The sequence below is a fragment of the Chloroflexus sp. genome (genome assembly GCF_034432675.1).
Lineage (GTDB): Bacteria > Chloroflexota > Chloroflexia > Chloroflexales > Chloroflexaceae > Chloroflexus.
Genome location: NZ_DAOUBI010000231.1, coordinates 1 through 42526 on the forward strand (window position 1 = coordinate 1; position 42526 = coordinate 42526).

Below are 42526 nucleotides of genomic sequence, written 5' to 3' on the forward strand. Positions count from 1 at the left end.
AGATACGAGTCAGCCGCAAGGCACTCGGGGCAGGAAGAGAAGAGTGCGCACGTGTGTGCACTTTCTTGATAGCAGCACTGTATGCAGCCTGATGAATTTCGTCGTCTCGGCTATCAGATTATCGATATGATTGCCGATTACCGTGCGACTATTGCTCAGCGCCCGGTCTGGTCACAGTTACGCCCCGGTGAGTTACGTAGTCGGCTTCCGGCCAATCCACCTGAACATCCCGAACCGGCCACAGATATTCTGGCCGATATTGAACGCCTGATTATCCCTGGCCTTTCCAACTGGCAACATCCACGATTCTTTGGCTATTTCCCGGCCAATGCCAGTCTGGCGTCATTGCTTGGCGATATGCTCAGCGGCGGTCTCGGTCAGTTAGGACTCAACTGGCAGGCTAGCCCGCCATTAACCGAACTGGAAGAGCTGACCACCGATTGGATGCGGCAGTTGCTCGGCTTAAGCGAGATGTGGCGCGGCGTTATTCAGGACACCGCCAGCACCAGTACGCTGGTCGCACTGCTCTGTGCCCGTGAGCGTGCGACCGACCACTGTCAGGTGCGTGGCGGGCTACAGGCGCTGCCGGCACCGCTGGTAGTGTATACCTCAACCCAAAGCCACAGCTCGGTCGAAAAGGCGGTGCTTCTGGCCGGTTTCGGGCGCGACAATCTTCGGCTAATTCCGGTTGACGATCAGTTTGCCATGCGCGTGGATGCCCTCGAAGCGGCCATCGCTGCTGACCGCGCCGCCGAACGGGTGCCATGTGCCGTTGTGGCCAGCATTGGCGCAACTGCGACAACCGCATGCGATCCGCTCGAACCGATTGGTGTTCTGTGTCAGCGCGAGGGTATCTGGTTGCACGTTGATGCCGCAATGGCCGGATCGGCGATGATCTTGCCCGAATGTCGGCAGCTCTGGCAGGGGGTCGAACAGGCCGATAGTCTGGTACTCAATCCGCACAAATGGCTGGGAGCGGCATTCGATTGTTCGCTGTACTATGTGCGCGACCCACAGCATCTGATCAGAGTTATGTCTACTAATCCCAGCTATCTGCAAACCAGTGCCGACGGTACGGTTACCAACTACCGTGATTGGGGAATTCCGCTCGGTCGGCGCTTCCGGGCGCTGAAACTCTACTTTCTCCTGCGCTGTGAAGGTGCCGAGGGCTTACGCGCTCGCCTGCGGCGCGATCTGGCTAACGCACGCTGGCTGGCTGCGCAAGTCGATGCAACACCACCCTGGCGACGCCTGGCACCGGTGCCGCTGCAAACGGTTTGTGTCCGCCACGAACCACCCGGACTGACGGGAGAGGCGCTCGATCAGCACACATTACGCTGGGTCGGTATGATTAACGCTAGCGGGGCAGCCTACCTCACGCCAGCAGTGCTCGATGGACGCTGGATGGTGCGGGTAAGTATCGGCGCCGAGCCAACTGAACACGCCGATGTTGTGGCCTTGTGGGAGCTGATGCAGGTCACGGCTACACGTGTTGCTGCGTAGCCGTTACAGCATAAGAGACGGTATCTCCAGGGGACAATGTGAGGTCAGGTCATCGACGTAGCACAGGCTGTGACCTGTGCTACGTCTGCCTGAGAGATGATTGACCCGCAATCCAGCCTCTGCCTATCAACCACCTAACGACCAACCCGATTCCGCCAGGTATCGAGATCGTATACGGCCAGGGCATTGATGAAGATTTGCACTGTCTTGTCATCGGCAGTCGTAACCGAGACAAAATAAGGGACGCCACCGGCAACCCAGGCCATTGTGATCAGCGAAGGATCGACCACAGCCACGCCTTGCACGCCGCGTAACAGGGTCTTCTTAATCCGGTCGCTCCCTTCAACTGGCTGATTCTGCTCCCACACTGCACGAGCCGGCGTGCCACCACCGATGATAATCGTCGCCGAGCCACCGTGCGGGCGGATTGCCACCAAAAACCCACGTTCATCGGCAAATGGTACCGGTTCGGGTAAGACATCATAATCATCGGCAAATGTCGGCGGTAATAGGTATTGCAACGCTACAGGTGCGTCAGGTGGGGCCAGTGCTGGCTCGGGAATGAAGGAGCGACCGGCACAACCGGTAAGAACGATCAATAAGATGAGGAGCGACATTATTCGGCGCATAGCAATCTTCCTGCTCCGGCTAACGCAAAAACATAAACTGTGGCAGGTTGGCTGCCACAGTTTATGATAGTGTACACCGGCACAAAAAACCTATCTATGCAGGGTAAAAATACGCAATTCTAACGTAACGTCTCTTGACCAATGCCCGGCGTGGATTACAGATGGATCGGCGCACCGTGCACCAGCGCATGGGCAGCCTCACCAATCGCCTCGTACAGCGTCGGGTGAGCATGGATCGTCTGCATCATGCTCTCACCGGTTGCTTCGTGGCTGAGGGCAATGCCACCTTCGGCGATCATTTCAGTGACCCGCGGGCCGATCATATGCACACCCAAAATCTCATCATACTGGGCATCGGCAACCAGCTTGATGAAACCAAACCGGGTCTGACCAAGCACCCGCGCTTTGCCGTTGGCCGAAAAGGGGAATTTGCCTACCTTCACCTGGTAGCCACGCTCGCGTGCCTTTGCCTCGGTCAAACCAACACTGGCAATTTCAGGGTTGCAGTAGGTACAGGCAACAATCTTTCCGTAGTCAATCGGCGTCACGTGATGACCGGCGATATGTTCAGCGGCCAGAATCCCCTCGGCGCTGGCCTTATGCGCCAGCCAGGGGGTATTGACGGTACAATCACCAATGGCGTAGACACCCTCGGCACTGGTTCGCAGGAAACCGTCGGTCTCGATGAAACCGCGATTGTTTACCTTAACGCCAGCCTCTTCCAGGCCGATATTCTCGGTGTTGGGAGCGATGCCAATCGAGACCAGCAACTTCTCGACGGCAATCTGCTGTGGCTTGCCAGAGCTATCAACCACGGTGACCACCACTTTCTCGCCGCCAACATCCACCCCTTCGACCTTTGCCCCGGCTAGCATCTTGATCCCTCGGCGCTGAAACGCCTTGGTCAACTCGGCACTGACCTCTTCGTCTTCATTCGGCACAATGCGGGGTAAGGCTTCAACAATCGTCACGTCGCTGCCGAACGAACGGAACATCGAGGCGAATTCAACCCCGATGGCTCCGGCACCAATAGCTAGCAGACTGGACGGTACCGTTTTCAAGTAAAGCATATCGGTCGAAGAGAGCACCCGCTCGCCATCGAAGGGAATACCGGGGAAGGGACGTGGCCGACCACCGGTAGCGACAATAATATGTTTGGCCGCCAGAACCCGCTCACCACCTTCGTTTAACTGCACATGCACCTGACCGCGGCCAAGTAGGCGGCCCCGTCCGGCCACTACCTCAATCTTATTTTTCTTCATCAAAAACGCCACGCCATCGGTGCTCTGCTTGACGACCGTATCTTTGTGCTTCATTGCCCCGGCCAGCTCAAAGGCGACGTTCTCGACGGTAATGCCAAAACGCTTCGCCTCCTTCACCTCTTCAAGTAGATCGGCGCTGTGCAAGAGTGCTTTGGTTGGGATACAGCCGATATTCAGACACACGCCACCCAGGGCATTCACCTCAACAATCGCTGTCTTCACACCCAGTTGGGCAGCACGGATGGCAGCAACGTACCCGCCCGGCCCTGAACCAAGTACCACGAGATCGTATACTTGCTCACTCACGGAACTATCCTTTCATCTCATCTGATCACGACAACGCAACACTCAGATGCCGTTACCAAAAGATACAACAGCATTGAAATGATAGGCAATCGCGCAGGTACTCTGTTGCTACCTGCGCGAGCAATCCTGCGTCTAATGTTGGGCAGCACCCACGTGCAGATGGGCATTGTAACTCGACCGCACCAGCGGCCCGCTTTCAACGTGCGTAAAACCACGGGCCAGCGCGTAGCTGCGAAACTCAGCAAACTCGGCGGGCGTGACATAGCGATGCACCGGCCAATAGCTCGCATCGGGTGCCAGATACTGACCAATCGTCAGCACATTCACATCAACACTGCGCAAACGATCAATCACCTCGTACACCTCTTCGTTGGTCTCACCGGCACCGACCATCATGCCACTCTTGGTAACCAGCTTGGGGCGAGCAGCCCGTGCTCTGGCCAGCAATTCAATACTCTGCTCGAATTTAGCGCGTGGTCGAAACCGCCGGAACAGGCGCGGTACCGTCTCGATATTGTGGTTCAGCACATCGGGTTCGGCGGCTAGCACCGTCGCCAGTGCATCCCAATTACCATCGAAGTCAGGGATGAGCACTTCTACCTTGCAATCAGGCACCTTCTGGCGAATAAGCTCGATAGTACGGGCAAAAATATGCGCACCACCGTCGGGCACATCATCACGGTTGACCGACGTGAGCACGGCAAACTTGAGTTTCAGGTGAGCAACCGACTCGGCAACCCGCTCCGGCTCGTTCTCGTCAATTGGCTTTGGTTTCCCTTTACCGATAGCGCAGTAGCGACAACCACGGGTACAAATATCACCGAGCAAGAGAAAGGTGGCGGTGCGATGGTTCCAGCACTCGCCGATATTTGGACAGCGGGCTTCTTCGCAGACCGTATGCAGATTCTTTTCGCGCATCAAGCGCAACACATCGTGATAGTTCACACCACCCGGTGCCCGCGCTTTCAGCCACTCTGGGCGACGTGGCCGAGTGGATGCATCCGATGCCGGTTGCGTGACACCTACCTCATTTAGCGGAATAAGTTCTGCCATTGGCGTTCTCGCCTTCCAGTGATCGCCGACCGGGTCGGACGATCAACGATAACGATTTCGATTGGCATACTTATTGTACCGCATATTATTAGAAAGTTAGCGACTGGTCTTTTTGTGGTATTTTTGGGCATACATACGCTGATCGGCCCGTTGCAGCAAATTTGTGCATTCATCCTCATCAGCCCAGGCGAAACCGTAGCTAACTTGAAAATGGCTTATTGCTTCCAGCAATGCTGCTTTCTGCTGTCTGGTCAACAGAACAACAAACTCATCCCCACCCAGCCGAAACGCTTCAAACGCCGCCTGCCGAAGCGCGTTGGCGAAACGCTGGAGCAACTGGTCGCCGGCCAGATGCCCCTGAGAATCATTTACCCTTTTCAGATTATCGAGATCGAGAAACGCTACACCCCAATCTGCAGGCAATCCCCCTTTTAACCGTCGCTCAAGTGCACGCTGATTCCCTAAACCGGTTAACCAATCATAACGAGCCTGACGATCAAGTTCTTCTCGATAGCCGGCAGCCTGGAGTGCAGCAAACAGATAATCGCAATAGAGAGCTGCCATCCGCAACTCATCCGGATCGTCAGTATTAGGCAATACCAGCCGAACATAAACCGGGTACGGCGGGCCAGAAAAGCTAATGCCATACCCTCCCGTTACCCGGCCACGAACTGGAAACTTCTGCTCAATCACTGTAGAGGAGGGATCGATGACCTCAAGATGGCCGCGCTCAAATATCCAGCTCACCCAACGGCGAGCATGCTCAAGAACTTCGGCAAAGCTGAGGTTTGTGTAGCCGGTCGCTGCTTCGTGTAAGAGGAGTAAACGAATCAGCAATGACTCAGTTCGTGTTATCATAGTGGGTCAACAGGGATTTCCAGCATATCTGTCCAATTGTTGATCAATGTAAAGACCCCCACCACGGCAACCGCTTCCTGTATCTCTACCTCACTCAACCCTACAGCCTGGAGTCCGGCCAAAAGCTGCGGATGCGGTGAAACCGCAGCGGACTGAGCGAACTGAAGGAGTGCCTGAACTTTACCCGGTAGAGTCGGTATAATAACTCCGCGACGTAACGCATCAAGAACTTTTGCTTCCAGCCCCTGCACCATGAGCGCGTGGAGATGAATTTCGGCGGCATATCGCGATCCACGTGCCTGTGAAATGATCACACCCATCATTTCTTTTACAGTACGCGGTAACACCCCTCGTAAAACCATGTGGCGAAACGCCTTCCAAAGAGCGATCTGGGTATCGGTACTTTTAGCGTATGCAAAGACGTTCGGCATAATTCCAAACCCAAGATCATGCGTAATTTCCTGCGTAATATCCTCCATCCGCTATGCCTCCAGATCATTTCAAGCAAACCAACAGTATGATGTCCGGTTAACAATGAAATATTTGTAGCGAAGTAGCTACAGTATTAGCATATATCGCTAGAGAAAATCTTTGTTATTATCGGATAACAAATATTTACCCAACAAAATATGATCTGAATAGGATTTGTTACCGTACCTTCAATCTAAAATGACAGAAAGAACGCGTGGCAATAACGGAGAAATTCAAACATGGAGCATGGTTTGCAAGTACTATACCACGTATAATAGAATGTCGCAAACCAAGTTACCACCTGATGTATCTGCCACCACCCGCTGTACGCTCGGTGCTTCTGGGATGCAACACCGCCCAAATACTTACATCACCAGCGCTTCAACCCGCGGTTCAAGAGCAAAGACGTCGCTTATCTGTGTGATCAGACGCTCGGCTACCTCAGCGAGTGACGGTGCCTGACCCAGTTCAAACGCTAGCGAGGTCACGCTGCGATCAGTGATACCACAGGGTACAATCAGGTCAAACCCGCTGAGATCGGGATCGACGTTGAGCGCCAGGCCATGGGTTGTCACCCCACTCGCGCTGAGCTTCACGCCAATGGCACAAATCTTCGCCGCACCGTTGCGCACCCAGACCCCGGTCAATCCGGCAACCCGCTCGCCAACCAGACCATAACCGGCTAACACGCGAATAACACTCTCTTCCAAACCGCGCACGTAGCGGCCCACATCGCTCCCATGCTGCGAGAGTTTGAAGATCGGATAGGCAACTAATTGACCCGGTGCATGATAGGTCACCTCGCCCCCCCGATCACTCTGCACCACGGCAACACCGCGTGCGGCCAGTTCGGCAGGTGACGCCAACACATGATCAGGTCGGGCCTTGTTCCCCAGCGTGATCGTCGGCGGGTGCTCCAACACGAGCAGTGTATCGCCAATCTGCCCACGCGACCGCTCGGTAGCTAGTTGACGCTGGATGTCCCAGGCGGCGGTGTAGGCTATTTGCCCCAGATAATGAACCGTCAACGTGCGCATGGTGAGCATCGTTCCTGCAATCCTCCGGGTGTTGCTAACGGCATCTTTTTCAGTATAACCGATCCCGTCGCCCTGCCGGGAAGATTGCCTGTGGGCACCAACTCTGAATTGTGGTAGGCTGAAAAGGGCACCGAATATAGCGAGGTGGATCGTGATGCGAGTTTTGTTGATCGTCCTGACCGGTTATCTTCTCTTGAGTGCATGCGGTGAAACGACGACCAGCGCTACCGTGCCATCACCTACGCCGGCAGCATCCATAACGCCGACAGCGGAGCAATTGTCAAGCCCCAGCCTCCAACCTTCGCCCACCCCATCGACAACCCCAACCCACGCCCCCACCGCCACGGCGACGTCATCAGCTACCCCAACCCTGCAACTCACTCCTGCTTCATCAATCACCCCAATCCCGCCACCAACCCTGCCACCGGTTGGCGACCGCACCCCGGTGCGCCTGGTCATTCCAGAGATTAGTCTCAACCGCGAGTTGATACCGGTCGGACTGGACGCCCAAAATATTCCCATTGTGCCTGACCACGATGTCGGCTGGTACATCTACAGCGCCAAACCGGGACAGGGCGAAAATATCGTCCTATGGGGTCATGTCTTACGCTTTCGCAAAGCCCCCCAGATTCCTGCCCCGTTTGCTAACATTGATCGGTTGCAGATCGGTAGCGAAATTCTGCTCTACAGCGCCGACGGCACCGCTTTTCGCTACGTTGTCGCTCGCAAAGAGCGGGTTACCCCCGATCAAGTGCAGTACATTCTGCCAACCGGCGACGAACGGCTCACCCTGGTCTCGTGTATTGGGGATCGGGTGATTGTTGATGGGAATGTGGAATTGACGCATCGCCTGATCACGATTGCAGTACCAGCGCCATAGCAAGGCCGTACCCACCCAACGCCAGTTGTTTGCGAGAGTGCTTATCGCGGAAGAGTCCTTACCACCGTGGTATACTATGCAACAGACCTCGCTGAATACAATACAAGGGTAGATCACGTGGCAACGATTGGTTTATCAGCAGCACTGGAACAGTTCCATCCCAATAAACTCCTCGAACATTGTCGGCTGGCCGAACAATACGGCTTTCGGGGTGTGATGGCTGCCGATCATTTTCAGCCATGGGTGCCGGCTCAGGGCCATAATGCGTTCGTGTATAGCTGGATGGGTGCCCTGGGAGTGGTGACGAATCATCGGTTTGGGCCAGGTGTTACCTGCCCCTCATTCCGTACTCATCCAGCGGTCATTGCCCAGGCCGCAGCGACACTCGGTGCAATGTTCCCCGGTCGCTTTTGGCTGGGGTTGGGTAGTGGTGAATTGCTGAACGAAAATGTGGTTGGCGGGGAATGGCCGGAACCGCTCGTGCGCTTCGAGATGCTTCAGGAAGCAACTGAGATTATTCAGAAGCTGCTCAGCGGCAAAGAGACCCGTTACCGGGGTCGTTATTTTCGGATGAACAAAGTCCGGCTCTGGACGCTGCCCGAAGAACCAGTACCGATCTACATTGCTGCTACCGGCCCGCAAACGCTGCGCTGGGCAGGGCGCACCTGTGACGGCCTGATCACGCCGGGGGCTGCCCCCGACAAACTGCGCCGCATCCTGGCCGATTTCGCCGCCGGTGCCCGCGAAGCCGGAAAAGATCCCGATCAGATGCCCAAGTTGTTGCAGTTGCACGTCTCGTGGGCGCCAACCGATGAAGAGGCGTTGCAGAATGCGCTTACTGAATGGCCAAACGGTGGCATGAACTTCCCCAAACAGGATATTCGCTCGCCGGAGGATTTTGCCGCGATGGCCAGGCTGGTACGCCCGGAAGATTTTCGTGGTCGGGTACTAATTTCATCCGATCTCGACCAGCATCGCGCTCACCTGCAACAGTTCATCAATCTCGGCTTCGACGAGATTTATGTGCATAACGTTGGTCGCAATCAAGCGGAATGGATTAAAGCCTACGGAGAAGCGGTTTTGCCCAAATTACGCCCATGTTCAACCGTATCCTGATCGCTAATCGCGGCGAGATTGCCGTGCGTATTATCCGCGCCTGTCGCGAACTGGGCATTAGCCCGGTGGTTGTCTACTCGGCTGCCGATGCCGGTGCGCTGCACGTGCGCATGGCCGATGCTGCCGCCCTAATCGGCCCACCCCCTGCCGCACAAAGCTATTTGCGTGCCGAGGCAATTGTTGAAGCAGCGCTTCAACTGGGTGCCCAGGCCATACACCCCGGCTACGGCTTTCTCAGCGAAAGTGTCAAACTGGCCGAACAGTGTGCAGCGGCTGGGATCACGTTTATCGGACCGCCACCATCTGCCATTGCCGCTATGGGTGGTAAAGCTGAAGCACGTGCGCTGGCTCAGGCTGCCGGTGTGCCGGTTGTGCCGGGGTATGATGGTGAGGATCAGAGTGATGAGCGACTACTGGCCGAGGCGCACCGTATCGGGCCACCACTGCTGATCAAGGCGAGTGCTGGTGGCGGCGGTAAAGGTATGCGTTCCGTTGGTGATCTGGCCGCAGTACCCGCCGCTATTGAAGGTGCTCGCCGTGAAGCCCGTGCCGCGTTTGGCGATGACCGGCTGATCATCGAGCGTCTCGTCCTCCGCCCCCGCCATGTTGAGATTCAGGTGCTGGCCGATCAGCACGGCAATGTAGTTCACCTCGGCGAGCGCGACTGTTCGATCCAGCGCCGCCACCAGAAGGTGGTCGAAGAGGCACCATCGCCGGCGCTGACCCCTGCTCTACGCAACACGATGGGCCAGGCTGCGGTGGCAGTCGCACGAGCGGCAGGGTATGTTAATGCCGGTACGGTTGAATTCATTCTTACCCCAGATGGTGAATTCTACTTTCTGGAGATGAACACTCGCTTGCAGGTTGAGCATCCGGTCACTGAACTGATTTGCGGTTATGACCTGGTGCACTTGCAGATCGCGATTGCCGCCGGTCAGCCTCTTCCGTTCCGACAAGAGGATGTCACGGTGCGCGGTCACGCAATTGAAGTGCGTCTCTACGCCGAAGACCCTCGCACCTATCTGCCGGCGGTTGGGAAGGTGGCGCTGTTTGTGCCGCCACAAGGGCCGGGCGTGCGTGTAGATGCCGGCCTGACCAGCGGCGATGAAGTGACCGTCCATTATGACCCGCTGTTGGCCAAGATTATTGTGGCCGGGGCTGATCGTCAGCAGGCGATTGCCCGGCTGCGCCGGGTGCTGCGCGAGATGGCGGTGCTGGGGCCAACGACCAATTTACCGCTCTTGCAGGCGATTGCCGGGCACCCGGCATTTGCCGCCGGTGCTACCCATACCGGCTTCCTGAGCGAACACGAAGGACTGGTACCGCCACCCGCATCACCACCGTGCGAAGTGCTGGTCGCTGCCGCCGTCCTGACAGTTACCGCCGAACCACCGGCTCGCAATCCGCTGACCAGGGTCTGGCGTCTGGGTGGCGACACCATTCCGCTCACCTTTAGCTCCCATGGCGATCACTGCCTGCGGGTAGCGCCGGCAACCGGCGGCTGGCATATCCATGGCGATGGCTGGAGTGTGCAGACAACACTGGTCTATCGTGGTGACCACGAACTGGCTCTGGACATTGATGGGCAACGCCAGCAGTTCTTCTTTGCGCAGGCCGATGACGGCTGGCTGATTGCATGGCGTGGTGAAGCGTACCATCTTACCCGCCCCGCTCCCTTGACCGCCGATAGCGTGACGCGCAGTGGTGATCAGAATGCGGCCAGCTTCACTGCGCCGATGCCCAGCACCATTGTGCGTATCCACGTTGCCGTCGGCGAGCAGGTACGCGAAGGGCAACCACTGCTGGTGTTGGAGGCGATGAAGATGGAGCACACAGTCGTCGCTCCGTATGCCGGCATTGTCCGTCGTCTACCCTACCAGGCCGGTACCAGCGTCGCGGCTGGTGCTCACCTCATTGACCTTGAACCAATATCATCGGTATCGGAATAGTTACTCTGATAGATAACAGGCAACGTATGGCATCGCAACAGGCTACTCAACCTGCCAAACCACCGGCAACTGCCAATCAGAAACCTCCGGCGAAACCAAAGCGTCGGATTGGTTGCACAGTATGGCTCTTCATGTTTGCAATACTGGCCTTAGGTCTCCTTGGCGTCGGACTTCTCCAGCCGGTTAAGCTGGCCATCGCCCAGGAATATATCGTCGGTTTCACACGCGGCGGCATTCGCGAGACGGTTGAAACGACGAGTGTCGATTCTTGTATTCGTATCGCCGGTTCCAATGAACTGGTATCAATCCCCCGCACGCGAAGGGTGACGACGTACAACAATGGAACTGTGTTGGAGATTACGTTCAGCGATCAACCATTACCGGCAGAGTGTAATTGACATATACCAACCACCTGCATCAACATCGACGAAACCAGCAGGATACTAGTAGAGGACAGCAGCCTATGCCGCTGCATATACGCTGTACACCTGAGCTAATCGCTATTCCGGCACTCAACCAGCCGCAAGTCGCGTATCTACACCTCACCATCGCGGCAGCCGGTACGACCGGTTTGCCGCTTCACATGACCATTGTTGCCGACGCCAGCCGCTCAATGCGCATCCCAATCCTTAATGAACAGCAGTTTCGCGACGTTGTGCGCGGCAGCGGTGCTCACGAAGTCTTAGTCGATGGGGTACCGGTCTGGCAGCTCAACAATCCGCTCTCATCCGAGCAGCGCAGCCGGTATCGAAGTCCTATCGACTATACCACCCACGCCTTACATAGCCTGATCGAGCGCCTTGATCACAACGACCGCCTGGGACTGATTGCCTGTGCCAGCGATGCAATTGTGCTTGCGTCTGGGATACCTGGGAGCCGACGGGCTGAACTGGTGGCGGCCATTGCCCGTCTGCCGGCGTTGCGCCTGGGTGAAACCACCAATCTCGCCCAAGGTCTGCAACTGGCGCTGGCGCAATTTGTCACTGCTGATGACACAACCGTGCGACGGATTGTCTTGATCACCGATGGTTTTACGACCGATCAGACGTTGTGTCTGACGCTGGCGCGAGAGGCGGCAGCCCGTGGGATCAGCCTGAGCACAATTGGCCTCGGTGGATCATTTGAAGAACATCTGCTCACCCAACTCGCCGATTTGAGCGGCGGACGGGCCAGTTTTGTGTATGACGCTGCCGAGATTCCGGCGATCATTGCTGCCGAACTTGAGAGTGCGCGTCAAACAACAGCGCAGGCGCTTACGCTGCAATGCAATCTGCCGCAAACTGTCAGTGTACGACGTATTACCCGCCTGACACCAACACTCACCGTCCTGAACCCGCTGAGCACGGAACATGGTCGGCGTCTGACCATTCACCTTGGTGATCTCCGTCACGGCGAAGAGGTGCGGCTTCTGGTTGAATTCCTGGTTGCACCCGGTGCAGCCGGTCAACAGCGCCGCCTGGCTCGCCTTCAGCTCAACAGCGGTCAGTCGCATATCACTCACGACGTAGTTGCTCATTATTCGCCGAATGCAATCAACCCACCACCAGAACTTCTGCCGATCATCAGTCGGGCCACCATCGCCACACTTCAGCAGCGGGCCGATCAGGCCCGGCAACAGGGCGATTATGCGACGGCTGTCCAAACTCTCCGGCAACTTGCCAATCGCCTCTACGATCTGGCCGAACCCGATCTGGCTGCGCTGGCGATGGCAGAAGCAACGACACTTGCCCACAATCATCAATCGAGTCCCTCGGCCAAAGAATTAACCTACGCCACCCGTCGGCTGGGAACACAACAAGGGTGGCGCAGTTGATCCCTTTGTGCCTGAGCAGGGTAGCCAGTATCCTCCCTATAAGAGGTTTTTAACGCTGGTGAGAGGTATAATAACAGTGGTATCCGCCGAATAACACAGGAGAACAACCGTGGCAAAACAGTGGAGTAGTCCACCCGCAATGCAGATTGATGTCAGTAAGACATATCGGGTCACAATGGAAACAACGCGCGGGACGATTGAACTTGATCTCTATCCGCAACATGCCCCTCTCACCGTCAACAACTTCGTCTTTCTGGTACGCGAAGGGTTCTACGATAGCCTGACTTTCCACCGTGTCATTAAAGATTTCGTGATACAGGGCGGTGACCCCACCGGTCGTGGAAGCGGTGGCCCAGGCTACCGGTTTCGTGATGAGGTAGTTGGCAACCCGCTCACTCATGAAGCCGGCGTGATTTCGATGGCAAATGCCGGCCCTAACACCAACGGCAGCCAGTTCTTCATTACCCACACGCCACAGCCACACTTGAACGGCCGTCATACCGTCTTTGGTCGAGTTGTCGCCGGTATGGATGTCGTTTACGCCATTAAACAAGGCGACAAAATGACAAGAGTGACGGTGCAGGAGCTGTAGGTAAAGCTAGTTTAAGCGTTAGGCAAAATTGCAGGAACCAGGATTGCAGGTTCTCACACCTCAATCACGTTAAACTGACTCTGAGCACAGGCATTCGTGGCGAACGTAGTAGGGGCGCACTGCCGTGCGCTCCCGCCCCTACTGGACGCAATAGGAACAATCGTGCCCGGCAAAGCATGGTTAGCCCCAATACACGCAACGAGATCACACGTTATCCCTGTTGCCATCAAACCCACCGCTACGACACGCCCGCCACGTGAGCCTGGTGGGTGCGGTAGCATGGCTGCCGCACTCCAAACGCTGCGTCACGGGCAACCTTCCAGGAAAGGTGTCCGCTCAGGCACAGCATGCTACTGCTCAGGCAATGAAAATGCCGGCTCAATTCATCCGCCCTCAGCTACGCTGCCAGGGTAATTGTCGGATCACGTAGCCTGAATTCTATGACGCCAGATTTGATATAAGGACACCCCCACACCACCGTTCAATTCCTGTAAGCCATTCTCATTGTTAACAACAAAGTCAGAATCAATCCCACTGCTTGAAATATCATCAAAACTGCTTACAATAGGAGATGGTATGGTCTACGGTGGTAAGGAGCGAGGATATGCGGTGGCCATGGCAACGTAAACCGACGGATTCGGTCGTCACGGAAAAAGCAACTGCGGGAAAACCAATCTCCTGGCGCAAGCGTCTGCCCTGGCCACTACTCGCATTGCTTATCGCAGGTGTTGTCATTGTCCTGTTCCTCATCTCGCGACCTGCTGACCCGCGCTTTGTGATCGTAGTAACGCCATTCGCCGATCAGGACGGACGTACCGGCCAGCAAATCGCCAACGCGCTGGCACGTCAATTACGCAATCAAGGTGCCAACCTTGTTCACGTCGTTTTGAGCGAAACAAAGCCGACCAATGGCGCCGAAGCCCTTGCCCTTGCCCGCCAGACAAACGCCGACCTTCTGGTCTGGGGAACGGTTGCAGCCGGTGGTATGATCGACAGCTCCAGCCTGTCGCCCGAAATCATTTATACGCCACACAATATTGACATTAGTCGGGCATGGTACGGGTTTCCCATTCGCTTCGCCATCCCTAATCGATACGTCATCAGTACTGAACCGATCAATGGTCAAACGATCCTGACTCCGTATCTGCTGGCTCTGGCCGCGTATCACCACGGTGAAGCCGATCTGGCGCTTGATCAGCTACAAAGCCTGGTTGAAAATAATCCCCAGCTTCACCCCCTCTTACTCCACGTCTTGCGGGGAAATCTCTTGTGGGCACGCGGCTGGTACGGTGCAGCGGCAACGGAATACCAGACGGCACTAAGCCTTGCTCAGGGTGAACGAGCACTGCTCGCCAGTAACCTCGGAGCCATTCTCCTTGATGCCGGTAACGCTGAGGCACCACGTTATTTTGCCGAGGCGATCAATCTCCTGGATGGGAGCGATCTCGGTCAACTGCGGGTCAATCTGGCGCTGTGGGCATTACGCGAACAACGTGCATCTGATGCTGTCTCTGATCTCGAACAGGCCCGCAATCTGTTGTCGCCTGACCCTGAGCTGGAACTGCTCATCGCTACTGCTTATCGCGAGAGTGGTCGTATCGCCGAAGCTCAGGCATCACTTACCCGCTTTGAGGCAACCAGAGCCACTACAGCGGCACGTATCCCGGTTGCGTTTCGCTCAGCGTATGAAACTCGCTTGAATGCAGTGTTTTCTGAAGAGCGTGCGCTGACCGCCCTCGAAGCACGGTTACCAATAACCGGCCCCTTCTACTGGGCATTGGCAACGGCCAATCCACTCCCTTCTGCCGACACATTGCGACAGACACGAGACCAACTCCGGGTAGCAACTGAACAGAGTAACCGGGCAGTTACCTTGTGGCGCCAACAAGCAGCCAGTCAGGCCGCCATCTTTCCCGGTAGTGGCCTGATGGCAACCGGTCAGGCTGAACGAAGTGAAGAGCTGGCACGACGTCAGCGATTATCACTGGCACTGACCGAGGCGGTCTTGTGGTCTGTAGAAAATTCCAACCGGCAAAATCCGTTCAATCAATTCATAGCTGCGCTCTTCGGTGCCGTCGGCAGTGGTAATCCCAGTGTAGAAGCATTGCGCCAGTTGCGCGAACAACAGCCTGACGATGTGATGACATTGCTCGCGCTTGGGTTTGCCCTACGTATGGATGAACAGTACGACGAGGCTGTCCAGACCTATCAGCGCGTGATTGAACTCGCACCACAGCTTCCCGACGGCTATGCCGGAATTGGGATGGTTGCCCTGGCGCGCAATGATCGCGAAAGTGCTCAGCAATGGCTACGCCAGGCGCTTGACCGGAACAATCGCTTCTTCCCGGCCCACCTGTTGCTGGCGCAAGTGGCTGAAGATACCGGCGACTGGTCATCAGCGATTAATCACTGGCGCGCCCTGGTCAACTGGCAAGAGACGCCATACACCGTCGTTCATCTTGCACGTGCACTACGACGGAGTGGTGCCAGCGGTTTTGCCGAAGCTGAACGGTTACTCGTTCCCCTAGCCACCGAACATGTCGAAGCAACTATTGAACTGGCCCGGCTGTACAACGATGCCGGCTATTCCAACGAAGCGGCAAGTGTCTACCGCGATGCGCTCGTACTTGATCCGCGTTCAACCGTGGCCGCCTTTGAATTAGGAGAAACGTATATCCGGCTGGGTGATATCACCTCTGCTGAACGCATGCTACGTGATGCACTCACCTTCGATGAGCGTAATCTCGACGCCCGCCTCCGCTTAGCCGAATTGTATGAAGGCCCCCTCAATCAGCCCGATCGCGCCATTGAACAATACCGGATTGCCCTCGGCCAGGGGGTAAATGACCTTGACCGTTTAATCCGCATCGGCCAGGCTGCCCTTGCCAGTAATGCCACAACGGTAGCGATTCAGGCGCTCGAACATGCGCTAACGGGAAATCCTGAATCGACAACGGTGAATCAATTGCTGGCACGGGCGTACCTGAACGGAAACCGACTAGAAGCAGCAGCGCAAACTGCCCAACGCACGCTTGATCTAACCGCCAACCGCACCGACCCGGAAGCGATTTCAGCACGAGTCAATGCCTTTCTCGCCCTGGCCGAGATAGCCCGGCGCCGAAACGATCTGGCAGCCGCCGAGCAGGCGTATCAACAGGCAATTGCAGTCGATCCACAGTCGATTCCCGCCCACATTGGCCTGGGTGAGCTTGCCGGCGGACAGGGGAATTGGGGAGTTGCCCTGGCCTACTTCGAGACTGCTGCTGCACTGCCCGGTGGTGATACGAATGCCGCAGCTCAATTCTGGCTGGGTGAAGCCCTCTTGCGCAACGACAACCTTGCGCGTGCCCTCGCAGCCTACCAGCGCGCCCTGGAATTGCAACCGCAATATTCAGAAGCCCTGCTGGGGCTGGCCCAGACCCAGTACGCATTAGGTCGGGCCGAGGAAGCACTTCAGACGGTAGAGCGAGCTATTCAGCAGAAGAGCAACTATGCCGAAGCACACCTCTTCCGCGGCAAATTGTTGCAAGAAGCTGGTCGCTTCGCGGAGGCACGCGCCGCTTACGATGCAGCCATTGGCGCCAATGATCGCATTGCCGAGAGCTTCTACCGTCGTGCCCTGCTCGCCATCCGCAACGGTGAATACGACCAGGCCATTCGTGACCTCAATCGGGCCACCGCACTGCAAGCCAACTTTCCCGAAGCCTACTACTGGCTGGGTCGCGCCTATTACGCCCAGGGCCGAAGTGAAAGTGCCTTACAGGCTATTCAACAGGCAATTACTCTCAACCCAAACTACAGTGAAGCTATCTTCTACAGTGGTCTCATTGCGGAAGATCAGGCCAATTTTGCCGCCGCCCGTGATGCCTATCAGACCCTGATCAGTCGGGAACCAACCAGCGAGTGGGGTCAGCGTGCACTTGCCCAAATCGAACGTTTACCATGAGTACGCTACGCCAGTATCGCATCGCCCTGCAAATTTTTCAATCAAATCGCCTCCGCCGGGATTACCGTGATCTGGCGGAGGTGCCGGCCTACGAACCGTTAGGCGAATTCTTCTTCAACGAAATGTACGGCCCGCGTGATTTCAGTCAGCGCGATCAGGAAGGCCGCCGCCTGCACCATTTTATCGGTATGCTCCCCGGTGTACGCCTGCGCGACCTTGAGGAGGTACTGGAATTACTCGATCTCACCAATCAACTCGATGAAGACCTGGCTCAGCGTATGTGGCAGGCCAATGTAGGCACCGATTTTGACGAGCCGACGTATGAATACTTCTACCGGCTGGCCGATAAATATAATGATCGCCATCGTCAGTTAACACTGGTCAGAACAACGTTGTACAATGTCTTTCACCTGTCGCGTTCGGCAGTGTTGGGGATGGCGCTGCGCCGCTCCCACTTCATAGCCCGCCTCGCCGGTATTGGTCATGTCCATACCTTTTTACGGCGCGGCTATGATGCCTTACAGAACGTGACATCCATCAATCATTTCGCCGAGACGATCTACCAGCGTGAGCTAGATCGGCTCAATCGGATTTATCAACGATGAGCAGGCTTACTGAATTATTACCGGTTTTTATACACATTCCGTCACGTCCCTTTCGCATGGGCACACCTGTGAGCGACATCAGTGACCTGGCCCGTCACTATGGCGGTACTCGCGAAAGCTACCGTGAAGAGACACCACAACACGAACTGACGCTTCCGGCATTCGCAATCGCGCAACATCCGCTGAGTAACACCCTCTACGCCTGCGCTGTTGCTGATGGAGCTGTGCCACCACCTCCCGCCTGGCATGGCACGACCCCACCGGACACACTGGCAGCATTACCGGTCACCGACATCACCTGGTACGAAGCCATGGCCTTCTGCGCCTGGCTGAGTCAACAATCCGGTCTGTCCCTTCGCCTGATCGACCCGAACGGTCAGCCGGTTACGCCACCTCCTGTGTTGTGCTTTCGCCTGCCAACCGAAGCTGAATGGGAGCACGCCGCCCGCGGCACCGACGATCGGCGCTTCCCGTGGGGCGAGACATTTCATCCCGATTACGCCAATACGCGCGAGGGGGGACGATCAGCACCTAACCCGCCGGGTACCTACCCTGCCGGACGGAGTCCGTATGGTGTTGAAGATATGGCCGGTAATGTATGGGAATGGACAGCATCGCTCGACCGGGAATATCCCTACCGACCCGATGATGGACGTGAAGACCCAACCGCAACCGGGAGACGGATTTTACGCGGCGGTTGTTACGCCAATCCCCAGGGGTATGCACGCTGTGCCTGTCGTTTTCGACTACAACCGACGATGCACAACCAGTTTCTGGGCATGCGCCTTGCACTAGACCCGGAATAATTAAGGAGCATTCGCTTTATGAACCCAGCCAAAACGCTTAAATTAGGCCGCAACGATCCCTGCCACTGTGGTAGTGGGCGCAAATACAAGGATTGCCATTTGCGCATCGAAGAGGAATGGCGCAGTCAGCAATTACGCCTGCGCAACGCTCAAGACCAGCTCTTACAACGTATTCTGGCCAAAGCCACTGAGGCTGAAGCAGAGGAACTACAAACTGCCTTTGATCGATACTGGCAACAGCGTTACCAGTTTGCCCAGTTGGCCGAACTGAACCAGCGCGAAGGGTACGGAGCCGACCGCTTCATGGTCTGGTTTGCCTTCGACTATCGCCGATCAGACGGACAGACACTGGTTGAGCAGATGGTAGATCAGATGCAGGAGAGCGATCTATCAACGCTCGAACGACAGCTTCTGCCGACGTGGGTCAATGTTCGCTTACGTCCGTACCAGGTTGAGCGACTACATCCCAATGCCGGCGCGACCCTGCGTGATCTGCTAACCGGCGAGGCACTGATTCTGGCCGACAGCCATGCCTCATTGCGCCTGGAGCTTGACGAAGTGATCGTCGGGCATCTGGTGCCGGTTGACACACCACTTGGACGCACAGCGCCAAACTACTACCTCGCCGGCCCAGCCGCCCACCTGACACCCGACACCGCCGGGCCAATTCGCACCTTCGCCGACGTTCATCTGGAAGCAATCCGGCGTGAACGTCCTGAAGCCGACTGGCAAACGCTCCTCAATGAACGGTCGGAGATTTTCAGTCACTTTATTTTGATCTTGCCGACCGACAAACCCGATCCAGACCGTATTCAGAACTTTATCGCCGAGACTCGGCAGTGTTTGTTGGGAGAGTGATTACACCTGTTCAGGATCGTAAATCTCGGCGAGCGGCAGCGTGAAATGAAACGCGCTGCCGCGCCCTGGCATACTCTCGACCCAGATTGTGCCCTGGTGAGTCTCAACCGCCAGCTTACAGAACGCCAGTCCCAGGCCACTTCCCTCACTCCGCTTACGACCGCCCTGGCTGAACCGCTTGAAAATGATATCCTGATCTTCGGGAGGAATACCTGGCCCCTGATCACGAACAATGATATGCGCAACTCGATCACCGGGCACCAGGATGGTTAGCTCATCGGAAACAGCGACAATCTGGGTCTGACCCTGAGCAGGTTTCACGTGTACTTCAATGGAAATCTGGCTCTCAGGCTCACTGAACTTGAGAGCATTATCGAGGAGATTTTGTAATACACGGGAGATAATCTCACCATCGGCAAACAATAAATGCACGTTTGGATCAAGATCATGCACAATCTGTACCTGTTTCTCTTGAGCCTGGAACAACAATCGATCAACAGTGTGCTTAATCAAATCAGCAATCGGCAATGGCCCTTTGTAGATAGGCATCTGACCACTCTCTAACCGCCCAATATCAAGCATTGCTCCAACCAGATTGATTAAGCGGTTGGTATTATTTTGCCCGATCATCATTGCCTGATGCTGACGTTCAGTAAAAAGATCGCCTAATTCATTCTCCAGCCGCTCAAACGCAAGTTTGATAGCTGCAAGAGGATTTTTCAGATCGTGAATTACCATACGGATCAAATCCTCGCGCAACTGTTCAACTTTCTTGGCTTCAGTCACATCACGGATCGTCAACAGAAAGGCAGATGTACGTCCGGCAATTAAATCACCGGCCTGGATGATCTTCCAGGCAAAGACACCATCATTCCCACGTAGCTCATGCTGTGCTCCAACGTGGGTCAGCGAGCGTTGTAACTCAGCAACTGTTGCAGGTTCCAATGCTCGTTGCCTGGCCCAGTGTTTCAGGACATCATCGAACTTCAGACCATCAATCCGCGATAACGGTGGCGACCAGGTTCCAGTACGCGCCAGACGATGAAACGCCTCATTCGCAACCACAACTGTTCCGTCAACACCAAATAAGACAAGACCATCCTCAACCGCCGCCATCACCCGCGCCAGATTATCACGTCCACGACGCACTGCATCGAGCAAGCGCATACTCTCGATAGCAATTGCGGTCTGGCTTGCATACAACATCAGCATCTCAATATCAGCCGCTTCGAGAGCGTGTTCACCACCAATAACAATCACACCGATGAGTTGTTGCGTGCTGCGGAGCGGTATTGCCACGGTGGTCGCCGAGCGGAAAACCGGTCGGCGATGAAGCAGTGCCCGGCGAGCCAGGGTCAGCACCACATCCTTGTCTAGCGGAATCACACCAATAGTCTGATCAATGTGCAACTCATCGTGTGCAGGGTCAAACAACATGATCTGCGCCCAGTTGCCCTCTACCATCTCTAACATGCCGCGGGCAGTCATACCTAGCACTTGCGGCTGCGGTAGTGACTGCGAATTGATGACCATTCCCAGCCCATTCAGCGCCGTCAGTCGTTCGAGACTACGCTGTTGACGATAGCGCAAAAGCGCTATATCGATAGCAGAGCCAGCAATACCGGCATATGATGTCAATGCCTGAAGATCGGCTATAACCGGACGTTGACCGCTCTGTGGTTGATCAAGGAGCAAGACCCCCTGCACCCGATGGTCAGGTGCGCGTAAGAGCACCACCAGCACATCGTCGGCTTGCCATTGAATTGCACCAAAATCCATCAGTTGTTCGACTAGCGGTTGCGGTAAATCGAATAGGGCGGCAAAACTGGCACTACGGCGATTAAACAGAAAGCAAGTATCGCCAAATGCCCACTCATTAACCAGCACATCTAACCGACCAATAGCCAGACGCAAGCCGACAGGAAACTCACCACTAAGTGTACCAGTTGTCGCTACACACGCGAGCATCGAATGAAGGGCGTGTTCACGCTGACTGACAAACAGCGCAGCCGATTGAAACCGCATGCGCTTCGTGATCGAGTCGATAATCAATTGGAAGAGCTGGTCAAGCGATTGTTCTGCCAGCAACCTGCGATTGAGCGCCAGTAACGAGCGCAGATCAGCATTATCTCGATCCAAGTCTTGTGCCTGTTGGACGATACCGGTTTCGATCTGGGTGATTTGCCGGGTACGATCAATGACCAGACTCATCAGTGCAGCAACAGCATGTATCTCATCGGTGTCAGTATCAGTAAACGGCACTTCGTCCTGACGATTAATGTATTGCAGACAGAAACGCACGCCAGATGGTGACGTAAACGGTACGGTGATCAGGTTATGACACGTCAGCCCAATCATCCGATCAATGACGCGACTGCGTCGCACATCATCACTGGCATCGTTCACAATTACCGGCTTCCCCAGCGCGAATGACTGACCGATGATGCCGTGAGCCATCGGCAAACGCATCCCTACCAACCGGTACGCTTGCGGCCCAACCGCGTAGCGAAACACCAGCTCATTGTGCTGTTCGTCGAAAATGAACAGACCACCACCTTCTACCGCCAGCAACTGACAACTGAGATCAAGCATCGTCTGCAATACCTGATCAGTGTCAAGGAGCTGTACACTGGTAGCGACAAGGTTTTGCCAGATGTTGTGTTGCTGGTTGGCAAGATCGGCTTCACGTTGCAGGAGGGGCATGCGCAGTAAGCGGGCAGCTAGCTCAAGCGCTTCGGCAATCATCTGCTGTTGGGTTTCGTTCAGAGGTTCGGAGGCAAATGTATAGCCATAAATGACGCCAAAGGTTTTGCCACCAAAACGAACAGGTGCACCTGACCAGAAGGTAGGGGGCGACGCCTGCCACGCCGCATGTGGACGCACATTATAACGTGCACAATCTTCCAGGTATGCGGCTGAGCTTAATGGCGTGCTTAGCTTGATCACCATGCTGCTCAGATCGGTCTCCACCGTCCAACACCGTTGTTCAAAACTGGCATAGTGGTTTGGTTGTACTGCGTAATGCACAATCTGCTGAAGCCAAACACTCTGCTGGATCGGTGTCGCCAGACCAATGGTGAGCGGAAGTCCTACCAGATCACTCAGCAGTTGCGCCATCTGCTGACAAATAAGCTCAGGCTGGGGTGTATCGCGCAAAGCGTCGACTTCAAGCTGAAGGCGGCGACGCCAACCCTGCCGTTCGATCCGTTGCCGTATACGCTCATAACCAGCAATGATTAATTGCTCAACTGATTGCAAGATCACCAGATCGGCATCGGTAAGATCAGCAGGTCGGATCACAAGCCGGGCAAACGTTTCACCCTGCCCCAAACGATGGACAAGAGCATCTGATTCATCCTGGAACTCACTCTGGAACGACCATTTGATGTCTACCTGATAGCCGGGTAACATCGAGGTCAGAATATCAATGGCAGCAGCAGTCAGATCGGAGTATCGCTCGGCGTCGATCATTTTTGCAATGGTTGTCAACCATTCCGGCATATCAACAGGTACGTTTTTTTTCATGATCGACACTCCATTTAATCACTTGATCGTATTGTACCGCGTTTACGGGTGAACAGCACGGATATTACCCAGGCTTAGATTCCACGTTCCAAATGACAAAACACGTGTATCACTGAGTTTGTCGAGAGTCTGCTGCAGGAGGAGTTTTCATTGATTGATTACTGAGATCGTGACAGGCACACACACCATCACCGTGACCAGCAGGGTCAACAGCGTGATACGCGCCTGGCACGAAGCACGGCTGTGCGGCAGCGTGGCTGCCGCACGCCAAACGATGCGACACGCACATGATGAGCGAGCAAAGCAACCAATCCAGCGCGTGATGGCACTAGCGATGGGCATCAGCACTCCGCGCTGCCATACCGGCAAACTGGGATCAGGCTAGACTGTCGTTGATGATTGGCAAGCGTTCAGGTGCCTATACGATGGTCAAAAGGATCGCTACTTGCCAAATAGCAGAGTCATGATATAATAGGCCGCCCGTGCTATCCGCCATGATCCGCGGTGCACAAGGAAAGAGGAACATGATAAGCAGATTTTCTTCACTAGCCCTGTTGCTCAGTATCGTGCTCATCGGTGCATGTGGATCGGCTGTTGCGAATACGTCAACAGTTTCCCCACTCCCAACCCTCATCGCAGTGGAGACGCGATTACCAACGGATACACCACAACCAACTGCCGTCCCAACACTGCCGCCTACGGCAACACCCGCAGCCACTGCTACTCCTGAGCCAACCGCTACTCCCGAACCAACACCCTCACCCGAACCGATAACAGCACCGCTGGCGGTTCCACGTGGTTCGGTGAATACTCGGCCCTTCGCAGTGATGTATGACAACCATCCGAATGCCTACCCGCAGACCGGTATGGATGGCGCTGCGATTGTCTTTGAAGCACTGGCCGAATTTGGGATTACTCGCTATATGGCGATCTTTATTCCCGGCATTTCACCCGACATGCCGGTCATTGGCCCGGTACGCAGTGCTCGACCATATTATGTCGAATGGGCAAAAGGGCTACGGGCAGTGTATGTCCATGCCGGAGGATCGCCGGAAGGGTTGTTGCTGGCAGAAACATCGATTGAACTGATCAATATGGATGCATTGCGCAGCAACGCCAGCCGCTATTTCTATCGCACGCGCGACCGCAGCGCCCCCCACAATCTTTACACCAATAACGCAAATATCGCTGCTTTCGCCGCAGCGAATGATCGTCCGGTTGAAGGATTGGAAGAGATTGGGTTTACCTACTCGCCCGAAGCTCCGCCGGAAGATCGTCCTGCACAACAAGAATTGCGCTACTTCTTCATTTACCGTGAGGCAAGCGTCGGCTGGAGCTACGATCCAGCAACGAACAGCTACCGCTACTTCCGCGGTAATCGTCCACACGTTGATGCAGCAACCGGGAATCAGTTGCAGTTTAAGAATGTTGTCGTTTTGGAAGTACCCGAACGGCCTATCCCCAACGATCCTAAAGGTCGTATCGAGCAAGATGTGATCGGTGAAGGTCAGGCCCGAATCTTCCGTGATGGTCGCATGATTGAAGCGACCTGGCAGAAAGCAGCCGGCTACGCGCAACTGTATCTGGTTGACGCGAATAGTAACGAAATACCACTCGCGCCCGGATCGGTCTGGATTGCCGCCATACCTGACCTTGCCAACCTGACCGTCGAAGGCGGTCGATAACGCTACACCCCGAAGCCTGTTGCTTCGGCTGCGATAGGCGGGCGTCGCCAGTGCTCTGGCCCTGTTGCCAGCACTCCTCTCTACCACTGTTGCGCTCTGTTTGCGCATTGTGCGACGCCCTGGCAGACGCAAACCACTGTAATGTTTACGAGGCACCAATGGCGCCCCCTGGCGTCAGCGGACCTCACCCGATGACGGCTGCCTCGCGTCTGCCCGGCGAATAGCCGTATGCCGTCACAAAGGAGGAAACAATTTATGAGAGGAAGGATCGTTCGTCGTGGCCTGCTTGTCGCTGTGCTGGTTATGCTTTCGACAGCCATCGCCCACGTTCAGGCTGCCCCAACGACTTCGCCATCTCAGCAGTCGAACCTCGCACCAACCTACCGTATCTTCGCCACCCGCGAAGGTTTAGTTGGTCGCCGAACCGCAAATGGTCATATCATTCAACCTCGTGACCGCTTCGTCGCCCTTCCGTGCTGGTGTGTTCTCTCGCCAAAAGGCACTGACAAATTCAAAGTTCGTCTCACTTACAATGGCCGTTCAGTAGTCGTACCGGTCTGGGATGTCGGCCCCTGGAACACCCGCGATGATTACTGGAATCCCAACCGACGGTACAGCGATTTACCGGTAGGTATGCCGATGGCTGAAGCCGCCTACTATCATGGCTACAACGGCGGACGCGATGAATGGGGACGACGCATTACACTTCCGAATGGGATCGATATCGCGGATGGTACCTTCTGGGATGACCTGGGTATGACCCGCAGCGATTATGTCTACGTCACATTTCTCTGGCTGGGCGAAGACCCCGGTCCCGGTTCAGCTATCGATGTTAGCTCCGGGCAGATAACTGATGATCCCGATCCCACAGTCACCGCTCCAGAAGGTGCAACCACCATCGATAACACCGATTCCACTTTTGATCCAGTTGGCAAAGACTGGTATGAAGAGACATGTGGCTTAAACGGGCAACATCAATGGACCTACTCGACGACCAATCCCACAAAAGCCACCACCGCCGCAAGCTGGCAAGCACCTGATCTCAGTCCAGGGTTCTACGAAGTAAAAGCCTACATCCCGGTCTGCGGCAATCCGGCAACGACCAGTGCTCGTTATCGGATCAGCCATGACGGAGCAGTTACCGAAGTGACGGTCGACCAACGGGCCGCTGCCGGGCAGTGGGCTTCGCTTGGCACATACTATTTTGGCGGTGTGAATAATGAAGTACCCCAGGTCTTTCTGAGCGATCTCACCGATGATCGCGGCCTGGCAGTGCGCTTCGACGCTATTGCCTGGGAACCGCGCAGTGACACAACACCGCCTGATACGCAGATTATTTCGATCTCACGGGTTGAGAATGGCTTTCAGCTCCAGTGGGGCGGCAATGATGACATGACCGGTATCGCCAGTTACGACGTACAGGTGCGGCTATTGCCGAACGGTGGCTGGACGGATTGGAAACTGGGCACGACCGACTTGAGTGCCTGGTTTGGCCCCCATGAAGGCAAACAGTTTGAATTCCGGATTCGGGCACGCGATTGGGCAGGGAATATTGAGTCGTGGGAGACTGCGGCAGTTGTAGATACGACAGCGGTGCCATAGACGCTGGTAGATTGGAAAGTAGCACAGGCGTTGGCCTGTGCTACTACGTCCATAGGTCACCCCGAAGACAATCCTGCTTAACCCAGACTACTCTGCATCTTGCAGCGCAGACACACCGGGCAAGACTCGTCCCTCAAGCAACTCAAGTGAGGCACCACCGCCGGTACTCACATGCGACATCTTATCGGCCAGGCCAGCCTGTTCCACTGCGGCCACACTATCGCCACCACCAACAATTGTGATTGCGCCATTGGCAGCCGCTTCGGCCATTGCCTGAGCGATAGCGCGTGTACCGACGGCAAACGGCTCTAGTTCAAAGACACCCATTGGCCCATTCCAGATAACCGTGCGGGCAGCCCGAATCTCGGCACTGTATTGTTCGATGGTCTTGGGGCCAATATCGAGCACACGCCAGCCGGCAGGAATGTCACTAACATCAACAACCTGGCGCTGGGCATCGGCGCTAAACGCATCGGCAATCACCACGTCAACCGGCAAAAGTAGCCGGGCACCCCGCTCTTCGGCACGGGCCATCAACTGCTGGGCTACCGGTACACTGTCCGGTTCGACCAGTGAGTCACCGACATTCAGCCCTTTGGCAAGCAGAAAGGTGTTGGCCATACCACCACCAATGAGCAGTGCATCGACCTTACCCAGCAGATTTTCGATCACGCCGATCTTGTCGCTGATTTTCGCACCACCGATGACGGTTACGAATGGACGCTGCGGATTATTCAGGGCGCCACCGATGTACGTCAGTTCCTTTTCCATAAGAAAACCGGCAACTGCCGGCAGGTAGTGCGCTACACCCTCAGTGCTGGCATTGGCCCGGTGGGCCGTGCCAAAGGCATCGTTGACGAAAACATCACCCAATTTCGCCAGTTCAGCCGCCATTGCCGGATCATTTGCCTCTTCACGGGGATCGAAGCGGGTGTTTTCGAGTACCAATACCTGCCCTGGTTTTAGCATCGCCACAGCCGCCTCAGCCGCCGGCCCAGTGATCGCCTCGGTCTTCTTGACCTCTTTTGCTTCGGGCAGCAATTCAAACAAACGCTCAACAACCGGACGTAAACTGTACTTCGGATTGGGTTTACCCTTCGGACGCCCCAGGTGCGACATCAAGACCACACTGGCACCGTGTTCCAGCAGATAGCGAATGGTCGGTAATGCCGCCCGAATCCGGGTATCATCGGTAATCTGACCCTGATCATCGAGTGGCACGTTGAAATCAACTCGTACCAGCGCACGTTTTCCGGCCCAATCCACATCACGGATGGTCTTCTTGTTCATGCGCGTTCCTCCTTATTCGCGGTATAACGGCCCGCCGTCATTGTAACACAGGGGCTATTTGCCGATGCAAAAACGGCTGAAGATCATATCGAGCAAATCTTCACCCACGGTTTCGCCGGTAATCTCACCCAACGCATTGGCAGCACCGGTTAAATCGGCTGCCAGGAGATCGGTTGCCGCACCGGTAGCCAAGGTTTCTTGAGCTGCGCGCAGAAACTCGGCGGCCCGCCGCAGGGCGGCCCGATGACGCGGATTGCTGACCAGATGCGTTGCGCCAACAGCCGGTAAGGTACCACCGAGCAGAGTCCTGGCAATTGTTGTAGCCAGGGTATCGATCCCATGGCCATAACGGGCTGAACAGGCAACTACAGCCATCGCTTTTGGATGCGACGGAGCAGGTGGTGGTGATACATCCGGATCATCGCACTTATTCCAGACAATGATGGTCGGTCGGTCGGCAGTGGCAACCAGCATCGCTTCATCTTCAAGGGTAAACGGTTGTGATGAGTCGAAGACAAGCAAGGCCAGGTCAGCACTGGCCAGCGCTGCCGCTGCACGCTCCACCCCAATCTGTTCAACCGGATCGGTGCTGGTGCGCATACCGGCAGTATCGATTAACACCACCGGAACACCCGCCAAATTTGCCATCTCTTCCAGGGTGTCGCGCGTTGTACCGGGGATAGGGGTAACTATAGCGCGTTCAACCCGGAGCAGGGCATTAAGCAGGCTTGACTTGCCAACATTTGGGCGACCAACCAGCACGACGCGCGCACCATTGCGCAAGACAATACCCTGATCGACCCCGGTCAGTAAGCGCTCGACGGTGGCCAACGCCTGTGCAATTGGCCCGGCTACCGTCTGCGGTTCAATCCCCTCTTCAGGAAAATCGATCAGCGCAGTGATATAGGCCAGCGGTTCAAGGATCGCTGTGCGGGCAGCCCGTACTTCGCGTGCCAGCCAGCCCCCCAACTGCGCCTGGGCAATCGCCAGCCCGGCACTCGTCTGCGCCCGAATTACGTCGAGGGTGGCTTCGGCCTGACTCAGATCGATCCGACCATTGAGGAACGCCCGTAAGGTAAACTCACCGGGATTCGCCAGGCGGGCACCGGCAGCCAGGGCCGCTTCGAGCGTTAGCTGGACTGGAAGCGCCCCACCATGGCAAGAGATTTCCACGACATCCTCACGGGTAAAGCTATGCGGAGCGGCCATCAGCGTTAGCAACGCTTCGTCGATCACTTCGCCATCAGGCCCGATCACGTGCCCATAACGCACCCGATGACTGCGCAACCGTCCTGGCCGCACGGGGCGAAAAATGCGCAACGCAATCGATTGAGCGTCAGGCCCACTCATGCGTATAATACCAATGCCACCTTCGCCGGGTGGTGTGGCAATTGCAGCAATTGTGTCATTCATCGAGGTTCTGTGCGTTTACTTAATACCTTTTTACGGCTGATTACACTCGGTAACGCGGTTGCCCATCTCAGTGGTCTGCGAGGGTTGAGCTGGAGCAACCGATTGGCATTACCATTTCTGACTCTGGCCTGGAGCCAGCCGGCTTCGGGATGGCGCAGCCATCTGGCCCTGCTATTACCGGCATTCATTGGTCAGATAGGGCTGGCCACGCTCCGGCGACGGCAACTTGATCCAAAACAACAGTTACGGCCAGGACGTTACCCGAATCGCCAGATTGTACGCCTCGATTTACCCGCCCGCCATGGGCCGGTACCGGCACTGCACATCGTACCACACGGTGGGTCAAAGACTGCGGTGCTGGTCACCCATGGTTCAGGCTGCGATAAGACCTTTTACGCCTGGCGCCTGGTGGATAGACTGATTGCGCACGGCGCTGCCGCGCTCTTGATCGATCTCGACGGTCATGGCGATAGTCCACGGCCCCAGGCGTTTCCCCACATAGTTGACAGTGTTGCCGATCCGATTGACTGGCTGCGCCAGCGTTACACTCAGGTCGGCGCGATCGGGATGAGCCTCGGCGGTGCGGTGCTGGCTCGGGCGATTGCAAACGGTGCTGACGTAGATGCGCTGGCGCTCTGGGAAGTACCACCACGGTTACGGCTCGATGCACGGGCATACCGGCAGGTGCAAATCCGTGAAGCACTGGCAATTCTGCAATTGCGCATGCTACACCTCTTCCGCGATGGTGCTGTTGATCATGTGATCAGAGCGTGGCAAACCAGTGGGATTCGGGCCACGATCAGTACCTGGGATTTATTCGATGCCCTGGCCTTTCCCGACAGCCTGCGCACGCTGGCCTGGCGAGAGCCACCATTACCGACCCTGCTGGTCTATGCCGGGCGCGATGCAATTGTACCGCCCGCCGCAGCAGCCGAAGTTGCAGCACTGGCAGCCGGCTGGGCTGAATATCGTCTCCTGCCGTTCGCCAGTCATATCTCGCTTCCGATAGACCTGGAATGCATCACGCTCACGGTTGACTGGCTCGCACGACACCTGAACCAACCTGCCTTCACGACCGGTTTGGTGTCAGAATAGCATCGATCAATCCATACTCCAACGCCTGTGGAGCCGTCATATAGAAATCACGACTAAAATCGGCTTCAAGGCGTTCAACGGGTTGACCGGAATGTTTAGCCATAATCTCGCGCAGCAACCGCTGCAGACGAAGCATTTCATCGACCGCAATCTGGACATCGGGGGCATACCCTTCGGCGCCGCCACCTGCCGGATGCGAGTGGATGGTGGCGTGTGGCAGGGCAAACCGTTTCCCCTTCGTACCGGCACAGAGCAAAACGGTCGCCATACTCGCGGCACGACCTACGCACACTGTGCAAATATCGGGGGTAACCAGTTGCATCGTGTCGTAGATCGCCAGGCCGGCCCGGATAACACCACCAGGACTGTTAATGTACATCCAGATATCGCGTTCAGGGTCTTGCTGTTGCAACACCAGCAACTGAGCGATCACCGATGAAGCCAGTTCATCGTCGATAGGTTCACCGATCAACACCACTCGCTCTTTCAGCAGGCGCGAAAAAATATCCCAGCTTCGCTCGCCACGGCTCGTGCGTTCTACAATCGTTGGTACTGGTACAGAAGGCATTGCTATCCTCTTTCTCCATTATCGATAATCACACAACTCCCGGTGACTGATTTCGACTGGCGCTTCACAATGGCTGTGCGCATTGCAATCTCGTATGGCTGCTGATAGCGCGACGGCGTCACCGGTACAATTGCAATCGAGACACTCAACAGTGGATATTGGCACGGTCGTCCCTGACGGTCGTGCCCAAAAATATAACCACGCTGACGATCTTCAGGTGCATAGAAGTACGGAATAGAAACATCGAATCGTTCGATTATCGTCTTTGCAATCTGCTGCGCCCGTTCGAGGGTTGAAACCAGCACAAAATCATCACCACCTAAATGACCCAGAAAATCGTCAGGCGTTCCCTGCCAGTGGACGACCTCAGACAACAAACGGGCAGTGTGTAAAATGACTGCATCACCTTTGAAGAAGCCGTAATGATCATTATACCCTTTAAAATTGTCAAGATCGATATAGCCAACCGCAAAAGGTTCCTGTTTGACCAATCGCTCATGAATAACCTTTTCAATCGTCGTATTGCCGGGTAAGCGCGAAATTGGATTCAGACTGCTCTCGCGTTCGCTCCGGCGCAAGATCGAGCGAATACGCGCTGTCAGTTCTGCCGCACTACACGGTTTCACCACGTAATCATCGGCACCCAATTGCAGACTGCGTACCTTCTCATCCAACGAACTCACCGCTGAAAGCAGCATCACCGGGATCAGGCGTGTCGTACCGGACGAGCGAATCGTTTGTAACACGTGCAAGCCATCACCATCGGGCAGTAGTCGATCCAGGATGACCAGGTCGAAGAATTGTTCATTCATCAGCCGTAATGCCGTTGTCGCATCAGGTGCCGTGACCACCACAAAACCGGCATCCGTTAATTGTTGGCTGAGGACAATCCGGATATCCAGCTCATCTTCAACCAGCAAAATTCGCGGTACGCTCTGCCCAGCCTGGTGATGCATGGACAGCAGGCGATGGAGCTGTTCAAGCAGCGGTTGTTGCAGATCAATATAGGGAATGCCTGTTACAGGACGGACTGACCGATCACAAATGGCCATTGCCACAATCACACCGCGTGTCTCTGGATCGGTATGTACAATCTGCGCGCATAAGGCCGGATCGATGTCGGCAGTGGTGCCGGCAATGACCAGCAAACGTGGACGGCGATAACGGGCGATATCCAGGCCGGCAGCGCATGATGACACTCGTTCAACCTGCCAACCGGCATTGTGGAGCAGATCAGCCAGATCGTCGAGGGCTGCTCCGCCTACCAGCACTGCTGAACCCGACCCTAGCGATGCAGACGGTAGAGCGCCTACAGATGGTGCAGCGTGCTGATCTTTCCAATACCACGCCCGTGGTACACGAACAACAATGTCCTCACCCTCTTGCTGCAGATGTTCTGTCAGCAACTGAGCAAACTGGCGCAAACGCACAGTTGAACGCTGCAATGAAGCAACCAGATTGTTGAGGCGCTGATCAGTACTCTGTCCATAGTGGTGTGCGAGGAGATCAACCGCACTCTGCAACGATGTTAGCGGTGACACATACTGATGAATAAACCGTTCAACCTCCGGAGAAAATTTACTCATGACTGTCCTCATCTGCTGGAATGACGGAGGTCAACGTGGCAATCAGTCGTTCAGCCGAGACCGGCTTTTCGAGAAAACCACGTGCACCAAGCGCAAATGCCTGGGAAGGTGCATCAGGCGCCAGATCGTTGGCCGTCAACACCACTACTGGAATCGAGGCTGTCGCCTGATCGGCCTGCAACCGGCGTAGCACTTCAAACCCATCCAGGCCGGGCATGCGCAAATCTAACAGAACAGCTTGTGGGCGAACGTGTTGTACGATGGCCAGTGCCTCTTCACCATCACTCGCGGCCAGCGCACGCATCCCATGGCGCTGGATAAGGCGCATTAATACTGGACGCACATTCGGATCATCGTCCACAACCATGATGAGTGGTTTATACCTGATTGTTTGACAACGTATTTCTGCTACAAGCTGATCTACAGAAACCGTTCCTGGAAAGATAACAACGTCTTTCGGCAGTTTAACCGCTGACTCGTCACTAACAATAATTGTTGAGGTCAACTGGTAGAGTGCAAGAGTGCGCAGTCGTCTAATCACCTCCTCGGCATTGACAGGATGCAGCAGAACGGTCACTGCCGGCTGACGTGCCGGCAATGTCGTTTGCAGATCGGCAATAGGCGTAATGACAACTTCCCAATCTGGTGTTGCCATGAGCCGGGCGTGCAGCACATCTGTTAACGGATGACCATCAGAACCGATCAGGATGAGCGGACGCTGATCGGCACTCGAAAGACGCTGCACTGCTGCTAGCGGTACCGTAAAGCTGAACGTACTGCCAAAACCAACATCGCTATCTACCCAAATGCGACCACCGTGCAGTTCAACCAGTTGCTTAGAGATAGCCAGACCAAGGCCAGAGCCACCCCTAACGTTACTTTTCGACTGATCAAGCTGCTGAAACTTTTGAAACAGTTTAAGTTGATCGGTGCGCGAAATACCCGGGCCCCAGTCACGCACACTGAATCGAACCATCCCCTGCTCGTGGGCAACACTTACAACGACCTGTTGTCCTGTCGGTGAAAATTTGATCGCATTTGAGAGCAGGTTCACCAACACCTGCACGATCCGGTCGCGATCAACATCCACCAGCGGGAGATTTGGCGGCACGTCGAGTGAAATTGTTACCTGCTGCTGACGGGCAAAACTGGCCAAGTCATCAATTGCGTTCCGACAGATCTCTTCGGGCGCGACGGGACGGCGTTGTAATTGTAATTGCCCTCGTTCAATTTTGGCAATATCCAGAATATCATTCACCAGTCGCAACAGTCGGTTCGTATTGGTCAGTGCCCGTTGGAGCAAGTCACGCTCGACACTCGACATGTCTCGAATCAGACCGGACTTACCTCGTTCGTTATCACCCAGCAACAACTGGAGCGCACCCTGAGTACTGGCGAGCGGTGTGCGTAGTTCGTGGGAGACCATGGAAACAAACTCATTTTTCATCTGTTCCACTTCGCGCTCGCGAGTTACATCACGGAAGATCAGGATACGTCCGAGGTACTGTTCACGGCGATCAACAACCGGGGCCGAGAAGCACTGCAAACGTCGTGCCTGTGGCCAAATCACCTGAAACTCTTCATTCGCCCGCTCGGTTTCTGAACCGAGCAGTTGCCCGAGCCACAATCCCAGGCGGGCAGGATGGGCGAAGACCCGGTTGAAGACCTGCAACAGATCGTCATATGGCCGGCCTTTCAGATCGTGCTCGGCAACACCGAAGAAATAGCAGGCACGGCGATTAACCATCACCACCCGGCGCCGGGCATTGATCAACACAATGCCATCATTCGTTGTTTCAACCACTGCCTGCGCGTGATCCAGTTCAGCCCGTAGACGCTCAAACAAGCGTGAATGCTCGATAGCCACGCCGATCTGTCTGACCAGCGACCGCAACCATTGCCATTGCCGTTCACTGAAACCATTCCCTGGCCACGGCACCAACTGTACAACACCGGCCTGCCAGCCTCCGGCGACAATGGTCAACGACAGAATGCCATCAATCGCATGCTCACAAAGAAATGTGTGTAGAGGGGCAATCTCGTGTGACGATGATGGATCGGCAACCAGATAGACGACTTCGTTACTTGACTCAAGCAGGGATTCGGCCAGCACCTGACAGTAACGACCCAGAACATTTTGCCACAACTGACGCAATGTAGGCGCAAAAGCCGTAGCAAGCGCATTGACTTTAACACTTTGCAAACGCAACGATTGTGACTCATCATACAAATAGAGTGCACCCGCTGCGGCTCCACCGATCACCACTAGCTGATCAAGTGCTGCTTCAATCAATTGATCAAACGTATGGGCGTACAGCAGGGTCAGGTTGGTGATCGCGTCGGAGATTACTCCTTCATCGGATTGTCGCCTGTCGGTGGATGCCAACATTGCCCGTGCATAGGTAGCATCATCGGCGAGAAACTGCAATGCGCTGATCTCCTCATCAGAAACCGACGACAACCAACCGCATACACACACCGCTTCCAGCCGCCCCTGCTCGATGAGCGGCAGAATCACCACCTCACGCGGTGGTCGATCAGGCCAGATAGCAGAGGTAAATGCTAGCGCCAGGGGGGTTGATTGCTGACCTGGAATAAATCTGATCGGTTGGCGCAAAAGGCGTAAATCGTGTAGCAGATAGTTCGGAACCGTAATGTAATCCGGGAAGACTGTCGTCCCACGATCTACAAATCGTTGAAGCAGATCAGCTTCAGGGTCTAACTGATAAATGACTGCCATATCGGCTGCTGCCACACTGCGTGCGCTATCGAGCAGCACCTGCCATACCGTATCGCGCGACGTTGCGCGATACATGTGCCGGCACAAGATAGCCAGTAACACTGCTCGTTCAGACACTTGCACGATACGACCTGCCACCTTCCTATCTAAGGAACGCCCTACGTCTTTGCATCATTCAGAATAGACTGAATATAATCGATCAGTTCAAAGACATTAAATGGCTTTTCGACCCATCCTCGCACAGCCGGATGAAAATCGTGATTTGACAGATGTGCCTTGGGGTTGGCCGTAAGCAACAACACAGGGATATGTTGCCAGACGGAATGTTGACGCAAATGCTGGCATAATTCAAGGCCATCCATCTTCGGCATCAACAGGTCAATCAACAAAAGGTCAAACGACTCGCGATCAAGAATGGAAATGGCTTCAAGACCATTACTGGCAACTGCTACCGTATAGTGGGCATCTTCCAGCGCCATGCGGGTGATGACTTGCAAATCAGGCTCATCTTCGACCAGAAGAATTTTCGTACTCATGCTCTTCCATTAAAACTATCTGGCGGGCAACCTCTTCAATGGCTATGCGCTGCTTGCGGTAAAAATCAGACTCACTCATGGCCAACCGATGAGCCACATCACGAACCGTCTGCCGGCGCAGGAAACGTCCTTCTAACAAATTGTACAACAACCATTCCTGAGCTGACGGATCAATTTGTTCATCAGGGCGTAAATTGGCAATTGCCTGCCGTAACACGGCCTGTAATGCGCGCGTTGGACTTCCACCCTGTTCAGCGAGAATCCGCCGCACGCTGCGTAGACCGAGGAGCGGACTCTCGGCCAGCTTTGGCCCTCCCCACAACTGCGTAAGCGCATCCTTTACCAACTGAGGAAAATCTGGATGCAAGACAATATCATCATCGAGATTATTTAACGTTAGCGGGGTTGCCTGTTCCAGACGGGAACTCAATTGCTGCAACGATTGCATTTCCGGTGCCAGTTCTCGCAAGGCATCGAAAATCTGTCGTTGCATCTGTGCAGTCGTTAGTGCCAGCTCGATCTGATGGGTCAGGCCGGTCACCATACGACGCATATCAGAAGACATACCGCCATTACGGCGCAATTGATCGAGAGTCGCTTCCAGCCCAATTGCGCCGAGAAAAATACCATCGGGACTTCGCAGTGGAAACAGGCAAAAGTCGTCGATCACCACAAACGAACCGCTACCCAGACTTGCAGCGGCGTCATACGGCATAGACTCCAACTGTGGGATGATGGACATCACCGGATGATCGGTGACAAACCGCCGAACATCACGCCGCGATCCCCATACCGCTTTAACGCTAAAGCCTTCTTCGCCGGGTGCGATCACAAAACCTGTTTTGACGTGCAATGCACTACAGATCGCAACCAGCGAATTCTCTAGCAACGCCCGCAGATCGGCACGGGTAAACATGTTGCGAGGCAAATTACGCAGATAATCGATCTCTGAGTGATCCTGGCGATAGATTAACGCATCGAGGTAGGGTTTCGCTTGCGTTACAAAGATCGGCATCAACACCGTCATCACCATCACACCGAACGTGATCAGCGTCTCTGGTGGCAACCCCAAATACTGCGCAATGACCGGCACCGCTTGAATAAACAGGATGGTAGTAATACCAACAAACGGGCCATACAACCACCACCGCACAAAATCCTGTTTAATCAATCGTTCCGGGATCAGCATACCTTGAAATGCTACCGAATAGGTCATAACGGTGAGCATCACGATCACAATCAGACTGGCAACTGCCTGTAACGCCAGAATCAGGGTAAGTGGTATTACATTCGGTGAAGCTATCAGCAGAAACGGAAAGACACCGATCCCTGGCGCGGCAAAGGTTGCTCCCAGATAACTTAAGCGTCGACGCTGAGCAGGTGTCAAGGCCGAGCGACGGACAATCAGAATCGCGATCAGGGCCGAGGCTATGGCCAGACCGAAAAAGAGGACGTAAAACCAAAAGAGCGGGCCGGCATTGAAGCGCGCAACCGGCCCACTTGGCGAACCGGTGTAGATGACCAGATTTGTGCCGAGGACAACCAGCAAAAAGATTGCCAGACTACCGATGTACGCAGCATACACACTTCTACGCCAGCGTTGGGCAATCGTATGTGCACTGCCAAAGGCTAGCAAGGCATTCGCAAAATGGATATACCCTGCCGGTACCAGCACAATACCTAACCACTGAGCACGACCCAGAAATTCAATCGTGGCCGGACGCTGCGCACGAGCCAGCAAGAGATCGCCACTGTAGGCAATAATGACCCCGGCCAGTAGCACACCTAATGATCTGACAATATCGCTGCGCCAGTTTTGCAACACAATATACGCCAGAAGCGAAAAGCTCACAATCAATACCGCAGCGAAAAGAAGTTCATTGATTCGTTCGAGAATTGCTACCATATTAATATGTATAGGAACCAGATACGATCAAGAAAGTATGTCGGTATGCCATGAACCCGGCGGCATTAAGCGCAAATACCTGTCTTCCGCAATGAGCAGCCTGAATTGTGATAAGTGACCGGTCTATCTGCACTACGACGATTCCGATCAGAGGGTTAGTCTGAATTATACCATGGCAGGTAGCAGACACAACTACTGGAATAAATGTTATTTATGTCAAGTAAACAAAGACAGTTTGTGCTATAATCGATGCTGCAGAGCAGGCTTAGAACCGAGAAATTACCATGCGTCAGCTTCCAAATCTGCTAGGTCTCTTCCGTATTCTTGCTACACCTATCCTGGCCTGGATGGTACTGCTTGCCTCGCCGACCGCTTATCTGGGCGCAGCCATTTTGCTGTTGCTGATGGCGTTGAGTGATATGGCCGATGGTCGTCTGGCCCGCCATCTGAAGGTTGTCTCACCGCTCGGCGTTTTTATCGACACGATTAGTGATAAGATTTTTGTTGCCGGCGTTCTCATCCCGATGATTGAAACCGGGCTGATTCCAGCCTGGATCGCACTCACCATCATTATCCGAGAGTTTGTTGTTTCCGGTCTCCGCTCATTTGCCGCTGCCGAAGGGATTGTGATCTCAGCCCGTCGCTTTGGGAAGCAGAAGCTGGTGATTACGGTCGTGGCATTGATCTGGCGGTTACTGGCTGCCCATGCCGAGATCGGTGGTTTTCTCGGTGTTATCTTCGGCGGTAGTCTTGTCCCGCTGCTGAACCTGTGGCCGGTTGTTATGGGGCTGGCATTGATCTGGACGGTCGGTTCAGGGATCGAATACCTCTGGCAGGCATGGCCGCTGTTGCGCCGGGGATGGACGCCGAAGGCATCGTGAACAGGATTGATCATTCCGCAGCGCAATAACCTCTAGTGGTAAGTACAGATTTCAGTCTATACCGCTCTACATCAGATAGCAGGCTTACCGGTCGAATATCTCGCAAGATATCTGGCAGTATTATAGACAACCTGGTATCTATCGAACACTGATCATCTCAAGACAAACTGTGCGGAAGCCCGGCTTCCGCACGCCACACTAAGTTATACGTGTATTCCCGCATACGCTAATGACGCATCTACGGGTGTAAGAACAGGCGATCAATAGCGTTCGCCAACTGGCGCAGGGTTGTCACCTCGTGCATCGCATCACACATCGGTGCATATTTATAAATGTCGCTGCTCAGTGAGCCGGGATCGTAGACTCCCCATTTCCAGCGCTCTTCAGTGGCAAACCAGACAATCCGCCGCGCCCGCCGCCGAATCTGCTCGAACGCCGGCAGGTTGGGATCATTGTCGTTGTTGCGTCCATCACCAAGGACAATCACCGTTGTTCGCCGGTCAACCAGGTGAAGCTGATCACGGCAGAATTCAGCCAGCGCATGACCGAGATCGGTACTGTAACTGCGCGTCGGCCGAATCTCAGCCAATACCTGGGTAATCGCCTGCTCTGGACGTGACTCGGCAAAGTAGTGCGACATATCGTACAGGCGGTCAATAAACGCAAATGAGCGAGTACGGCTCACCTGATCGTGCAGGGCATAGATCATCAGCAACATACACGACATGACGTGCTGTGTACTGACGCTACGGTCACACAAGATCACCAGTTTTGGCTTGAGATGCCGTTTGCGATGACGGATTAGCATCGGCACACCACCAAACCGCTGATTGGTGCGTATCGTCGCCTTAGCATCGAGCGTACCGGTCTTACCACGACGCTGGCGCAGCGCCAGCCGTGTACGCAGACGGGCAGCCAGTTTTCGTACCAGCGTACGCATCTCCGGGAGCAGGCTCTCATCAAGGCGTTCCAGCGGTAGGTCGAGTAACTCACGCTCACTGGGACGACCTTGCCCCTGGCGCGGCCCCTGACCTTGCGCCTGTTCCTGCATTTGCTGCGCCACCTGCTGACCGATCTGCTGCTCCAACGCTTGCAGATTTGCACGTGCGGCCTGTTCGATAGCCTGCAACGCCTCTTCCCGCATCCCTTGCTCGCGGAGCTGAGCAAGGAGCCGACGGAGCGCCTGCTGCAATCGTTGCATCTGCAACTCACGCATCGCCTGGCGCGCCATCCAGTCACGATAGCGTGGATTGGTCATATGTGGCGGAGAGACATTCGCCAGCATCGAGCGAATCTGTTGATTACTGAGTGGCTGACCGCTCACCATACTCTGGAAGAGCTGACGGAGCGGGCCAGGAGGCAGTTGGGAGAGGAGTTGTTGTAACTGCTGCATCAGTTGTTGCAGTTCGGAAGGTGAAAGCTGACCGCCACCAGCCGGTTGCATTGCCGGCGGAGCATCTTTGCCAAAATAGAGTGGGAACAGTTCGTTGAAGATCGTCTGATCCTGCCGCTCTTTGATCAGCGCAGTCTGCAATGCCAACCGGAAAATATTGCGGTCGGCAATACCGGCCTGTTCAATCGCTCGCAACGCATCGGCAGACTCAGCAACACTAATGCGCACGCCGGCAGCTCGGAGACCGGCAATGAACTCGGTAATACGTCGATCCATGGCTACTCCGCTAGTTATTTGTCCAATCACTACCACGATACCCACCGCGTGGGCGATCAGGGCGGTCAGGACGATCAGGACGGTCGGGCCGATCTCCCTGCTGCAACAAACGACGTGCCCGCTGCAAATCGCTCTCATATTTGAGCAGGACGTTCAGGGTGGTATCGAGCGTTGCTTTATCGAGTTGACGGGCATTCAACTCAACCAATGCCCGCGCCCAATCAAGCGTTTCGGACACACTGGGGTGCTTCTTGAGGTCGAGTGTGCGCAGACGCTGCACGAGGGCAACGGCCTCGCGCGCCAGCTTGGGCGCCAGACCGGGCACCTTCAACTGCACAACCCGCAACTCGGCTTCGAGGTCAGGATAATCAATATGAATGTAAAGACAGCGACGCTTGAGTGCTTCACTCAATTCGCGTGTATTATTTGAAGTGAGGATAACGGTTGGCACATGCTTCGCCTTCAGCGTGCCCAGCTCTGGTACCGACACCTGAAAATCGCTGAGGACTTCGAGCAGAAACGCCTCAAACTCGGCATCAGCCCGATCAATCTCATCGATCAACAAGACGACCGGCTTATCACTCATGATGGCGCGTAACAGCGGGCGCGGTAACAGAAACCGTTCCGAAAAGAAGACATCCTCTTGCGAAGCGAGCCGATCAGCCGCTTCACGCAGGCTTTGCGCATCACCGAGCAGATCAGACAGTTTTTCACGCAGCAGTTGGGTGTAGAGAAGTTGCTTGGCGTATTCCCACTCGTACAGCGCTTTTGTCTCATCAAGCCCTTCGTAGCACTGGAGACGGATCAACTCTCGTCCCTGCGCTGCTGCCCAGGCCTTCGCCAGCTCGGTCTTCCCGACTCCGGCGGGGCCTTCAGCCAGCAACGGCTTCCCCAAACGCTCGGCAAGAAAAATCGCGGTGCTGATCTCATCAGAGGCGATATAGTTCTGTCGCCCCAATAAGTCACGCACATCGGCCATCGAATTGAACATTCCCGGGGCCTTTCTGTGATGATCACTCACGTAGCAGGCGTCTCAGATGCATATCTCGGTTATTCAGACCGGATGAGAGTATTATAACACCGTTTCCCGGCGTTTGCCGGGTAGCACAGTTTTTGCGTTATACTATGGGCATGAAGAGACAACACCGTTTTCGCGCAATCCTGTTCGATCTTGACGGCACACTGACCGATCCCTTCACCGGCATTGCCCGCAGCGTCAACTATGCCCTGCAACAGCTCGGCCATCCACTCCTCAGCGACGACGAGCTTCGGCGCTGGATTGGGCCTCCCCTGCACGCCTCGTTCGAGCAACTGCTTGGCGACCCGCGGTTAGCCGATCAGGCCGTGGCTCACTATCGGCAACGCTATTGGGAAACCGGTCTGTACGAGAATACCGTCTTCCCCGGCATTCCCGAACTCCTGTCTGACCTCAAGGCCGCCGACATCCGGCTCTTCGTCGCCACCTCGAAAATTCGTCCGCCTACCGAACGGATTCTGGCCCACTTTGGGCTGCAACCCTTCTTCGAGGCAATCGCTGCCGTCGATCCCGATGACCGCGATGGCAACAAGGCAATGGTCATCGGCACCCTCTTACCAACGCTCGGTACTGATCGCGCCTGGACGGTGATGGTGGGAGATACGATCTTCGACATCCATGGGGCACGTGCCCATCGGATGCCCTGTATTACGGTGACTTATGGATATGGGGAGTACCGTGATCTCTACCTTGCCGCCCCGCTCGCCCTGGCTAGCACGGTGGGTACATTGCGAGAGTTATTGAGCGCGGATGCATCCACATTCGGTCAGATACCGTCATTCACGGCCCGGCACGGGAAGCCAACATGATCCTACAGCGTAGCGAAGTGAATTTGTGCGAAGAGTATTGTCAGAACGGAGATCAGGGTAGCCAGAACATCGACATTAGAACTTATTTCATAGAAGCCATGCAATCGTGCATCTAGGCCGTCGCACAGACGCATGAACGCTTGCCAATCGCAAACGACAGCATATCCTACTTCCATGCTGACGGTAGGCAGCAAGAAGGGCTGACAACTACCTCCAGTGCAATCAGGTGCTGGACTGGTTGCCTCACCCGCTCGTCATAGACGTGTCGCGTCGTTTGGAGTGCGGCAGCATGGCTGTCGAGCCAGCCGTGCTTACGATCCGGGGCGTGGCACGCCGCTGAGCTGGTGGGTCACGCGGATGCGGTGTGCTTGTCACGATCCTGGAGTCGGTCGGCAGAAAGAGATGACTGCTGATAGATGCTTTTTGATGCTTTGTTGCAACGATCGGATCAATCGAGACGCACGTACCGATGGATAGTATAGACCAATCCGTTGCGGATCG

32 protein-coding genes are annotated in these 42526 nt (G+C 55.3%); 16 read left to right on the forward strand and 16 right to left on the reverse strand.

Going from position 1 to position 42526, the window contains the following annotated elements:
* The first annotated feature begins 81 nt into the window (after positions 1-81).
* Positions 82-1503 (forward strand): pyridoxal phosphate-dependent decarboxylase family protein, encoded by a 1422-nt coding sequence (locus VAE55_RS17145; RefSeq protein WP_322816939.1) that lies wholly within the window; start codon positions 82-84, stop codon positions 1501-1503.
* 134 nt (positions 1504-1637) lie between these two features.
* On the opposite strand, the gene VAE55_RS17150 is transcribed toward VAE55_RS17145, so the two are convergent.
* The 6 genes from VAE55_RS17150 to lipB all read right to left on the reverse strand — a co-directional run bounded on the left by VAE55_RS17150 (position 1638) and on the right by lipB (position 7119).
* Positions 1638-2132, reverse strand: coding sequence for a hypothetical protein (locus tag VAE55_RS17150; RefSeq protein WP_322816940.1), 495 nt, complete (start codon positions 2130-2132; stop codon positions 1638-1640).
* Between the two features lie 155 nt (positions 2133-2287).
* Positions 2288-3700, reverse strand: coding sequence for a dihydrolipoyl dehydrogenase (lpdA, locus tag VAE55_RS17155; protein ID WP_322816941.1), 1413 nt, complete (start codon positions 3698-3700; stop codon positions 2288-2290).
* A 132-nt stretch (positions 3701-3832) separates the two neighbouring features.
* On the reverse strand, positions 3833-4753 hold the full coding sequence (gene lipA / locus VAE55_RS17160; RefSeq protein WP_322816942.1) for a lipoyl synthase: 921 nt from the start codon (positions 4751-4753) through the stop codon (positions 3833-3835).
* Between the two features lie 96 nt (positions 4754-4849).
* Positions 4850-5611, reverse strand: coding sequence for a GGDEF domain-containing protein (locus tag VAE55_RS17165; RefSeq protein WP_322816943.1), 762 nt, complete (start codon positions 5609-5611; stop codon positions 4850-4852).
* Positions 5608-6090 (reverse strand): carboxymuconolactone decarboxylase family protein, encoded by a 483-nt coding sequence (locus tag VAE55_RS17170; protein WP_322816944.1) that lies wholly within the window; start codon positions 6088-6090, stop codon positions 5608-5610. Before VAE55_RS17170 ends, VAE55_RS17165 begins: the two co-directional genes overlap by 4 nt.
* 357 nt (positions 6091-6447) lie before the next feature.
* Positions 6448-7119 (reverse strand): lipoyl(octanoyl) transferase LipB, encoded by a 672-nt coding sequence (gene lipB / locus VAE55_RS17175; protein ID WP_322816945.1) that lies wholly within the window; start codon positions 7117-7119, stop codon positions 6448-6450.
* Positions 7120-7273: 154 nt separating this feature from the next.
* Here lipB and VAE55_RS17180 point away from each other — a divergent pair, with 154 nt between their 5' ends.
* The 10 genes from VAE55_RS17180 to VAE55_RS17225 all read left to right on the forward strand — a co-directional run bounded on the left by VAE55_RS17180 (position 7274) and on the right by VAE55_RS17225 (position 19684).
* A complete protein-coding gene (locus tag VAE55_RS17180; RefSeq protein WP_322816946.1) occupies positions 7274-7999 on the forward strand; it encodes a class F sortase in 726 nt (241 codons plus the stop codon).
* Between the two features lie 117 nt (positions 8000-8116).
* Complete coding sequence (locus tag VAE55_RS17185) at positions 8117-9115, forward strand: TIGR03557 family F420-dependent LLM class oxidoreductase (RefSeq protein WP_322816947.1); 999 nt, start codon at positions 8117-8119, stop codon at positions 9113-9115.
* On the forward strand, positions 9097-11064 hold the full coding sequence (locus tag VAE55_RS17190; protein ID WP_322816948.1) for an acetyl-CoA carboxylase biotin carboxylase subunit: 1968 nt from the start codon (positions 9097-9099) through the stop codon (positions 11062-11064). Before VAE55_RS17185 ends, VAE55_RS17190 begins: the two co-directional genes overlap by 19 nt.
* A 26-nt stretch (positions 11065-11090) precedes the next feature.
* The gene (locus tag VAE55_RS17195; protein WP_322816949.1) at positions 11091-11462 is read left to right on the forward strand and encodes a hypothetical protein; all 372 of its coding nucleotides are present in this window, start codon (positions 11091-11093) and stop codon (positions 11460-11462) included.
* 65 nt (positions 11463-11527) lie between these two features.
* Positions 11528-12877, forward strand: a complete 1350-nt coding sequence (locus VAE55_RS17200) for a vWA domain-containing protein (RefSeq protein WP_322816950.1) — start codon at positions 11528-11530, stop codon at positions 12875-12877.
* Between the two features lie 109 nt (positions 12878-12986).
* Positions 12987-13469, forward strand: a complete 483-nt coding sequence (locus tag VAE55_RS17205; RefSeq protein ID WP_322816951.1) for a peptidylprolyl isomerase — start codon at positions 12987-12989, stop codon at positions 13467-13469.
* 604 nt (positions 13470-14073) lie between these two features.
* A complete protein-coding gene (locus VAE55_RS17210) occupies positions 14074-17415 on the forward strand; it encodes a tetratricopeptide repeat protein (protein WP_322816952.1) in 3342 nt (1113 codons plus the stop codon).
* Positions 17412-18020 carry an FFLEELY motif protein gene (locus VAE55_RS17215; protein WP_322816953.1) on the forward strand — a complete coding sequence of 203 codons (609 nt, stop codon included), beginning with the start codon at positions 17412-17414 and terminating at the stop codon, positions 18018-18020. Before VAE55_RS17210 ends, VAE55_RS17215 begins: the two co-directional genes overlap by 4 nt.
* Entirely contained in the window at positions 18017-18826 is an 810-nt protein-coding gene (locus VAE55_RS17220) for a formylglycine-generating enzyme family protein (protein ID WP_322816954.1), read from the forward strand. Before VAE55_RS17215 ends, VAE55_RS17220 begins: the two co-directional genes overlap by 4 nt.
* An 18-nt stretch (positions 18827-18844) precedes the next feature.
* The gene (locus VAE55_RS17225) at positions 18845-19684 is read left to right on the forward strand and encodes an SEC-C domain-containing protein (protein WP_322816955.1); all 840 of its coding nucleotides are present in this window, start codon (positions 18845-18847) and stop codon (positions 19682-19684) included.
* Here VAE55_RS17225 and VAE55_RS17230 read toward each other — a convergent pair whose 3' ends face one another.
* Positions 19685-23209: an ATP-binding protein gene (locus tag VAE55_RS17230; RefSeq protein WP_322816956.1), complete on the reverse strand. Its 3525-nt coding sequence runs from the start codon at positions 23207-23209 to the stop codon at positions 19685-19687.
* Between the two features lie 524 nt (positions 23210-23733).
* Here VAE55_RS17230 and VAE55_RS17235 point away from each other — a divergent pair.
* Together VAE55_RS17235 and VAE55_RS17240 are read left to right on the forward strand one after the other, a co-directional pair.
* Positions 23734-24894: a DUF3048 domain-containing protein gene (locus VAE55_RS17235; protein ID WP_322816957.1), complete on the forward strand. Its 1161-nt coding sequence runs from the start codon at positions 23734-23736 to the stop codon at positions 24892-24894.
* Positions 24895-25149: 255 nt separating this feature from the next.
* A complete protein-coding gene (locus VAE55_RS17240) occupies positions 25150-26496 on the forward strand; it encodes a hypothetical protein (RefSeq protein WP_322816958.1) in 1347 nt (448 codons plus the stop codon).
* An 87-nt stretch (positions 26497-26583) separates the two neighbouring features.
* Here VAE55_RS17240 and VAE55_RS17245 read toward each other — a convergent pair whose 3' ends face one another.
* Positions 26584-27786, reverse strand: a complete 1203-nt coding sequence (locus tag VAE55_RS17245) for a phosphoglycerate kinase (RefSeq protein ID WP_322816959.1) — start codon at positions 27784-27786, stop codon at positions 26584-26586.
* Between the two features lie 54 nt (positions 27787-27840).
* Positions 27841-29199: a tRNA uridine-5-carboxymethylaminomethyl(34) synthesis GTPase MnmE gene (gene mnmE, locus VAE55_RS17250; RefSeq protein ID WP_322816960.1), complete on the reverse strand. Its 1359-nt coding sequence runs from the start codon at positions 29197-29199 to the stop codon at positions 27841-27843.
* A gap of 9 nt (positions 29200-29208) precedes the next feature.
* Between mnmE and VAE55_RS17255 the strand changes: the two genes are divergently transcribed.
* Complete coding sequence (locus VAE55_RS17255) at positions 29209-30294, forward strand: alpha/beta hydrolase (RefSeq protein WP_322816961.1); 1086 nt, start codon at positions 29209-29211, stop codon at positions 30292-30294.
* On the opposite strand, the gene VAE55_RS17260 is transcribed toward VAE55_RS17255, so the two are convergent.
* Genes VAE55_RS17260 through VAE55_RS17280 form a run of 5 tightly spaced genes read right to left on the reverse strand, consistent with a single transcriptional unit; the run spans position 30269 to position 37630 of the window.
* Complete coding sequence (locus VAE55_RS17260) at positions 30269-30862, reverse strand: ATP-dependent Clp protease proteolytic subunit (RefSeq protein ID WP_012258672.1); 594 nt, start codon at positions 30860-30862, stop codon at positions 30269-30271. The genes VAE55_RS17255 and VAE55_RS17260 overlap by 26 nt on opposite strands.
* A 2-nt stretch (positions 30863-30864) precedes the next feature.
* Positions 30865-32448 carry a response regulator gene (locus tag VAE55_RS17265; protein ID WP_322816962.1) on the reverse strand — a complete coding sequence of 528 codons (1584 nt, stop codon included), beginning with the start codon at positions 32446-32448 and terminating at the stop codon, positions 30865-30867.
* Positions 32441-35311, reverse strand: coding sequence for an ATP-binding protein (locus VAE55_RS17270; RefSeq protein ID WP_322816963.1), 2871 nt, complete (start codon positions 35309-35311; stop codon positions 32441-32443). The genes VAE55_RS17265 and VAE55_RS17270 overlap by 8 nt, the downstream gene beginning before the upstream one ends.
* A 35-nt stretch (positions 35312-35346) precedes the next feature.
* Positions 35347-35724: a response regulator gene (locus tag VAE55_RS17275; RefSeq protein WP_322816964.1), complete on the reverse strand. Its 378-nt coding sequence runs from the start codon at positions 35722-35724 to the stop codon at positions 35347-35349.
* A complete protein-coding gene (locus VAE55_RS17280) occupies positions 35693-37630 on the reverse strand; it encodes a histidine kinase N-terminal 7TM domain-containing protein (protein WP_322816965.1) in 1938 nt (645 codons plus the stop codon). The genes VAE55_RS17275 and VAE55_RS17280 overlap by 32 nt, the downstream gene beginning before the upstream one ends.
* Before the next feature lie 284 nt (positions 37631-37914).
* Here VAE55_RS17280 and VAE55_RS17285 point away from each other — a divergent pair, with 284 nt between their 5' ends.
* Positions 37915-38511 carry a CDP-alcohol phosphatidyltransferase family protein gene (locus tag VAE55_RS17285; protein ID WP_322816966.1) on the forward strand — a complete coding sequence of 199 codons (597 nt, stop codon included), beginning with the start codon at positions 37915-37917 and terminating at the stop codon, positions 38509-38511.
* A 238-nt stretch (positions 38512-38749) separates the two neighbouring features.
* On the opposite strand, the gene VAE55_RS17290 is transcribed toward VAE55_RS17285, so the two are convergent.
* A complete protein-coding gene (locus tag VAE55_RS17290; protein ID WP_322816967.1) occupies positions 38750-40180 on the reverse strand; it encodes a VWA domain-containing protein in 1431 nt (476 codons plus the stop codon).
* Positions 40181-40190: 10 nt separating this feature from the next.
* Positions 40191-41171, reverse strand: coding sequence for an AAA family ATPase (locus tag VAE55_RS17295; protein WP_015909308.1), 981 nt, complete (start codon positions 41169-41171; stop codon positions 40191-40193).
* A gap of 140 nt (positions 41172-41311) precedes the next feature.
* On the opposite strand from VAE55_RS17295, the gene VAE55_RS17300 reads away from it, so the two are divergent.
* Positions 41312-42025, forward strand: a complete 714-nt coding sequence (locus VAE55_RS17300) for an HAD family hydrolase (protein WP_322816968.1) — start codon at positions 41312-41314, stop codon at positions 42023-42025.
* Positions 42026-42526 lie beyond the last annotated feature (501 nt).

Coding starts and splice junctions, on each gene's coding strand:
- VAE55_RS17200 (WP_322816950.1), top strand. CDS start 11,528: ATGCCGCTGCATATACGCTGTACACCTGAGCTAATCGCTATTCCGGCA.
- VAE55_RS17295 (WP_015909308.1), bottom strand. CDS start 41,171: ATGTTCAATTCGATGGCCGATGTGCGTGACTTATTGGGGCGACAGAAC.
- VAE55_RS17165 (WP_322816943.1), bottom strand. CDS start 5,611: ATGATAACACGAACTGAGTCATTGCTGATTCGTTTACTCCTCTTACAC.
- VAE55_RS17195 (WP_322816949.1), top strand. CDS start 11,091: ATGGCATCGCAACAGGCTACTCAACCTGCCAAACCACCGGCAACTGCC.
- VAE55_RS17215 (WP_322816953.1), top strand. CDS start 17,412: ATGAGTACGCTACGCCAGTATCGCATCGCCCTGCAAATTTTTCAATCA.
- VAE55_RS17190 (WP_322816948.1), top strand. CDS start 9,097: ATGTTCAACCGTATCCTGATCGCTAATCGCGGCGAGATTGCCGTGCGT.
- VAE55_RS17235 (WP_322816957.1), top strand. CDS start 23,734: ATGATAAGCAGATTTTCTTCACTAGCCCTGTTGCTCAGTATCGTGCTC.
- VAE55_RS17240 (WP_322816958.1), top strand. CDS start 25,150: ATGAGAGGAAGGATCGTTCGTCGTGGCCTGCTTGTCGCTGTGCTGGTT.
- VAE55_RS17275 (WP_322816964.1), bottom strand. CDS start 35,724: ATGAGTACGAAAATTCTTCTGGTCGAAGATGAGCCTGATTTGCAAGTC.
- VAE55_RS17285 (WP_322816966.1), top strand. CDS start 37,915: ATGCGTCAGCTTCCAAATCTGCTAGGTCTCTTCCGTATTCTTGCTACA.
- VAE55_RS17170 (WP_322816944.1), bottom strand. CDS start 6,090: ATGGAGGATATTACGCAGGAAATTACGCATGATCTTGGGTTTGGAATT.
- VAE55_RS17210 (WP_322816952.1), top strand. CDS start 14,074: ATGCGGTGGCCATGGCAACGTAAACCGACGGATTCGGTCGTCACGGAA.
- VAE55_RS17260 (WP_012258672.1), bottom strand. CDS start 30,862: ATGCCTTCTGTACCAGTACCAACGATTGTAGAACGCACGAGCCGTGGC.
- VAE55_RS17230 (WP_322816956.1), bottom strand. CDS start 23,209: ATGAAAAAAAACGTACCTGTTGATATGCCGGAATGGTTGACAACCATT.
- lipB (WP_322816945.1), bottom strand. CDS start 7,119: ATGCGCACGTTGACGGTTCATTATCTGGGGCAAATAGCCTACACCGCC.
- VAE55_RS17225 (WP_322816955.1), top strand. CDS start 18,845: ATGAACCCAGCCAAAACGCTTAAATTAGGCCGCAACGATCCCTGCCAC.
- VAE55_RS17180 (WP_322816946.1), top strand. CDS start 7,274: ATGCGAGTTTTGTTGATCGTCCTGACCGGTTATCTTCTCTTGAGTGCA.
- VAE55_RS17245 (WP_322816959.1), bottom strand. CDS start 27,786: ATGAACAAGAAGACCATCCGTGATGTGGATTGGGCCGGAAAACGTGCG.
- VAE55_RS17220 (WP_322816954.1), top strand. CDS start 18,017: ATGAGCAGGCTTACTGAATTATTACCGGTTTTTATACACATTCCGTCA.
- VAE55_RS17145 (WP_322816939.1), top strand. CDS start 82: ATGCAGCCTGATGAATTTCGTCGTCTCGGCTATCAGATTATCGATATG.
- VAE55_RS17265 (WP_322816962.1), bottom strand. CDS start 32,448: ATGAGTAAATTTTCTCCGGAGGTTGAACGGTTTATTCATCAGTATGTG.
- VAE55_RS17280 (WP_322816965.1), bottom strand. CDS start 37,630: ATGGTAGCAATTCTCGAACGAATCAATGAACTTCTTTTCGCTGCGGTA.
- mnmE (WP_322816960.1), bottom strand. CDS start 29,199: ATGAATGACACAATTGCTGCAATTGCCACACCACCCGGCGAAGGTGGC.
- lipA (WP_322816942.1), bottom strand. CDS start 4,753: ATGGCAGAACTTATTCCGCTAAATGAGGTAGGTGTCACGCAACCGGCA.
- VAE55_RS17150 (WP_322816940.1), bottom strand. CDS start 2,132: ATGCGCCGAATAATGTCGCTCCTCATCTTATTGATCGTTCTTACCGGT.
- VAE55_RS17300 (WP_322816968.1), top strand. CDS start 41,312: ATGAAGAGACAACACCGTTTTCGCGCAATCCTGTTCGATCTTGACGGC.
- VAE55_RS17290 (WP_322816967.1), bottom strand. CDS start 40,180: ATGGATCGACGTATTACCGAGTTCATTGCCGGTCTCCGAGCTGCCGGC.